Here is a 57671-nt window from a genome sequence, read left to right as displayed (position 1 = left end):
TATACGAGGGAAATAATATCAAATATAAACAAAGAAAGAACCGATTTGTATCAAATGACTAGAAAAAGAAGAGACCTTCAAAAAGAGCTTGAGTCTTTAAAAACAAGAGCATCTAGGTATAATGAAACTATAGCTCAGTCAAAAGAGAGACTAGATGAATTAAAAATGGATTTAGGTTTTTTGGATGTAGCTGGAGAAGGAATAGTAATGACTATATCTGCAGATGATGATAGAAATCTTGCTTTTTTGATGGAGGACAGAAAGCTTCTTTTGATATTAATAAACGAGTTAAAAGGAAGTGGCAGTGAAGCAATATCCCTTAATGGACAAAGAATCACTCCGATTTCTGAGGTAACCCTTGCAGGAAACCATATTAATGTAAACTCTGTAGCGATAGCTCCACCATATGAATTTAAAGCTATTGGCAACAAGTCTACTCTCTTTGAAAATATGGAAAATAAGAGTCCTATAATTGATATAATAAGAAGAGGCTTTGGTTTAAGTGTAGAGTTAGAAAAAACAGAGGAAATATATATTGATAGGGCAGACAAGTTTCAATTTGTTGAATATATATCTAAAGGAGAATCCTAAAATATAATAATACTATAAAGATAAACGGGGGGATTATTTTGAAAGTACTTATATTATCTGTATCAGCAGGGTTTGGTCATATAAAAGTATCAAAATCCCTAAAAGACTTTATTAAAATGCAGGATACGAACAATGAAGTGGAAATTGTAGATATACTTGAGTATGTAAGCCCGGTTCTCAATAAATTGTTTACTGAATATTATCTAAGAGCCCTTAAATATATTCCAGAAATATATTCCTATCTTTACAAAAAAGAAGCTCAGGAGGCAACTCAGCAAAGTAAGAAGAAAAAGAAAAGAAAAAATAAAAGATTTAAAATAAATTCAAAGGAAATTGAAAATAAAGAAGAACTAAAAATAAGTGATATATTCAATAAGATAGTCCTTGAAAAAAAACTTAAAGAATTAATTGAAGAAACTTCGCCGGACTGGATAATATCCACCCATCCTTTTATAGGAGAACTTCTTGAGGTTATTGAGGAGAAGGATGAGCTGAAAAGCAAAATAATGACAATAGTGACAGATTATGTGGTCCATCCTTCATGGATAAGCACATCAACTGATTATTATATATTTCCTTCAGAAAGACTTTCTTGCGAACTTGATACATTAAATGTAGATATGAAAAAAGTAAGGTTTTTTGGAATTCCAATCGATCCTAAATTTAATAAATATATAGATAAAGAAAGCATTTATAAAAAATATAAAATAAAAGAAAATAGATTTACCTATCTCATTATGGGTGGAGGCTATGGCATAGGAAATTTAGAAAAAGAAACAAGGCTTCTGTTAGAGTGGGAAAAGGACTGCAATATAATAGTTATATGCGGAAAAAATAAAGAGCTTTACAAAACTATTAAAGATATTAAAGATGAGAGAATCCATCCCTTTGAATTCACTGAGGATATAAATGAACTTATGGAAATTTCAGATATAATTATATCAAAACCGGGAGGACTTACACTTACAGAATGTATTGCAACTGGAGTACCTATAGCTATCAAAGAATACCTGCCGGGTCAAGAAGAGCGAAATGTCCAGTTCATACTAAACAATCATCTAGGTATATATGCAAAAGACGAAACATCCTTTATAGCATATCTCAGATTAATCAAAAGAGATGAAGACTATAGAAATAAACTTATAGAGAGCATTAAAAAGATTAGAAAAACTGATACACTTGAAAATATATATAAGCTTTTAAGTGAAAACATCTAAATTATTAAAGTCTTCCTATGGAAGACTTTAGCTTTTTAAAGGAAGGAGAAGCCATACAAATGGAAGATTTTAATGAAATTTTAGGAATAGAAAACCCTACTCCTTATGAAAATCTCAAATCTTTTGATATCTTTCCCTATACAGATGAGGTTGATTTTAAAGACTCACTTGGGAGGCTTGATGTGGTTTTATTAAGTGCATCAGAAGAGTTTTTTATAAAAGGAATAAAGCATAAATTTCTAGGGGTTTTTCATTCCACTAAGGAAATAGTGGATGAGGAAAATTTTAAAAAAACAATAAAGGATTTTATAGTTGAAGAGTTTATGGAGTATTTAGATTTTGAATTTAGGGATATAGATATTTATATAAATATGGAAAGAGGAGCATAGTATGATACTTATATCTGATTTGAAAATAGGTATAGACGATAGTATGGATATACTTGAGCACAAAATAAGGAAAAAACTCAATCTAAAAGACCAGTATATGAGTTTTAGAATTTTGAGGGAATCTATTGATGCAAGAAAAAAAGGGAAGATTAACTTTGTATATCAAGTTCTAGTAAAGGTAGATAGGGAGGATAGGATACTTAAAGGAATAAAAGATCCCAATATAAAATTTTATGAAAAACCTACAATCTCTAAGCTTGAAAAAGGAAATAAAAAAAGTGAGGGGAGAGTAGTTGTTGTAGGGAGCGGACCAGCTGGACTTTTTGCAAGCTACATCCTTGCGGAAAATGGATATAAGCCTCTTCTAATTGAAAGAGGTAAGGATGTGGACAAAAGAGCAGAAGATGTGGAAAAGTTTTGGCGAGAAGGGGTATTAAATCCTGATTCAAATGTCCAGTATGGTGAAGGTGGAGCGGGAACATTTTCCGATGGAAAGCTGACAACTAGAATAAAAGACATCAGAGTCCACGAAATACTTAATATTCTTCATACTCACGGAGCCCCAGAGGATATTCTTTACTCCCATAAACCACATATAGGGACGGATATATTAAGAAACGTGGTCAAATCGATTAGAGAATCTATCATCTCTATGGGAGGAGAAGTAAGATTTGAAAGTAAGCTTGAAAAAATAGAAGAAAAGGGTGGAGAGATTTGTGCTATATGGGTCAATAACGAAAAAATAATAACCTCAAGGGTAGTCCTTGCTGTTGGACATAGTGCAAGAGATACCTACGAAATGCTGGATAAATTTGGAGTAAAGCTTCTTCCAAAGCCCTTTGCAGTAGGATTTCGTATAGAGCATCCTCAAAAGATGATAAACAAAACTCAGTACAAAGAGTTTTATAATCATCCGAGGCTTGGAGCAGCGGATTATAATCTGACATACCAAGACAAGAATACAAATAGGGCTGCATATACATTTTGTATGTGTCCAGGAGGCCTTGTGATAGGGTCTTCATCCTCTGAGAATGAGCTTGTAGTAAATGGAATGAGCTTTCATGCAAGAAACCTAGAAAATGCAAATAGCGCTCTTTTAGTAAGCGTAAATCCAAATGATTTCAAAAGTGGAGCTCTTGGAGGAGTAGAATTTCAAAGAAAGTTTGAGAAGATGGCATATGAGCTTGGAGGTGGAGGATACAGAGCACCTGTTCAAAAAGTAGGGGATTTTCTTAAAGGAGATCTATCAAAGTCAATTGGAATAGTAAGACCATCATATACACCTTCGTTTACACTTTCAGATATGAGCACTTTATATCCAAAAGAACTAACAAATACATTAAGGGATGCAATAGTGTCCATGGACAAAAAACTAAAGGGGTTTTCCCATCCAGATTCTATTCTTACAGGTGTAGAGACAAGATCCTCATCACCACTTAGAATAGTAAGAAATGAAAATACTTTAGAGTCTGAGTCCCTACAAGGTCTGTATCCATGTGGTGAAGGAGCTGGTTATGCTGGAGGCATTGTGACATCAGCTCTTGATGGACTGAAGGTTGCACATGCTTTAATCCAAAAATATAAGGCTTAACAAAAACTTAAACATTTTAACAAACTTAACATGAACTTAACATTTCTTTTCATTCTCTTTGGTAAAATAGGATTCGTAGTCCTAGAGATTCTCTAAGGCAAAAATCTTATTCTAATAAAGCAAAAATCAGGAGGGTGAAATGTATATAAGTATCCTTTTAGGAGTAGTGGCAGGACTGGGACTTTTCCTTTAAGGTATGAACCTTATGGGTTCGGGCCTGCAAAAAGCGGCAGGAGACAGATTGAAGAAGATAATTGAGCTTCTTACAAACAATAGATTTGTAGCTGTCCTTGTAGGTATATTTGTAACATCGGTGATTCAAAGTTCAAGTGCCACGACGGTTATGGTTGTAGGTTTTGTTAACGCAGGAATAATGCAGCTTACACAGGCAATAGGAGTTATAATGGGTGCCAATATAGGTACCACAATAACAGCACAACTAATATCATTCAATCTAGGAGCGTATGCCCCTATAGCAGTTGGTATTGGGGTTGCAATGCTCATGCTTTCAAATAGCGAAAAGACAAAGAACTATGCAGAGGTACTTATAGGATTTGGTATACTATTTGTAGGTATGGATTATATGAAAGAAGCACTTTATCCACTTAGAGAAATTCAGGCTTTTAGTGATATGATGGTGAGTTTTTCCCATAACCCTTTACTTGGAATCCTAATGGGCTTTTCTCTTACGCTCCTTGTACAGAGTTCATCAGCATCTATGGGTATACTTCTTGCCTTAGCGTCTCAAGGGATGATACCATTTGAGGCAGCCCTACCAATACTTTACGGAGAAAATATTGGAACATGTACTACGGCTCTTATATCGAGTATAGGAGCAAGTAAAAATGCACAAAGAGCGGCTCTTATGCATCTTATTTTTAATATCGTAGGGACAGTGATGTTTGCACTTATACTTCATATTCCTATTACAAGAATGGTTGTAGCAATAGACCCTATAAACATACAGAGACAGATTGCAAATGCACATACTATATTTAATATTACAAATGTAATTATTCAGTTCCCGTTTGCAGGACTTATTGTAAAGGCTGTTGAGAGAATAATTCCTGAGGGAGAACCAATAGAAGAACTAAAGATGACAAAATACATAGACCTAAGAATGCTGAGCACTCCATCAATTGCCCTAAAAAATACAATAAAAGAATGTCTTCATATGGGACTTGTGGCAAAATCTTCACTGGAAACTTCTATGGATGCTATATTTTATAAAAGCAAGGATGACGTATTTAAGACCTTTGATATAGAGAAAAAAATAAATCAGCTAGAAAGAGATATTATGAGCTATCTTATCCAGCTTTCAAACTCCAAAATATCAGGAGAGGATAGAAGAATAGTTGATGAGCTTTTTAACACAATCAATGATATCGAGAGAGTTGGAGACCATGCAGATAATATTGCTGAGCTCGCTATGTATGTGATTGAAAAGGATCTTGAGTTTTCAGAGGAATCTAAAAAGGATATACAGACTATGTACGGTAAGGTGATGTCCGCATATGAGTTGACCCTTCAGTCCATAAAAGAAGGAAGCTTTGAGCTTGCAAATGAGGCTCTAAAAATGGAAGATCAAGTTGATATAATAGAAAAATCTTGCAGAAGTGGACATATATATAGACTTAACAATAACACATGTAATCCAGAATCTGGTATAATATTCTTAGACCTGCTTAGCAATCTTGAAAGAATATCCGATCATGCTTCCAATATAGCTAGAGCTGTAATTGATGCAAAGGGAAGTATATCAGCATAACCAACACCAAAGGCTAAAAGCCTCTGCTAACTATGCAGAGGTTTTTTCTAAATCTAAAATTATTGGAGAAGGGAAGGTAGAAAATGAACAAACTGAAAGTAGATTACTCCAAATGCAGTGACTTTATAAAGGAAAAAGAGTTAGAATATTTAATGCCTATGGCAAATCTAGCTAATGACATGGTAAATCAAAAAAAAGGACCTGGAGATGAATTTTTAGGATGGGTAGACCTACCAGTTGATTATGATAAAGAAGAATTTGAAAGAATAAAAAAATCAGCCAAAAAAATAAAAGAAGATTCAGAGATTCTTGTAGTAATTGGTATTGGGGGGTCATACCTTGGTGCAAGAGCAGTAATAGAAGCACTGTCCCATAATTTCAAAAATGATATTTCAAAAGAAAAAAGAAAAGCTCCTAAAATATTTTATGCAGGAAACTCAATTTCTTCTACCTATATGGCTGATATGCTTGAGGTCCTTGAAGACGTAGATTTTTCAGTAAATGTGATTTCAAAGTCTGGAACAACTACAGAGCCTGCCATTGCATTTAGGATTTTAAAGGAGCTTTTAATAAAAAAATATGGAAAAGAAGAGGCAAAAGCTAGAATATATGCAACTACTGACAAAAGCAAAGGGGCTCTTAGAACCCTTGCTGATGAAGAAGGCTATGAAACCTTTGTAATTCCAGATGATGTAGGAGGTCGTTTTTCAGTCCTTACTGGAGTTGGACTCCTTCCAATAGCTGTTTCTGGAATAGATATTGATAGACTTATGGAAGGGGCAAGAGATGCTAGAGCAGAATATCTTTCTGAAAAAGGGGAAGAAAATCAGGCTCTTATTTACGCCCTCCTAAGAAATATACTTCTTAGAAAAGGGAAGGAGATAGAGCTTCTTGTAAACTATGAGCCTCAGCTTCATTATGTTTCAGAATGGTTTAAACAGCTTTATGGTGAAAGCGAAGGTAAGGACCAAAAGGGAATATTCCCAGCTTCTGTAGATTTTTCCACGGATCTTCATTCTATGGGGCAATATATTCAAGATGGAAATAGAAATCTCTTTGAAACTGTGCTGAGCATAGGAAGTCCGAAAAAAGATATTGAGCTAAAGGAAGAGGAAAGTGATCTTGATGGACTCAACTATCTATCAGGAAAGACTATGGATTTTGTAAACCAGAAAGCTTTTATGGGAACTCTACTTGCCCACAATGATGGGGGCGTTCCAAATATAGTAATCAATATTCCAAAGATAGATGAATATAACCTTGGATATATGATATACTTTTTTGAAAAAGCTTGTGCTATAAGCGGATATATTTTAGGAGTTAATCCATTTGATCAGCCAGGAGTAGAGGCTTATAAGAAAAATATGTTTGCTCTTTTAGGAAAAAAAGGATTTGAAAAGGAAAAAGAAGAGCTTGAAAGAAGACTCTAGATTTGGAGAGATTTAATGACTAAGACAAAAAGACTTGTATACTTGTCACTAATGGTGTCCCAAAGTCTGGTACTTTATATTGTAGAATCATTTCTTCCACCAATAAGCTTTATTGCCCCAGGAGCTAAGCTGGGACTCGCTAATATAATCACTTTAAGCGTGCTATATATCTCAGGGTTTAGAGATGCTCTAGCGGTTTTAGGGATGAGGATATTTATTTCCTCAATGTTTGGTGGTGGGTTTTCTGCATTTTTATACAGTATTAGTGGAGGAATTCTTGGACTGTTAGCGATGGGAATTACAAAAAAATTTCATAAACTTGATATAAGCATTGTAGGGGTAAGCGTCAGTGGAGCACTTTTTTTTAATATAGGACAGATGCTTGCAGCTGCACTTATTATACAAAATCTGGCTATATTAGTTTATCTGCCTATTTTATCCTATGTATCTGTGGGGACAGGTATATTCGTAGGGATAGTAGCCAAATTTATGGTAGAGAGAATGTCATTTATGAACTTTGCTACTAAAAAAATAAAATAATAGGGGGATAGAAAATGTTGGGGAAAGAGTATGAATGGCTCAAAGAAGAGATAGATATGTTGAGGGGAGAGCTAAATTTATATGTGAATTACAGGGAAATATACAAAGAGGAGATCTTAAAGCTTAGTCAGAAGCTAGATTTGCTCATAGTCAAACATATGAGACTTGAAAGAGAAGCCTTAATAAAAAATAAATAAATTAATTAAAAAACGCTCTAGTCAAAATGAAATACTTAGTTTTGGCTAAAGCGTTTTTGTTTAAAGATTTTTATTTTGCCCTAAGCTCAAACTTACTCTACAGGCTTTAGTTTTGCTGTAAAGTGTCTTAGAACCTTAGGCTCGTAAGTGAACTCAAGTCCTTTTAGGGTATCTGCTTTTTTCATTGCAGCTATGACAGCATCAGCAATTACATCCATATGATCGTTTGTATATACTCTTCTAGGTATAGTAAGTCTTACTAGCTCAAGAGGAGATTCAAGCTGTACTCCAGTTTCAGCATCTCTTCCATATAGGAATGAGCCTATCTCAACAGCTCTTACACCTGACTCAAGATATATTTCATTGCATAGAACCTGAGCTGGGAACTGATCATAAGGTATATGAGGAAGTATTTTCTTTGCATCAACAAATACAGCATGTCCACCAGTTGGGTACTGAATAGGTACTCCAGCTTCTTTTAATCTGTCTCCTAGATATTTAACCTGAGAGATTCTGTAATCAAGGTAATCGTAGTCAATTCCTTCATAAAGACCTCTAGCAAGAGCTTCCATGTCTCTTCCTGCAAGCCCACCATATGTTACAAAACCTTCAAGAGGAACCACTCTTGATCTACATTCATTAAATAGATTTTCATCCTCTTTTACTCCAAGTACTCCACCTATATTTACGATAGCATCTTTTTTAGCGCTCATTGTAAAACCTTCACCATAAGAGAACATCTCTCTGATGATATCTTTTATGGATTTGTCTGCATATCCTTCTTCTCTTGTTTTTATGAAATAAGCATTTTCTGCAAATCTTGCAGCATCTATAAAGCATCTTATTCCATATTTTTTAGCAATATCAGAAGCACCCTTTATGTTTTCCATTGAAACTGGTTGTCCACCTGAGCTGTTGCAGGTAATTGTTATAAGAAGGAATCCTATTTGATCTACACCTTTTTCCTTTATAAAGTTTTCCATTTTTTCAAGGTCAAAATTTCCCTTCCAATCATAAGGAGTAGTAGTATCAAATGCCTTATCAGTCACGAAATTTACAGGTCTTCCTCCATTTAATGCTATATGAGCCATTGTAGTATCAAAATGCATATTTCCAAGGACATATTGACCTTTTTTAATAAGTGATGGGAATAGAGTCTGCTCTGCTCCTCTTCCTTGGTGAGTAGGAATTACATACTTATAACCTATAATATCTTGTATAGCACTTTCTAGGTTGAAATAGTTTCTTGAACCCGCATAAGACTCATCGCCAAGCATGATTCCAGCCCATTGATTTTCACTCATAGCACCAGTTCCGCTATCTGTAAGAAGGTCTATGTATACGTCATTGGATTTTAGTAGAAAAGGGTTATAGCCAGATTCGATAAGAGCTTTTTCTCTCTCTTCTTTAGTTGTCATTTTTAAAGGTTCTACCATTTTGATTTTAAAAGGTTCAGGTTTTCTTGTAGCCATTTTCATTCCTCCTAATTAATAATTATATTTAAAAATTGCCTATTGCCTAAGATTATTGAGATATCTATAAATAGTTTTTTCAGAAGTATAAAGTCTTTTTGCCACGTATCCTATTATTCCCTTGAGCTGAAAGACTCCTCTTTGATTTAGCATACTTATAATACTTATTTTTTCATCTGCTGAAAGAGCATCTGGAGGGGTTTTTATTTCCATAAGAACCTCATCAATTATGCTGTAAGCATGGTGCTCCATAGAGCTAAAGTCATCAGGCAATATATCGCTTTCTGCTGAGAGGTTTCTCTCAGGACCTCCTGTAAGCTCCGTTAGCATTGAGTTTATGAAGTTTCCACTTATGACCATATCTGTTATATCCACTGCAATATTTATGATTCCTACCACATCTTCTCCTTCTTCGATAAAATATGAAGAGGAGCGTAGTAGCCTGCCTTCCTTTGTTTTTACAGGAATTTTTGACATATAAGGGATATTAGATGACTTTTTTTTATTTTCTTTATATTTTTTTAGAGTTTCGATAAGGCTATTGCTAAGTTTGTTTCCAATCTCTCTTCCTGTAAATCTTGTTTTGGAAATATAAAAAAGATAACCTCCATCTACCGTAAGATCATAAATAGCTACTTCGCTATTGCTTCCCATGCTGTTTGCTATAAAGTCTGCAAAGTGAATATAGCTTTTTAAGAGCGTAGACATAGTACTTCCTCCTGTGAGAGAATTTTTTCTTGATAAATAAAATAATGAGAAAATTTACTTAAAAAAAATATACTACAAAAATTCAAAATATTCAACCTAAAATAAGAAATAATGTTTTTTAAAAATTAAGAAAAAACTAATAAAATAGAGAGCTATAATGTATAATAATGTAGATAAGAATTAATATTTCTAAAACAGTTGAGGGAGGAAGCATGAGAAAGAATATCATACTTGCTTTAATGGCATTTGCAATTACTTTTTTAATAATCCAGACCGTAAACCTAGTAACTGCAAATAAGGAAAAAGAAATTATTATAAATTATTACTCACAGCCTGATTTAAGTGGAGCAGTAAAGGAAATAATAGAACTTTTTGAAAATGAAAATCCAGATATAAAGGTTAATTTAGTGGAACTTCCTGAAAATACAGAGGATAAATTTGAAACTATCAAAAAAGCTTTTCAGTCAGGAGAGATGTCAGTAGATGTCTTTGACTCTGATGTGGTTTGGCCTCCTATATTTGCAAGTGCAGGTTGGGTGGAGCCTCTTGATGAGTATATAGATGAACAAGAGGAAGAAAGATTTTTAAAAGGACCACTTGAGGCAAATAGATTTATGGGAAGTCTTTGGGGAATACCATACAGGATAGATTCTGGAATGCTTTATTATAGAAGGGATTTACTTGAAAAGTATGAAAGGCCCGTACCCAAAACTTGGGATGAACTTATAGATACATCAAACTATATAATAGAAAGAGAAGGAAGCCATCTCTATGGATTTGGAGCTTCGTGGGATAAGTTCGAAGGACTTACAGCAAGTGCCCTAGAGTTTGCTTGGGCATATGGAGGCAGAGTTTTATCAGAAGATGGAAAAGAGATTGAAATAGAAAGTAAAGATTTTATAGAAGGTATAGAAAAAATGGTTCAAATCGTAAATACTCCAAATATGACCCACCCTGACATAACCACATTTAGAAGTGGAGATGCAAGGGTGATATTCAATGAAGGAAATCAAATTTTTATAAGAGACTGGTCAAGTGGCTGGGAAATTTCACAAAATCCTGAAAAATCAAGTGTAGCAGGACTTGTTGGAATATCAGAACTTCCACTAGGAAATTCAAGGGGAAAAAACCAGACTACCCTTGGTGGATGGCAGGTAATGGTATCATCTTTCTCAAAAAACAAGGACGCTGCTATAGAATTTGCTAAATTTAGAGCAGGAGAAGAGGCTCAAAAAATTGGAGCCATGAGAAACAGTCATCTTCCTTCAATAAAAAAACTATACAATGATTCTGAGATAAATAATTCAATGCCCTTTCTTAAGTATATGTATCCTTCTTTTGAAAATGCAAATCCAAGACCAACATCTCCTTATTATGCGGATATATCGATTTCCATTCAGTCTGAAGTCCATAAGGCTCTTCTACTTGAGCAAAGCTCTGATCAGGCTGTTAAAAACATGAAAGAATCTATAGAGCTTATTATGAATACAGATGGGAATAAATAATAAGGATTATGACAAACAAACCAAGGAGGATTTTATGGAAAACTATAAATGGGACCTTTCAAAAATTTTTAAGACAGAGGAAGAAATAAATACAGCAGTTAAATTTATAGACGAAGAAATGAAAAGACTAGAAGAATTAAAAGAAAATCCTAAGTCTAATCTCCTCAGCATTTTAGATTTAAGATCAAGTGTCTCAAGAACTATGGACAAGCTTTACGTCTACTCCCATATGAAAAGAGATGAGGATGCAAATATATCCTCAAATCAAAAGCTTGCAATGGAAATGGAGTCTTTAATGAACAGTATTGGCTCACAGTTTTCTTTTATAGAGCCCCTTATATTAGGCATTGAAGACAAGGAATTAAATAAGCTTATAGATTCACAAGAATATAGCATATATAAGACATATATCAAAAGAGTTATAAGAAAAAAACCTCATACCCTTTCAGAAAAGGAAGAATTCATCCTTAGTTCAGCCAGTGAGATGGGGGACTCTGCACAAAATACCTTTTATATGCTTAGCTACGGGGATATGAAATTTCCTGTACTAGAAAAAACCGAAGAAAAGATTGAGCTGACACATGCCAATTATACCAATATGCTTACAAATCCAAATAGAAACATACGTCAGGAAGCTTTTGAGAAGATGTACTCAACCTACGACAAATATAAAAACACCTTTGCATCCACACTAATGGGGGCAATAAAAAATCTTGTAATTCAGTCAAAACTAAAAAACTTTGAAAGTGCAAGAACATTACCTTTATTTGAAGATGATGTGGATTTGAGTGTATATGATTCACTTATTTCCGCTGTTCACGATAAACTAACTACAATGTATGAGTATTTGGAGGTAAAAAAGAAGGGACTAAAACTAGAAGAACTTCATATGTATGATGTTTATGTACCCTTGATTGAAGGTGTAGATAGAAAAATACCTTATGAAGAAGCTAAAAGCCTTATTATAGAAGCTCTAAAGCCCCTTGGAGAGGATTATGTCAAAATAATCGAAAAGGCTTTTAACGAAAGCTGGATAGATGTATATCCAAGAGAAGGAAAAAAATCTGGTGCATACTCATGGGGATGCTATGACAGTAATCCATATATTCTTATGAACTATACAGATGATTTAAATTCCTTATTTACTCTTGCACACGAGCTAGGACACTCTGTGCATAGCTATCTTTCTAGAAAAAATAATCCTTATATAAATTCAAGATATACTATTTTTGTAGCTGAGGTTGCATCTACACTAAATGAACTCCTTCTAATGGATTATATGCTAAAGACTTCAAAAGATGAGAATGAAAAGCTTTATCTTCTCAACTACCACCTTGAGCAATTTAGAACGACAGTCTTTAGACAGACTATGTTTGCAGAATTTGAAAGAGAAATTCATAAGAGAGTAGAAAATAAAGAAGCTCTTACTGCAAAAGAGTTTAGTGATATATATTACGAACTCAACAAAAAATATTTTGGGGAAAATATGAAGATAGATGAGCAGATAGCTTTAGAATGGGCAAGGATACCACATTTTTATAGCAATTTTTATGTTTATAAATATGCTACTGGGTTTTCTGCAGCTACAGTTCTTTCAACTAAAATACTAAAAAGTGAAAAAGGAACATTAGAAGATTATATGGAATTTCTTAGTGACGGGGGAAATAACTTCCCTATTGACCAGCTCCAAAAAGCTGGGGCAGATATGTCAGATGAAAATACAGTGAAGTCTGCTCTTGATGTATTTGCAAAAGAAGTAGAAGATATAAAAAAACTTATTAACTAAAATATTCATTTAACTAAAATAAAAACACTTCTAAAAAGCATCTAGGTTAGCTTTATATTTGGAAGTGTTTTTATTTGAAATAAATAATTCCTAAAGAGTGTATTACTGAAAATGATTTAAATATAAAATTTTTATTTTATAAATTACATAATTTTTTTGTAATTTTTCGAAAATTATGATAACCTACTTTAGTAAAAAAAATTGAAAAAAGGAGTGGTCAAATTGAGAAAAATGGGCCTCACGACCAAAATTTTTATTGGACTTATATTAGGTGCTATTTTTGGAATTATTCTTCATTATGTTGTGCCGGCAGGAACATTTAGAGATGATGTTCTTATAAACGGAGTACTTAGGTTATTTGGTAGAGGGTTCGTACAAACTATACAGATGCTTGTAGTACCTCTTGTGTTTGCTTCTCTTGTATCAGGGTCTGCTGCAATAGGAGATGTGAAAAAATTAGGAAGAATAGGAATTAAAACAGTTAGCTTTTATATGGTAACTACAGCTATTGCAATAACAATAGCATTACTTATCGCAGAAATCATAAACCCAGGTATAGGACTTGATCTTTCTCAAGTAGCAACAGCTGAGCCTACAATTGGGGAAAACGCTGGTCTAGTTTCTGTCCTTCTAGGCATTATTCCTACAAATCCAGTAAATGCTCTTGCTTCAGGGAATATGCTTCAAATTATATTCTTTGCTATATTTGTGGGAATTGTTATTGCTATACTTGGAGAAAAAGTAAAGCCAATGACAGATGTAATACTTTCACTAAATGAAATAATGATGCAAATGACTATGCTTATAATGAAATTTGCTCCAATTGGAGTGTTCTGCCTTATAGCTTCTACATTTGCAACCACAGGCTGGGATGCATTCGTGCCTCTGCTCAAATACATGTCAGCAGTTCTTTTAGGACTTCTTGTTCAAGGGGCAGTGACTTATATGGTAATGCTTGGAGTGTTTGCAAAGCTAAATCCAATAAGATTCTTCAAGAACTTTGCACCAGTAATGAACGTAGCATTTTCTACAGCTTCATCAAATGCTACTATACCTGTAAATATAGAGACAATGGAAGAGAGAATGGGAGTATCAAAATCGGTAGCTTCCTTTACTATACCTCTTGGAGCAACTATAAACATGGATGGTACAGCAATAATGCAAGGAGTTGCAGTTGTATTCGTATCTCAGGTTTATGGTATTCCTCTTACACTTCCTGCGTTTTTAACAGTTATTCTTACTGCTACACTTGCATCAATAGGTACTGCTGGGGTTCCAGGAGTTGGTCTAATCACACTTTCTATGGTTCTTACATCTGTTGGACTTCCAGTTGAAGGGATAGCTCTTATAATGGGTATTGATAGAATACTTGATATGGCTAGAACAGCAGTAAACGTTACTGGAGATGCTGTCTGTACACTGGTTGTTTCTAAGAGTGAAAATGAATTTGACGAAGCAATGTTTTATAGTGACAATGTAGTCGAAAAGACAGCAGTATAATACCTACACTATAGTTTGAAATATTAGAATTATACCTAAGAAAAAGATGGAAATCCTTATAAGGGTTTCCATCTTTTTGCATTACAAATTTAAAATTTAGGGTATAATGTAAATGTTAATGCAATCAACTTGCAATTTTATAGTAAGAGAGGATTAAAGTATGAAAGAAATTTTAATGCAGGTAAGGGATTTAAGTTTTAGATATGGGAAACACAGCGTGATAAAAAATGTTTCATTTGACCTTTTTAAAGGAGATTATTTTGGAGTTGTAGGTCCAAATGGCTCTGGAAAAACTACTCTTTTAAAACTATGCCTTGGACTTATAAAAAAAGATTCAGGAACAATCAAACTATTTGATAAAGACGTAGAAAATCTAAAGGAAAGAACTAAGCTTGCCTACATATCACAAAAATCCAATTCATTTAATATGGGATTTCCAGCCACAGTAGAAGAAGTCATAAAAGGAAGCCTCCTTTCTATTGGATACAATAAAAAAGATGCAAATGAAATGATGGGTAGAGCCCTTAATGAAATAGGCATAGAAAATATAAGACACAAAAGAATTGGAGATCTCTCTGGAGGGCAGCAGCAAAAAGCCTTTATAGCAAAAGCCATAGCATCAAACCCTGAGGTTATATTTTTAGATGAACCTACAGTTGGAATAGACCAAAAATCCCAAGATTATTTTTACGAAACCATGGGAAGATTAAACAAAGAAGGAGTCACCTTATTTATGGTAAGTCATGATATTTCAGCAGTTACTACCTACTCAAACAGAGTAATATGTATAGGAGAGAATACATTTCATATACATGAAAAAAATGAAATCTCAGATATAGAAACATCCCTTAAAAAAATCTATGGAAAGAATATGGGGTTTGTAACCCATTAGTAGGAGGAGTTATGCTTAGTTATACTTTTATGCAAAGGGCCCTGCTTGGAGGCATGCTTGTAGCACTTATTGCTCCTCTTATGGGAACCTTTGTAGTAGTTAGAAGAATGTCCCTTATAGGAGACAGCTTATCTCATGTTGCACTTTCAGGAGTCGTACTCGCTGTCCTTCTTGGCACTGAGCCGGTATATGGGGCTTTAGGAATCACCCTTATAGGATCATGGTTTATATTTTTTTTGAGAGAAAAATACAAGGAGTATGAAGAAATATCTTTAGCTGTAATTATGTCTACAGGTATAGCTCTTGCATCTGTACTTATGGGCTTTTCACGAAACATAAGAGGAAATTTTCTTTCTTACCTCTTTGGAAGCGTCAGTGCCATAACTACTAGTGATATATATTTAATGATAGTCCTTTCACTAGTTATTCTTCTGTTTATATGGAAGTACTACTATAAACTTTTTCATATGTCTTTTGATGAAGAGAGTGCAAGGGCAATGGGGATAGAGGTTGATTTAATAGGAAAGATATTTATTTTTCTAATTGCATTCACAGTAGTCATATCTATGAGAATCGTTGGAGTACTACTTATATCCTCAATGATGATAATTCCAGTTGCGGCTGCTATGCAGATTTCAAAAAGCTTTAAAGAGACAATAATTTATGGGATAATAATAGCAATGGTATCAGTATATGGAGGAATTACGTCTTCATTTTATTTTGATTTGCCATCAGGTGGTTCAATAGTTCTTATAAGTGTTTTTATCCTTATGATAAGTATATTTTTCAAAACAATAAAAAAATAAGTATGTAGTTTAATATATCTAAAAGTTAAAAATCGGTAGGGTGATTAGATGTTAAGTAAAGAGGAAATACTCAAAAGGTTAAAAAGTGAAGGTCAAAGAATGACAAGAATAAAGACTGAAATAATAGATATATTCGTAGGAGAAGAAAAATTTATAGATGCAAATGAGCTATATAAGAAACTGGATACGAAAGCAGATATATCTACAATATATAGAAATCTTGAATCTCTAGTTGAGCTAGAGCTTCTTGAATATATATATGAAGAAGGGAAAAGGCTCTATAGACTTCATAGAGAAAACGACCACGTGCACTATATAGTCTGTGAGCTTTGCGGAGATAAAAAAGAAATTGACTATTGTCCTTTTGAGCATCTTCGTTCAAATATAGAGGGATATCAAATAAAAGACCATAAATTTGAGCTATCAGGAGTTTGTAAAAGCTGTGATAGCAAAACAAAAAAATAATAGGATAATAAAATCAAAAGCAAGGCTAGCCCATGTAGGTGCAGAGTCTTGCTTTTTTGGTGCATTTTTTAGCTTCTTAACATTAAATTAACACAAAAATAACAAAACCTTAAAATTAAAATAGTTCTTATGTCTTATATTATCTTTAGGCGGAAATCATATGCCTTTAAAAATGACATAAGGGGGAAGTTATGCGTATCAAAATTGCAGCAAAACTCATGGCGATATTTTTAGTACTTTCAGTACTTCCGACATCAATACTAGGGATTTATTCTTATAATGTTACCTTTAATGAACTAAGGGAGAGGGAAATAGACAAATTCAATATATTACTTGATGGGATAGTGACAAACACAAGAACTACACTTAAAGATACGGAGTTTCTCCTTAAGAATCTCTCGTCCAATAATTATTTTACAGATATTCTTATGGAATATAATTCTTTAGGAGAAAATCAAAATTCAGAAACAGTAAACGAGACAAATCAGCTTCTAAGAAAGATATATGTAGATTCAATGGGATATTATGAAAGTGTTTTTATTGTGGCACTTGATGGTGAAATAGTGGCTGACAGTCTTGGAAGGACGGGATATAGCCTAGGTGCTAGTGATCTTGAGTTTGCGTCATCAGCAATGGAGAAAAAAAGCTTTGTAATAAGTGACATATACCTCTCCCAGCTTAGCCAAACAGGTGTAAAGGTACCAACTGTATCTATGGCATATCCTGTAGTTACATCCACAGGTGGAGTCATAGGAGCAATAGCAATAACACTGGATTTCGGAAATTTTGATAAAGTCATTAAAAATACGGAAATTGGAGATACGGGTTTTGGCTACATAATAAATAAAGAAGATAAATATATAAGTCATCCTCAGACTGCATTACTCTTAGAGGAATCAAATGACTATATAAGCAGTGAAGTTTTAAATCTTTTGTCAGATGAGACTAAGGGAAACGGAAATATTGTTTTAGAAGGTGAAAAGTGGAGTTATTTTTATCAGAGCGTGCCATCAACAGACTGGATAATAATATTTAATCTTCCTGAAAAAGAGTATTTAGGAGTAGCAAGAGAGATAAGGTTCAATACTTTTTTTATAATTCTAGTAAGTATAATACTAGTGATAATCGCATCAAGTTTTTTAGTTAAAAGTCAATTTACAAAACATCTAAAAGATATGGTTAAAATAATGCAGAAAATATCAGAGGGAGATTTTTCTGTGAAATCTCACATAGAATCTAAGGATGAATTCCAAGATCTTTCTGATAGCATTAATGAAATGGTTTATATGCAAAAAAAGGTTATAAAGGAGCTTAAAGAGACATCCCAGACATTAGATTTTTCTGGAAATATCATGATAGAGACAAGTAGTAAAGGAAGCTATAAGACGAAGGAGATTACAGAAACAGCACATCAATTTTTATATAGTGCAAAAGAGAGCAAGAATGCAGTGGATTCCATAAGAAATACTATTGAAGTCGTGAATGATAAGTCACAAAAAGTAGAGGAAATGAGTAATATAGCAAAAGATGAGGGAAAACTTACCCAAGAATCTATAGGTTTAGGGGTAGATGCTATTGAAAGAGCTATTTTTAGTATTGAAGATATAGATAACGCTGTTCTTGAAACAAAAAACGATATATATAACCTTGTAAGAGACTCAAAAAAAATCAATAAATTTGTGGATAGTATAAAGAAAATATCAAAAGATACTAATCTACTTGCTCTTAATGCATCTATAGAAGCGGCAAGAGCTGGAGAACACGGAAGAGGATTTTCTGTTGTGGCAGAGGAAGTTAGGAAACTATCAGCTGAGAGTGATGAAATAACAGGAGAGATAGAAGATATTGTAAATCAAATACTAGATAGGATAAAAAGTGTACAAGAAAAAATAGAATACACTAAGAATCAATCAGAGAAAGGAAAGTCTTCATCTGAAAATGTAAAGGATAGTTTCGTTAAAATAACGAAATCTGTGGATGCTGTATCAAATATTACATCACAAAACAGTCTTGCAGTAAGGGAACAAATAAAATCAATAGAAGAAGTTAATCTTTGTGTAGAAAAAATAGAGGAAGTAATCAATTATATACTAGAAGGTGCTAGGGAAATAGCAAATGGAAATGAGATTCAAGAAAATATAATGGATGAGATAAATAAAACAGCAATGGAGCTTAAAGGAGTTTCAAAGGAGCTTCTTACTTTATCTAACAAATTCACATTAGAACCACACTTAACAAAGTCATAACATCAACTTAACAATTAATTAACTTCTAGTTAACACTCCCTTAACCAAGTTATATGTACTCCTTAGTATAATCATTTGTGTAAGGCACCAAAGATAATTATAAAAAAATACTTATAACAGAAAGGTGATTAAAAAAATGAAAAAATTTGCTTTAATGTTAGCTCTTTTAATGACTATGGGTTTTGCAGCAGTTGGATGTACAACTAATGAGGCACCAGCACCTGCGGCAACAGAAGCTTCAGAAGAATCTACTGGGAATGATATTGACTTTAGCAGAATGATTCAAATAAGAGGTTCTGACACAATGGTAAACCTTGGACAAAGATGGGCTGAAGAATTTATGGATAAATATGAAGAAGCTCAGCTTGCAGTTACAGGTGGAGGATCTGGAACAGGAATAGCAGCTATGATCAACGGAACTATAGACATAGCGATGTCTTCAAGAGCTATAAAAGATCAAGAGATTGAAGATGCAAAGGCAAATGGAGTAGAGGTTGTAGAGTTTATAACTGGAAGAGATGGTATTGCGGTAGTTGTTAGCAATGAGAATCCAGTAGGGGAACTTACAATGCAAGATTTAATGGATATATTTACAGGAGCTAAGACAAACTGGAGTGAATTTGGTGGAAATGATGCTCCTATAACACTTTATTCAAGAGAATCAAACTCAGGTACTTATCAGTTCTTTAAAGAGTTTGTACTAAAGGATGAAGAATATGCAACAAGTTCTAATCTTATGCCTTCAACTCAAGCAATAGTAGAAGCAATAAAGCAAGATGTAAACGGAATTGGATATATAGGACTTGCATATCTTTCAGATGAAATAAAGGATATAGCTGTATCTAAGGAAGCTGGAGCTCCAGCAGTTTCACCATCACTGGAGACAGTTAAGGCTGGGGACTATCCAGTAGCAAGACCACTTTTCTTATACACAAGTGGAGAGCCTCAGGGAGCTGTTAAAGAATTTATGGATTTCGTAATGGGAGCTGAAGGGCAGTTTATAGTAGAAGATATAGGATTTATTCCAGTTAAGTAAGTTGATTTTAAAAATTGTCAACCAAACATAAAGCCTTGTTATACAAATAAAAACGAGGATAGTCTAAGGACTATCCTCTTCTTTGAGAAATATGTAAGGAAGGGATTTTCAAAGAAGAGGATAGGGTGAAATTCCTAACAAATATATAAAGGGAAAAAGCAAATGTTTTTATCCACTTTAAGTTTAAGCTTCATAAATAAAGAAAGGACGTTTGTTATGAAGGAGTTAGCTATGAATCTACAAAATCAGGAAAGCACTAAAATTGTACATAGAAAAAGTCTCAAAAAAGGTGTAAAGCATAGACTTGGAGAATTTTTTATTGAAAATATAATAAAGGTACTTGGAGTAACGGCAGTAGTTGTGGTAGCTCTTATATTTATATTTCTTTTTCAGTATGGAGTTAAGGTATTTAATGACGTATCCCCAGCTGAATTCTTCTTTGGCAGATACTGGTTTCCAGTTTCTGCAAATCCACAATACGGAATACTTCCTATAGTAGCAGGGTCAGTAATGGTAACCCTTGGAGCGATAATCATTTCGGTTCCTATAGGGATAGGATGTGCTATATATATATCAGAGGTGGCAAATCCAAAAGTTAAAATCTATCTAAAGATAATAATAGAGTTTTTATCTGCAATTCCATCAGTTGTTCTTGGGTTTTTAGGTATAATCGTGCTTTCAAATTGGGTTAGAATTGCATTTTCTCTTTCATCAGGATTCACAGTGCTTACAGGCTCTATACTTGTATCATTAATGGCAATGCCAACTATAATAAGTATATCTGATGATGCAATCTCAGCACTTCCAAAGGAATATAAAGAGGCATCACTAGCCCTTGGAGCAACTAAGTGGGAGACAATAAAAAATGTACTGGTTCCTGCTGCATCATCTGGGATAATAGCGGCTGTAATGCTAGGAATAGGTAGAGCAATTGGAGAGACTATGACGGTTATGATGGTTACAGGAAATGCTGCTCAGATTCCAACATCATTTTTGATGTCAGGAAGAACAATGACTGCTACAATAGCTGCTGAGATGGGAGATACAGTAAGAAATGGTACCCACTATCATGCACTTTTTGCAGTAGGTATAGTCCTTCTTTCCATGACTACGGTTATAAATCTCATTGCAGATAGAGTGCTTACAAAGGCAAAGAGAGAGGGGATGTAATATGAATAAGCAAAGACAAGAAAAGATGGCTTTTGCAGTACTAACTGTTTTGATGCTTATCGTAGTAGTTCCTACTCTTCTTATAATAGGGTTTATATTTGTAAAAGGTATAGGCGCAATAAACTGGGGATTTCTTACTGAAATGCCTAGAAAAGGAATGACTGAGGGAGGAATATTTCCTGCCATAGTAGGAACATTATATCTAGTTATTGGAACAATAGCATTTGCCCTTCCCCTTGGGATAGGGTCTGCAATATATCTTACAGAATACGCTAAGCACGGAAGATTATATAGATTTATAAGATTATCAATACTAAATCTTGCTGGAGTTCCATCTGTAGTATACGGACTTTTCGGTCTAGGGCTATTTGTATTATTTCTAGGTTTTGGTTCTTCTATACTTGCAGGAGCCCTTACACTTGGTTGTCTTATACTTCCAATCACTATAACCTCATCAGAAGAGGCTTTAAAAAGTGTTCCAAGAAGCTATAGGGAAGCATCCCTTGCCCTTGGAGCCACAAAATGGCAGACAATTTATAAAGTAGTGCTTCCACATGCTATGCCTGGGATTTTAACTGGTGCAATACTTGGCATAGGAAGGGCGGCAGGAGAGACTGCGCCTATATTACTTACAGTGGCGGCATTCTTTCTTCCAAGATTACCTAAATCCTTATTTGACCAAGCTATGGCACTTCCATATCACCTTTATATAATATCAACTCAGGTACCAAACATGCCTGAAGAGGTGAAGTATGGTACAGCGCTAGTACTTCTTGGTATAGTATCAATATTCTTTGCCATTGCCAATATTGTAAGATTTAAATTTAGAAAATTATCTAACCTTTAGATTTTAAAAATATATTATAACCAGAAAGCTAAAAACTAGCATAATGTTTTTAATAACATTTAAGGAGTGAAATAATGTCAAAGATATCTGTAAAGGATTTGAATCTTTATTATGGAGATTTTCAGGCCCTTAAAAATATAAATTTGAATATAGAAGAAAAAAAAGTAACAGCCTTAATTGGACCATCAGGATGTGGAAAATCAACATTTTTAAGAACTTTAAATAGGATGAATGACCTTATAGATGGAGTAAAGACAGAGGGATATCTTCATCTTGAAGATCAAGATATATACAGAAGTGATGTTGATGTGGTTGCCCTAAGAAGAAGAGTGGGTATGGTTTTTCAAAAGCCCAATCCCTTTCCTAAGTCAATATATGAAAATGTGGTTTATGGGCCTAGAAGATATGGAATAAAAGAAAAGAAGCAGCTAGATGAAATAGTGGAGAGAAGCTTAAAGGAAGCGGCTCTTTGGGATGAAGCAAAAGACAGGCTTCATAAATCCGCCCTTGGACTTTCAGGAGGACAACAGCAAAGACTTTGCATAGCAAGAGCTCTTGCTATGAGGCCGGAAGTAATACTTATGGATGAGCCTACATCAGCACTTGACCCTATTGCAACATCAAAAATAGAGGATCTAATTGAAACCCTTAAAGAAAATTACACAATAGTTATAGTAACCCACTCAATGCAGCAAGCGGCTAGAATATCTGATAAGACGGCATTTTTCCTAATGGGGGAAATGATAGAATTTGACGATACAAGTAAAATATTTACAGCCCCAAGGGACCAAAGAACTGAAGATTATGTAACCGGAAGATTCGGCTAGGAGGAAGTTATGATTAGGGAAAATTTTGATAATGATATAAAATCTCTTTCAAGTGATGTACTTAGAATGATGGATATGACATCAAATATACTTGTTGAAGCAATAAGGTGTTTACAGGAACAAGATCTTGATGGAGCAAGAAATGTATTTAGGCTTGATGATGAAATAGATAGTCTTATGGATTATGTAGAAGAGAAATGTATAGAGCTTATAGCCCTTCAGCAACCTGCAGCAAAAGATCTTAGGATACTTTTTTCCCTTATAAAGATGGTTACAGATCTTGAGCGAATGGGAGATTATTGCGTAAATATCGCTAGAGAGGTTATAGCTATTGGGAAAGAGCCTCTTATGAAAGAACTTAGAGATATACCAAAGATGAGAGATATAATACTTGTAATGATAGAAAATACTAAAAAAAGCTTTGAGGAAGAGAATCCTTATCTTGCAATGAAGGTTGGAGAAGAAGATGAAATAATTGATGAAATATATAAAGATATATACAATGAAGTACTTCTGAAGATACATGAAAACAGGGATAACATAACCCAGGGAGCAAAGCTTCTTTTTATTGGAAGATACCTTGAAAGAATAGCAGATCACCTTACAAATGTATGTGAGAAAATAGTTTACATCAGCAAAGGTGAAAGAGTAGAAATAAATTAAATTTACGCCCTTCCATAGGATAGACCTCGTGCTATCCTTTTTTTTCAAATACAATTGACTAAAAAGTCAATTATTTATATAATATATTTCAAAGTAATAATAACGACTGAGAAAAAGAGGTCCTTTATGAAAGGCAATAGAGAGCAGGATTCATCGGCTGGAAGATCCTGTGGCTGGATATACTGGATGTAGCTTTGGAGTCATCTCTCTGAATAGAGTAGGAGAGACGTAGTATCTGCGTTAAAGATATCGAGAGCTGCAATTTTTGCAGAATTAAGGTGGTACCGCGAACAAGTCCCTTCGTCCTTATACAGGATGAGGGGCTTTTTATATGTTTTTTTACAAGGAGGAAAATATGTCAAATATTCCAAAGAATTATGATCCAAAAGAGTTTGAAGACAGAATATACAAGATGTGGGAAGATAGTGGCTACTTTAAGGCTAAAATAGACCCATCAAGGGAGCCTTACTCTATAGTGCTTCCACCACCAAATATTACAGGGCAGCTTCATATGGGCCATGCTCTTGATCATACTCTTCAGGATATTCTTATAAGATGGAAGAGGATGCAGGGCTACAACACTTTATGGCAGCCAGGAACAGACCACGCCAGCATAGCTACAGAGGTAAAGGTTGTAGAGAGGGTAAAAGAGAAGGAAGGTCTTACAAAGGAAGAACTAGGCAGAGAAGAGTTTTTAAAGCGTGCATGGGCTTGGAAAGAAGAATTTGGAGGCAGGATAGTAGAGCAGATGAAAAAGCTCGGAGATTCCTGCGACTGGGAAAGAGAAAGATTCACAATGGATGAAGGATGTAACGAGGCTGTTACAGAGTTTTTTATAAAGCTTTATGAGCAGGGACATATATATAGAGGAAATAGAATCATCAACTGGTGCGTAGACTGTAAAACCTCTTTATCAGATGCCGAGGTTGAGCATGATGAGGTTGCTGGTAATTTTTACCATGTAATATATAAGGTAAAGGACTCTGATGAGACCATAGAGATAGCAACTACAAGACCTGAGACTATCCTTGGAGATACTGCAGTTGCTGTAAACAAAGAAGATGAAAGATACAAGCATCTTATAGGAAAGATTCTTATACTTCCTATATTAAACAGAGAAATCCCTGTGATAGAGGATGACTATGTAGATATGGAGTTTGGTACAGGAGCTGTAAAGATAACACCTGCTCATGACCCTAATGACTTTGAAGTAGGTCAAAGACATAACCTTCCTCAGCTTATCGTGATGAATGAAGATGGTACTATGAACGAAAAAGCTGGTAAATATGAAGGTATGACAAGATTTGAGTGCAGAAAGGCAATAGTAAAAGACCTTGATGATATGGGGCAGCTTGTAAAGGTAAAAGAGCATACTCACAATGTTGGTCACTGCTATAGATGTAACAACGTTGTTGAGCCACTTGTTTCAAAGCAGTGGTTTGTAAAAATGAAAGACCTTGCAAAACCAGCCATAGATGCCCTTGAAAATAAAGATTTAGAGCTAGTACCAGATAGATTTGATAAGACCTATATGAACTGGCTTGAAAACATCAGAGACTGGTGTATATCAAGGCAACTTTGGTGGGGGCATAGAATACCTGCTTATTACTGTCAAGACTGTGATGAGATAATGGTATCAAGGGAAAAACCAAATCAGTGTATTAAGTGTAAGAGCTTTGATTTAAGACAAGATGAAGATGTACTTGATACATGGTTTTCTTCAGCTCTATGGCCGTTTTCTACCCTTGGATGGCCTAAGATGACAAGAGAGATAAACCACTTCTACCCTACAAGTACTCTTGTTACAGGATATGACATAATATTCTTCTGGGTAATAAGAATGGTGTTTTCATCACTATTTATAATGGATGAGGTACCGTTTAAGCATGTATTCATCCATGGACTTGTAAGGGATTCAGAAGGACGAAAGATGAGTAAATCCCTTGGAAACGGGATAGACCCACTTGAAATCATAGATACTTACGGAGCAGATGCTCTTAGGTTTACACTTGCAACAGGAAACTCTCCAGGAAATGATATGAGATTCCATATGGAGAAGGTTGAATCATCAAGAAACTTTGCAAACAAGATATGGAATGCATCAAGATTCATATTTATGCATCTTGAAAACATGGAAAATAAATCATTTGTTAGAGAAGATGTAGAGCCTTATCTAGAGCTTTCAGACAAGTGGATAATATCTAGAGTAAATACCCTATCAAATGAAATGACTGACAATATGGAGAAATTTGAGCTTGGAATAGCTGTTGGAAAGGTTTATGACTTTGCATGGTCTGAGTTTTGTGACTGGTATATAGAGCTTGTAAAGGCAAGATTGTTTTCTGATGATGAAAATACCAAAAAAGCAGCAATGTATACCCTACTTTATGTACTGAAAAAAATACTCAAGCTTCTTCATCCATTTATGCCATTTATCACAGAAGAAATCTGGTCATATATTGGAGAAGATAAGGCTATAATAGTATCTGACTGGCCAGTTTATAAAGATGAAGATAATTTCAAATCGGAAGAAGATGATATGCAAATCATTGTAAATGCCATAAGAAATATTAGAAATGTTAGGGCTGAGATGAATGTACCTCCTTCTAAGAAGGCTAAGCTTATTGTACTTTCAGAAGGAACGTCAAAAACAGCCCTTGAAAAAGGACATGATTATTTTATCAATCTAGCATCAGCATCAAGTGTTTCTTATATAGGTGATGAAAAAGAAATACCTGAAGATGCTATGAGCGCAGTTATAGAAGGGGCAAAGCTATTTATGCCTATGGATGAGCTTGTAGACTTTGCTAAAGAGCTTGAGAGACTCGAAAAAGAAAAGGCTAAGCTTGAAGGGGAAATCAAAAGAGTTGCTGGAAAGCTTTCAAATGAAGGCTTTATCAAAAAAGCTCCTCAAAGCCTGATTGATGAAGAAAAAGGGAAACAAAGCAAATTTGAAGATATGTATCGCGCTGTGATTGAGCGTTTAGATTTTGTAAAAAGCAAGCTATAAAAAGTTTATAGATGTAATAGGGACCTAAATTCAAGGTTCCTATTTTTTTCAAAAAAAATAACTTGGAAATATTAAATTTCCAATATATAATGATGATAAATCAAATAATTTAGAGGGGGAAGTCCTAATAATGAACTATCAAGAGGCTTTGCAATACATCACTTCCACATACAAGTTAGGTATGAAAAAAGGAACAGAAAATATACTATATCTATTAAACAAACTTGGCAATCCTCAAAATAATATAAAGGTGATACACGTTGCAGGGACCAATGGAAAAGGTTCTACCTGTTCGTTTTTATCTACTACTCTTATAGAAGCAGGTTATAAGGTAGGTCTTTATACATCTCCATTTCTTGAAGTTTTTAATGAAAGAATGAGAATAAATGGAAAAAATATTCCAAACGACAAACTGGCAGAGCTAACTACTATAGTTAAAGAAAAAGTAGATGAGATGGTAAAAGAAGGGATGCCTCACCCTACAGAGTTTGAAGTTACAACAGCTATAGGCTTTTTATATTTTGATATGGAAAAGGTGGATTACCTTGTCCTAGAGGTAGGTCTTGGTGGAAGGCATGATGCCACAAACGTCATAGATGAGCCTGTAATGACAGTAATCACATCGATAAGCATAGACCATGTAGACCAGCTTGGAGACAAGCTATCTGGTATAGCATACGAAAAGGCTGGAATCATTAAATCAAGTTCTCCTCTTGTCCTTTATCCTCAAAAAGATGAAGCTAGAGAAGTAGTTCTTAAAGTTGCAGAAGAAAAAGATGTTGAAGTATATGAAATAAATACAAGAGATGTAAAAGTAAAGGGAGCATCTCTTTATGGACAAGAAATGGATATGAATGTTCTTGGACAGGAGTTTAAAGATCTGACTATTGGGCTTATTGGAGATCATCAAAGTAAAAATGCCCTTACAGCAGCTACTACATTAAAGCTTCTTTCTGACAAAAACCTTGCTGACATAAGTGATGAGCACATCATAAATGGTCTTAAAAAGACAAAATGGGGAGGAAGACTTGAGCTTTTAAAGAAAAACCCTATAACAATAATAGATGGAGCTCATAATGAAGAGGGGGCAGCTGTACTTGCGGATTCAATTTCTAAATACCTTCATGATTATAAGGTTACACTAGTATTTGGAATGCTAAAAGACAAGGACGTAGATAAGGTTCTTTCAATCCTACTTCCTGTGGTTGATGAGGTGATTGCTACCACCCCAAACAGCGATAGAGCTCTTACAGCAGAGCTTCTTTGTGAAAAAATCAAAGCTCATAACAAAAGTGCAGTAGCTACAAACAATATAAACGAAGCTATAGAGATTGCAAGTAAAATAAAGGGAGAAAAAGAAGCGATAGTATATGCAGGCTCACTTTATCTTATTGGAGAAGTAAGGTCAATAATAAAAGAAGAGGAATAAAAGCATCCAAAAAAAACATCCAAATAAAACATCCAAATAAAACATCCAAATAAAAAACCTAGATTTTTAAACATATGTAAATTTAAATGTTTAAAAGACTCTAGGTTTTTTTATATCTAAAAAGCTGAATTATTCATATAACAAATACAATAATTGTTAAAAGATTTCGATACAACGAAAATTAATCATGAAAATCTCTTGACTTTTCGTTATAAATGTATAAAACTATAAATATGAAGTAACTTAAAGGGTGTGATAGAAATGATTTTAAGAGAAAAATATATGTCGAAAATTCGTCCATTTATTAATCAACCTATAATCAAGGTATTAACAGGTATTCGTCGCTCAGGAAAGTCAGTTATGCTTGAACTTATCCAGAATGAATTAATAAATCACGGGATGGATAAAAAATATTTCATGTCAATAAATCTAGAGAGCAAAAAGAATCAATTTGAAAATACAGTTGATGGAATTTATGAGCATGTAAAAAGATTTGTAGAAAAATCCAACCAAAAAGTATATCTTTTTTTTGATGAGATACAAGAAATTGAAGATTGGGAAACATTAATTAATGCGGTAATGATAGATTTTGATACAGACATCTATATCACAGGCTCGAATGCAAAATTATTATCTGGGGAGCTTGCAACATACCTAGCTGGACGTTATGTAGAAATAAAAATTTATCCTTTTTCATATATAGAGATATTGGATTTATTTCCAACAAAAAATAAACAAGAGATATTTCAAATATACCTAGTTAGAGGGGGAATGCCATTTCTTTATCAGTTTCCTATTGATGATAGAAGTGCTATGCAGTATTTGAATGATATTTATGACTCTATCATATTAAAAGACATCGCTACACGCAATAAAGTAAGAGATATAGAGCTACTAAAAAGAATGATTCAATTCTTTATAGCCAACATAGGGAATACATTTTCGGCATCTAATATTTCAAAATATCTAAAAAGCGAGCTTCGTAGCGTTTCAACAGAAACTATATATAATTATATAGAATACTGTAAAACTGCTTGTTTTTTACATTTGGTGCAAAGAGAAGATTTGTTAGGAAAAAAAATACTGCAATTTCAGGAAAAAATATATATAGCAGACCATGGTATCAGAGAAGCAGTCTATGGCAACAATATGAGAGATATTAATCAAACACTAGAAAATATTGTATATATGGAATTGTTGAGTAGAGGATATGATGTCAGAATAGGAAAAAATCTTAATAATGAAGTAGATTTTGTAGCAGAAGAAGGAAATTCAAGAATTTATGTACAGGTGTCATATCTGCTTGCATCAGATGAAACTATGGAGAGAGAGTTTTCTGTACTTGAATCTATTCCAGACAACTATCCTAAATATGTTATTACTATGGACGAAATTGATAGAGGGAGAAATGGAATAAAGCATATGAATATCAGAGATTTTCTATTGATGGAGCAATTCTAAAATTAAGTAAACTAACTGGAGGAATAAACATGACAAGTGCAGCACAAAGAGCAGAATTACAATCTCAAATATGGAAGATAGCAAATGATGTAAGAGGCTCAGTAGACGGATGGGATTTCAAGCAATATGTTCTTGGAACATTATTTTATAGATTTATAAGTGAAAACTTCTCTGCCTATATAGAAGCAGGGGACGAGACTATAAAATACGCAGAGCTTCCAGATGATATCATAACTCATGAAATAAAAGATGATGCAATCAAGACAAAAGGTTATTTTATATACCCAAGCCAACTATTTGAAAATATTGCAAAAACTGCCAACACAAATGAAAGCCTAAACACAGACCTAGCATCTATATTTTCAGCTATTGAAAGCTCGGCTAATGGATATCCTTCTGAAATGGATATCAAAGGATTGTTTGCAGATTTTGACACTACTAGCAATAGACTAGGAAATACAGTAAAAGATAAAAACACTCGCCTAGCAGCAGTAATCAAAGGAGTCGCAGGGCTAAACTTTGGGGAATTTCAAGAAAGTCAAATAGACCTATTTGGTGATGCTTACGAATTTCTAATATCCAACTATGCTGCAAATGCAGGAAAGTCTGGTGGAGAGTTCTTTACCCCTCAGAGCGTGTCAAACCTTATAGCAAAATTAGCAATTCATGGCCAATCATCAATCAACAAAATATATGATCCAGCGGCTGGTTCTGGGTCACTCTTGTTACAAGCAAAGAAGCAATTTGATGAGCATATAATAGAAGATGGATTTTACGGTCAAGAAATAAATCATACTACATATAACCTTGCTCGAATGAATATGTTCTTACATAACATAAACTACGATAAATTTCATATAGCACTTGGAAACACTCTATTAGACCCTCATTATGCAGAGGATAAGCCTTTTGATGCAATAGTGTCTAATCCACCTTATTCAGTAAACTGGATAGGTAGTGATGACCCTACCCTTATAAATGATGATAGATTTGCACCTGCAGGAGTACTAGCTCCAAAATCAAAAGCAGACTTTGCCTTTGTACTTCACTCACTGAGCTACCTATCAAGTAAAGGTAGAGCCGCTATAGTATGCTTTCCTGGAATCTTCTATCGTGGTGGAGCAGAGCAAAAAATAAGAAAATACCTAATAGACAAAAACTTTGTAGAGACAGTAATATCACTAGCTCCAAATCTTTTCTTTGGAACCTCTATAGCTGTCAATATCCTAGTCCTATCAAAACATAAAACAGATAACAAAACCCAATTTATAGATGCAAGTGGAGCAGATTTCTACAAAAAAGAAACCAATAACAACGTCCTAACAGAAAAACATATAGAAGAAATAATGAAGATATTTGACACTAAAGAAGATATCCCTCATGTTGCAAAATGCGTAGATTATGAAGCTATAGTAGATAATGACTACAACCTATCAGTAAGCTCATATGTAGAAGCAAAAGACACAAGAGAAATAATAGATATAAATGAGCTAAATCAAGAAATAAAAACTACTGTAGCAAAAATAGACAAGCTAAGAACTGAGATTGATGAAATTATTGCAGAAATTGAGGTGTAAATTATGAATAACGAATTGCAATTTTTGATATACAATACACCCGAAGAAGATGTGTCTGTTAATGCTGTAGTAAAAGATGAAACCATTTGGCTCACACAAAAAGCTATGTCAGAGCTATTTGAAGTTGGTGTCCCTGCGATTTCAAAGCATTTGAAAAATATCTTTGAAGAACGCGAATTAGAAGAAAAAGTGGTTATTTCCATTTTGGAAATAACCACTGAACATGGTGCTATGGAGGGGAAAACTCAAACAAAGGCAACGAAGTTCTATAACCTTGATGCAATTATATCCGTTGGATATCGTGTTAACTCACGAAAAGCTACCAACTTCAGAATATGGGCAACAGGGATTTTAAAAGAATACATGACAAAAGGCTTTGCAATGGACGATGATCGCTTAAAACAAGGCAAAACAGCCTTTGGTAAAGATTATTTTAAAGAACTGTTGGAACGTGTTCGCTCTATTCGTTCAAGTGAGCGAAGAATTTGGTTGCAAATTACAGATATTTTTGCAGAGTGTAGCATTGATTACGACAAAAATGCCGAATTAACAAAGGAATTTTATGCAATGGTGCAAAATAAATTTCACTATGCCATTACAGGCAAAACAGCAGCAGAAATTATTGAGAGTCAAGCAGATAAAACCAAAAAAAACATGGGACTCACAACTTGGAAAAACTCACCTGATGGCAGAATTTTAAAAAGTGATGTTACAGTTGCTAAAAATTATCTTAATGAAAAACAGATAAGACAGCTTGAACGTGCAGTTACAGGCTATTTTGATTACATAGAAGATTTGATAGAGCGTGAAAACACTTTTACGATGAAAGAGTTTGCAACAAGTATAAACGAGTTTTTAGCATTTAGAAAATATGATATTTTAAAGGATAAAGGAAAAATTTCAAAAATACTTGCTGATAAAAAAGCAAAAGCTGAATATGATGAATTTAACAAAAATCAAAAGATAAATTCAGACTTTGAAAAAGAAGTGAAAAGGCTTTTGAAAAAAGGCGGTGGAAATAATGAGTAAACTTGAGGGATTAATAAAAGCACTTTGTCCTAATGGAATTGATGTTGAGTGGAAACCCTTAGGGAAGGTATTAGTGCGAACTAAAGGTACAAAAATAACTGCTGGTCAAATGAAAGAAATACACAAGGATAATGCTCCACTAAAAATATTTGCAGGTGGAAAAACTATAGCATTTGTTAATTTTGAAGATATACCAGAAAAAGATGTTAATCGCGAACCATCTATAATAGTGAAATCACGCGGAGTTATTGAATTTGAATATTATGATAAACCTTTTTCTCATAAGAATGAAATGTGGTCTTATCATTCAAAAAATGAAAATATTAATATTAAATTCGTATACTATTTTTTAAAGATAAATGAAGAATATTTCCAAAATATAGGTAGTAGAATGCAAATGCCACAAATTTCAACACCTGATACTGATAAATTCCTTGTTCCTATCCCCCCTCTAAAAGTACAAGAGGAAATCGTCCGCATTTTAGACACCTTTACAGAGCTTACAGCAGAGCTTACAGCAGAGCTTACAGCAGAGCTTACAGCTCGTAAAAAGCAATATACTTATTACCGTGACAAGCTACTTAGTTTTGAAGAAGTGGAAGTTGAGTGGAAAGAGCTAGGAGAAATTGGTAAATTTGTCTATGGATATGCTGCAAAAGCTCAAGAATCGGGAACAGCTAGATTTATTAGAATTACTGATATAAATATGAATGGCAAACTTATATCTTCAGATTCCAAATTTGTTGATATTTCAGATGAGAACAAAAAATTTATTCTGAAAAAAAATGATTTATTAATGGCGAGAACAGGAGCTACATATGGGAAAACCATGATATTTGAAGAAGATTACCCCGCAATCTTTGCTGGATTTTTGATTAAACTTGATTTTGATAAAAATATAATCAATCCTAAATATTACTGGCATTTTTCCCAGAGTGATTTTTTTTGGAATCAAGCCAATAAATTAGTGTCTGGTGGAGGACAACCTCAATTTAATGCTAATGTACTTAGACAGGTTAAAATTCCAATACCTTATCCGAATAATCAAGATAAATCCATAACAGAACAAGAACGCATAGTATCAATACTAGATAAATTCGATGCCTTAACATCATCAATCACTGAGGGTCTTCCTCGTGAGATAGAGCTACGTCAAAAGCAATACGAGTACTATAGAAATATGCTTCTTAGCTTTCCAAAACAGGAGGTCTAGTCATGGCAGAGTATAAAACTATTGCAGAATCAAAAAAATTCATAGTTTTAGATAAATATACTAAGTGTCCTCAGGTAAATGAAGCCTATCAGAGCGAATACAATCTAGAGAGGGAATTTATTACTGATTTAGAAAGTCAAGGCTATGAATATGTACAGGGAATGAATACAACTGAAAAGATGTTATCTAATGTGCGTATTCAGCTAGAAGAGCTTAATAAAGTTAAGTTTACTGATGCTGAGTGGGTCAGATTTTGTGAGCAGTATTTAGACAAGCCTAGTGATAATCATATTGACAAGACTCGCAAGATTCACGATAATTATATATTTGATTTTGTGTTTGATGATGGGCATATTCAAAACATCTATCTAGTAGATAAAAAGAATATTGCAAGAAATAAAGTGCAGGTTATTTCTCAATTTGAACAAAAAGGTTCTCATGCCAATAGATATGATGTGACTATCTTGGTTAATGGTCTACCTCTTGTACAAGTAGAGCTGAAAAAACGTGGGGTTGCAATACGTGAAGCCTTTAATCAAGTCCATAGATACAGTAAAGAGAGCTTTAACTCAGACAACTCTTTATACAAGTACATCCAGATTTTTGTGATTTCTAATGGTACTGATAGTAGATATTTTGCTAATACTACAAAGCGTGACAAGAACAGCTTTGATTTTACTATGAACTGGGCAAAATCAGATAATACTCTTATCAAGGATTTAAAGGATTTTACTGCTACATTTTTTCAGAAAAATACTCTGCTAAGTGTATTACTCAAATACTCAGTGTTTGATACTAGCGATATTCTTCTTATCATGCGTCCATATCAGATAGCTGCTACTGAGAGAATATTATGGAAGATAGAAAGCTCATATCAAGCCAAGAAGTGGAGAACTACTGAAAGTGGCGGATATATCTGGCATACTACAGGATCTGGTAAGACTCTTACTAGTTTTAAAGCTGCTAGACTAGCTACTGAGCTTAGCTTTATTGACAAGGTATTTTTTGTGGTAGATAGAAAGGACTTAGACTATCAGACTATGAAGGAATACCAGCGTTTTTCTCCTGATAGTGTCAATGGCTCAGAAAACACAATAGGACTAAAGCGAAATATAGGGAAGGATGATAACAAGATTATTGTTACTACTATTCAAAAGCTAAATAATCTAATGAAAAGTGAAACAGACCTAGCTATATATGATAAGCAGGTGGTGTTTATTTTTGATGAAGCTCACCGCTCACAATTTGGTGAAGCTCAAAAAAATATAAATAAGAAGTTTAAAAAGTTCTATCAATTTGGCTTTACAGGCACTCCTATATTCCCTGAAAATGCTCTAGGCTCTGAAACCACAGCCACAGTATTTGGCAGGGAGCTACATTCTTATGTAATCACTGATGCCATAAGGGATGAAAAGGTACTTAAATTCAAAGTAGACTACAATGATGTACGCCCAAAGTTCAAAGATATAGAATCTGAGCAAGATGAAAAGAAACTTACTGCTGCAGAAAATAAAGAAGCTCTTCTTCATCCTGTAAGGATTAAAGAAATATCCCAGTACATCCTCAATAACTTTAAAACAAAAACCCATAGGTTAATTCCTAATGCAAAAGGATTTAATGCTATGTTTGCAGTTAGCAGCGTAGATGCAGCCAAGCTATATTATGAAGCTCTAAATAATCTTCAAAAGGATAGTGAAAAACCTCTGAAAATAGCTACTATATTTTCATTTGCAGCAAATGAGGAGCAAAGTGCTATAGGGGAGATATTAGATGAAACCTTTGAACCCTCAGCTATGGACTCTAGTGCAAAAGAGTTCCTGAGTTTAGCCATTAAAGATTACAATGCTATGTTCAAGACCAATTATACTGTGGAAAGTAGTGAGTTTCAAAATTACTATAGAGATCTAGCTAAAAGAGTAAAGGAAAAAGAAATTGATTTACTCATTGTTGTAGGGATGTTTTTGACAGGATTTGATGCCTCTACTTTAAACACTTTATTTGTGGACAAAAATCTTAGGTATCATGGACTTATCCAAGCATATTCCAGGACAAACCGTATATATGATTCTACTAAAACCTTTGGCAATATCATTACCTTTAGAGACTTAGAACAAGCAACTATAGATGCAATTACATTATTTGGAGACAAAAACACTAAAAATGTTGTTCTAGAAAAAAGTTATACTGAATATATGAATGGTTTTGTTGATATCACAACTGGAGAAGCTAGAAGAGGATATCTTGATGTAGTAAAAGAATTAAAAGAGAGATTCCCAGATATAGACAACATAAGTACGGAAAAGGATAAAAAAGATTTCGCTAAGCTATTTGGTGAATATTTAAGAGTTGAAAACATTCTTCAAAATTATGATGAATTCACTGGACTAAAAGCAGTTCAAGAACTGGATATTACGAACCCAGAAGAAGTAGAAAAATTCAAAGAGGTTTACTACCTAAGTGATGAAGAAATAAAGGCTATGAAAGAAATTGAAGTTCCAAGCGAAAGAACCATCCAAGATTACCGTTCTAGCTACAATGATATTCGAGATTGGATAAGAAGAGAAAAAGCTGGAGAGGAAAAAGAAAAATCTAATATTGATTGGGATGATGTTGTATTTGAAGTGGATTTACTTAAATCCCAAGAAATCAATTTGGATTATATTCTAGAGCTTATATTTGAGCACAACAAGAAATCAAAGGACAAGGAAGCCCTAGTTGAGGATGTGCGTAGACTCATTCGTTCTAGTGTGGGAAACCGTGCAAAAGAAAGCCTAGTAGTTGACTTTATAAATCAGACAGACCTAGACAAAATCAAAGATAAGGCTAGCATCATAGATGAATTCTTTACATTTGCCCAGGCAGAGCAGCAGCGTGAGGCAGAAGAATTGATAGCCTCAGAAAAACTCAATGAAGAAGCTGCAAAGAGATATATATTAAGCTCATTAAAAAAAGAATATGCAAGTCAAAATGGAACTGAGCTAAATGAAATCCTTCCTAAGATGAGTCCTCTTAACCCTCAGTACCTTACAAAAAAGCAGAGCGTATTTCAAAAGATAGCTGCTTTTGTGGAGAAGTTTAAAGGGGTGGGAGGAAAAATCTAGAAAAGAAGAAAGTAAGTGATTGAATTAATATATCTAAAGATAGAATTAATTTAATACTTTTTTCATAATAAAAGAGGCTATTTTCGGATAGCCCCTTATATTGTGGATTAGTTTTAAAACTATATAAACTAGGTTTCAATCTTGGATTATTTAATTAAGCTGATTCAGTAGATGAATCCATAAAGCTTTTTAAAGCCTTTGAAAACTGGTCTGGACATGATGTCTTTTTGTTTCCACATCTGATGTCGGAAAGTCTGTCTATTGCCTCCTGCACATCCATTCCTTCTACAAGGCTTGAAAGTCCAATGAGATTTCCTGGACATCCTCCAACAAAATCAACTGATGTAATTTTACCATCTTCAACTTCGAATTTTATCTCTCTAGCGCAAACTCCGCTGGTCTTATATGTAAGCATTCTTTTCCTCCTGAATATACTTTTGATTTATCAATAACATTATGAGATATAAGACTTCATGTGTCAATATCTAGGAATGATTTATCAGACTTTCAATAATAGAGCTATATATATTAGATGCATCTTCCTTCCAGTTGTCACAAATAGTTTTAGCGGTCTTATTTGTAGGAACCTTTAAATCTATGTTTATATAAGGTATCTTTCCATCCAAAATCTGAAGCTTTACATCAAATTCTCCATCCTTGATTTTTTTAAACTCAGCCTTTACTTCTCTATCTCTTAGGATATTTTCTCTGTTTTCAAATACATATACATCAAGAGAATCCTTTGTACCTGATGGGATTCTATTTTCAAAATACTTAAGGGCCGTGATTCCTTTAGGAGATATGCTAAACAAAGAGTGTCCCTCTTCCTCTATAGAGCTGACAAGGTTTGCATCCTTAAGTTCATGAAGATATTGCTGGAGAGAAAAATAATCCAGTATATCATTTTCCATAAATATATTTATAATCTGACTATTGCTAAGGGGAATTTCCATTTTTGACAAAATATACAAAATATATAGTTTGTTAATGGCAAGTTCATTGGAGGATTTTTCAAACATCTAATCACCTCATATATAAATTTTAAATAATATAATTTCATTAATTAAAGTATAGCTTTATTGTGCCACCAAAGAGGAAATATATCAATAGGAATATACTTCATATAAGCAAGTTTATATTCTTGATATTAATAGGATACTCACGTATAATCACAATAAAGGTAAAGAGAGTTTAGTTTTAAAGATTTTAAGGAGAAATAATATGAATCTCAATATGAATTATTTAATAACATTTATTTTTATACTGTTTTTAATTCTAGTAAGCATACAATATACCCTAAATCAGATATTAAAGGTATTAAAAGAAATAAGAAAGACTCAGCTTGCAAAGGAATTTTTTAAAGATGAGGGGAATAGTAGATAGAAGTCGTTGACAAAATTATGCTTATTATTTACAATTATCATCAAATATTGTTTGGAGGTAGGAAATGGATATTGATAAAAAGGTATGGGAAGTACTCTGTTCTGAAGAGGATATTAAAAATAGAGTGAAAGAGTTAGGTGAGCAGATAACAAAGGATTACAAAGGAAAAAAACTTTTTGTAATTTCTCTACTTAAAGGAAGCTTTGTATTTACTGCTGACCTTGTTAGAGCAATAGATCTTCCTGTTAAAATAGGATTTATGACTACATCAAGTTATGGACACAGTGAAAGCACTAGCGGAACTGTGAAAGTAGTGTCTGATGTAAATGACAATTTAGAAGGGTACGACGTTTTAGTAGTTGATGATATAGTGGATTCAGGAATTACAATGAACTTTGTGCTGAAGCATTTAAAGGAAAAAGGACCAAACTCAGTAGCTTGTTGCGTACTACTAGACAAGCCGAGCAGAAGGCAAGCAGAAGTAGATGCAAATTATGTAGGCTTTACTATAGAAGATAAATTTGTAGTAGGATATGGACTTAACTATGGAGATTATTATAGAAACATTCCATATGTATTTGCAGTAACAGATAAAGACAGAGACTAAAGATATATTAAGCCTTTCATCTTATTTAAACAATACAAAGATGAAGGGCTTTTTTTAGTTATATTTATAAAGATTAAAAAGCTGTACTTTGGGATATGATATAATAAAGTAATAATTAGATTAATTCAAAGTATTCTATACAGGAGGCATAAAAATTGAAAATAATAGTGGCTGACGATTCTTCTTTTGTGAGAAATATTATAGTGAAATCCATTAAAACCAATATAGAGAATATTGAAATAATAAGCTGTGTAAATGGAAAAGAAGTATGGGACTGCTGGGATGAGCATAATCCCAAATGGCTTGTTACAGACCTTTTAATGCCAGAGATGACTGGTCAGGAATTAATAAAAAAGCTTAATGATGCGGGGAAAAACCCTAATGTTATAGTTATTTCTGCGGATATACAAAAAGGAACAAAGGAAGAGCTAGAAGCCTTAAATATAAAGCATCAAATAAATAAACCGCTAAACCCAGAAAAGCTCCAGACATTAATTGATATTTTAGGGGGGGCTTAAAGTGTTAAATGAAGATCAAAATGACCTTTTGAAAGAGCATATAAATGTATTTATAGGGAAGTCTGCAAACATGCTTTCCGAAATGGCAAATCAAAGGGTTCTTCTAAAGGTTCCTGAAATAGAAGTGATTGACGTGAGGAATATGACAAAGAGCAATAGGCCTCTTTTTCAGCATGGGCACATAGTATCTTCTTCTATGAAATTTGGAGATGATTTTTCAGGGAAGGCAATGTTAATATTCCCTGCAGAAAAAGCTAAGATATTAGTTGATTCATGTATGGGAGAATATGATACTTCATACTCCTATAATCCTGAGGATATTCATCTTATAGATACAGACTTTGACGTTTTAAAAGAAATTAGTAATGTGATTCTTAATTCTATAATTGGAGAATTTTCAAATCTAATTGGCACAAAAGTTGATTTTTCTATACCAGATGTAGAACTTATTTTTGTTTCTGAAAACGAACAAAAAATGTACTTGAAATCAAGTGTTTATATGCTTATAATGTATACCAGCTTTTTCCTTGAAGAAACTCAGGTAGAAGGTGCGGTAGTAGTTGCTCTTGGTCTTGAATCTCTCAATATGCTAATAAGAAAAATTGATGAAATCTTAGGAGAATATGATGAATGATTTTTTAGATGATTTAATTGATAAATTAGACATAGGAGTAGTAATCATAGATATTAATATGAATATAGTTTCATGGAATCAATGGATGGTCAAAAAAAATCATATAAGTAAAGAGGATTCTCTTGGGCAGAAAATCTTTTTATATGCCCCAAAATTAAAAGAAAAGTCTTATATGGAAATTATAGAAGATGTAATTAAAACGGGAAATTCTAGGTTTTTATCTGGAGCACTTCATAAAAATCTATTTCAAAACTCTCAAACCCCTGAAAATGATTCAGTAATGCAAAATCTCCAAATTTCTAAACTAAAAGAAAATGAGCTCTTGCTGATACAGGTATCGGATATAAGTAGCCAGTACAAAAAGGTTCAAAAAATGAAAAACTTTATACAAGACCTTGAGATAGAAAACACAGAAATGAAAAAAGTGGAGCAGCAAACCAAGCTTATGGCATTGCATGATCCTCTTACAGGACTCCCAAATAGAACATTTGTCATGCAGAGACTTGAGCAGTGGCTAGAACTCTCAAAGGTAGCATGTGAAAAGCTAGGAGTTTGTTTTATAGATGTGGATTATCTTAAGATGATAAATGATACCCATGGGCATCATGTAGGTGACGAGGTTTTGAAATTGTTTTCAACTATACTAAAAAAGAGTATCAGAAAAAGTGATTTTGTGGGAAGAATATCAGGGGATGAGTTTATAGTAATACTTCCAAACCTAGCTGATATATCAGAAGTGGAAAAAATTGCAAAATCCATTATAAATAATTATAAAAAACCTTTTATGATTGAAAATAAATCAATAGAAATAAGCTGCTCCATAGGGATTGCTATTTATCCAGAGAATGGAATTTCTTCAAAGGAGCTTTTACTTGAAGCAGATAAAAGCCTTTATGAAGTAAAACAATCGGGAAGATGCGGATACAGTATATCAAAATTTTAAATAAATATGAAATATAAGGAGCTCTGATTTGATGAAAAGCCTTTTATCCAACACCTTATACTTAGCTCTAGCAGTTCTTTTTCTCACATTTGGGGCATATTTCCAGATGAGAGATATATTTACAGGGCTTATAATAACGGAGCTTTTGATTATTGCTCTGCCAGCCTTTATATTTGCAGAGGTTTTTTCAGACCTTGATGGAAAGATAAAAGAGGGCGGAAGAAAGCTTTTAAATGCTTTTAACTACTTGAGACTTAAAAAAACTACCTTTGAAAACATTAAAAAAGCTATAGTTATAACATTTATAACCTATCCTATAGCAGTATTTTTCAATCTAATAATAATATATATCATGGGATACCTTGGTTATTATAATGTTCCTCAGGTTCCTATGGCTACAGATACTACTGAGCTTTTTTATTATCTTTTGATACTGGCTCTTTTGCCAGGAGTATGTGAAGAGTTATTGTTTAGGGGATTTTTTCTTAGGGCAAATGAGGAATATGGTTATAGGTATTCGATTTTTTATAGTGCAATCCTATTTGCACTGTTTCACTTCAATATATACAATTTTGCTGGACCTCTAATTCTTGGAATAGTCTATGGATACGTTACAAGGATTACAAGGTCAGTATGGCCTGCTATAATAGCCCATACTGCCAACAATGCAATAGCAGCTTCACTAGGATTTTTAGTGACTGTGTATGGACCAGAGACATCTGTAGATTTAGAATCTATATTTCAGGATCCAGTTTCCATGATAATTGAGCTTTCTATGCTGGCTGTAGTTGCTCTTATAGCTTTCCTGCTTTTAAAATCAATAATCAAAAGCCTTAGGAAAAGCAATGATTATATTGAAGTAGTAGCTACTAAAATAGAAAAACCATCTATTTTATCGTATGTACCTATTGCGATTACAGTTGGATTTTTTATAATAATAAACTACATGTATCTAATGAGCTGATTTTAGATAACAAAAAAGGAAGAGGCATGCCTCTTCCTTTTTATAAGATAAATACTAAAGGGGGAGTGGGAAAATAGTATTATCTTTTGGACAAGTGAAATTATATCAAGTATAAATTCAAAAAGCAACAGAGAAGGAAAAAGATGTAAAATATAGATATTTACGATTATTCTAAAAAATCTTACATATGGACATCCATTCCTATAAGTATTATTATATGTAAGATAAGGGGAGATTACATGAAAGCATATACTTATTTACCTATGATATACGATGATATGATGCAAGAGATAGATTATGATATGTGGCTTGAATATTTAGTCAATCTAATTAAAAAGCAGGGTAGTGATGTAAAGAATATACTTGAACTAGGATGTGGGACTGGAAATATAACCCTCAAGCTTTTAGAAAATGGTTATGAAATAGTAGGGATAGATTACTCGGATGAGATGCTTGAGATAGCAAGGGAAAAGACCCTTGAATATGATTCGAAAGTATTTTTTCTTAGTCAGGATATTACAGAACTAGATCTTGATATATATGAGATTGATTGTGTTATAGCTGTAAATGACACCTTCAATTATATTTTAGAAAACAATGAACTTAAAGATATATTCAAATATATATATGATAGACTAAAAAAGGGTGGAGCCTTTGTATTTGATATAAGCAGCTTTTATAAGCTATCTGTTGTTTTAGGAAACAACACCTTCGGAGAAACTCAGGATGATAAGGCATACATATGGGAAAATTTTTATGACGAACTTGATGAAACGGTTCATATGGATATTAATATTTTTCAAAAGGAAAATAAAAACTATGCAAGATATGAAGAATCCCATATTCAAAAAGCCCACAAAACAGATAAAATGATAAAGCTACTTGAGGATGCAGGCTTTGAAAATATTTTGGTTTATTCGGACTTTAAATATAGTGAAAGCATAAGTGAAGATGCACAGAGAATATTTTTTTCATGTAGAAAATAATAAAACCTGATTTTATATAATAAAGGAGAGAGAAATTTGAGTCATGTATTAAGAGGAGCGTCAAAGGACGGCTCTATAAGAATATTTGTAGCAGATACAACAAGTCTTGTAGAAGAGGCAAGAAGCTATCATCATACTTCCCCAGTAGTTTCGGCTGCGTTTGGAAGAGTTCTTACTGCAACCAGCATAATGGGAATAATGATGAAAGGTGACAAGGATAAATTAACAGTAATTGTAAAAGGAAATGGACCTATAGGAAGTTTGACTGCAGTTTCTGACTCTAAGGGAACAGTAAAGGGTTATCCTTTTAATCCAGTTGTAAACATTCCATTAAGACCTGATGGTAAGCTAGATGTAGGCTCTGCTGTAGGTAGTGAAGGAGTACTCAGTGTAATCAAGGACCTTGGAATGAAGGAGCCTTACAATGGACAGTTTGAACTTGTCAATGGGGAAATTGCCGAAGATCTTACAGCATATTTTGCATATTCTGAGCAGCAACCATCTGCAGTAGCTTTAGGTGTTCTTGTGGATGTAGATTATAGTATTAAAGCTGCTGGAGGATTTATAGTTCAATTAATGCCAGATGCGAAGGAAGAATCCATAGAGACTCTTGAAAAAAATCTTAGTAGTATAAGCTCTATTTCTCACATTATAGAAGAGGGAGCTACAACAGATGAAATACTAAACATTATAATGAAGGATTTGGATCCTGTAGTTTATGATAAGATTGATATAAAATATCTTTGTGATTGTAGTAGAGAAAGAATTGAGCAGGCGCTTATAAGCCTTGGAAATAAAGAAATAGAAGATATTATAATAGAAGATGAAAAGGCTGAAATTATATGCCATTTCTGTAATAAAAAATACCATTTTGATAAAGAGGAGCTCAAGGGACTGATTGAATAGTCTATATCAAAAAAATATTATTATCTATAATGCTTTTCATTCATTTATTGAAGAAAACGCATGAAAAATTTCAAGCAAAAAATATACCAACTATCTTAAAAGTCGGTATATTTTTTTGCAATAAACCTCAAAGTTTGATAGAATTCAATTAAGAGGTTTGTATACGTATGATATTATAATTATATTTTGAAATATTCTAATTCATATATAGGCTTATAGAAGGAGAATGCAACATGAAGATGAGTTTTGGGCTAGAGCTTAATCAGACTCAGAAGATGATACTTACAACTGAGCTCAAGCAGTCACTTGAAGTACTTCAGATGAACAGATTTGAACTTGAAAAACTTATAAACGAAGAGATAAACGAAAATCCTACAATTGAAGCCACAAAAAAAGATGAAATCGACTGGGAAAAATATATTAAAGATATGAGTGAGAATACATATAAGATTTCAAAATCTCTTTATGAAGTTCAGGATGAGGATTCAGAGCATAATCCTGAAAACTTTATAAAGGAAAAGATAAATATGTATGACTATCTAGAGGGACAGCTCAGACTCTTAAAAATTTCTGGTCATGTTTTTAAAGGAGCTTGCTATATCATAAGGACTCTTGACAAAGATGGCTATTTTAAGGAGCCTCTTGAAAGCGCTTCCATAAATGCAGAAATATCCTTAAAGGATATGAAAAAATCCCTACAAGCAGTACAGAGTCTTGAACCTTCAGGGATAGGAAGTAGAAGTATAGAGGAATGTCTTATTATTCAGTTAAGAGAAAATGAAAAGCATGATGAGATTCTTGAAAGTATAATAAAAAACGATTTGGGATTAATCGGAAATAAAAAATATAAGGAGCTTTGTAAAAAATATTCTATAACAGAAGATACCCTTAGAAGATATATAGGTGAAATAAGGTCACTAGAACCAAGACCTGCGAGAGCACTGGATAATGAAGACAGCAAATATGTCTTTCCAGATGTAGTTGTTGAGAAATCAAATGCAGGTTTTTTTGTAAGGTCAAATGATGATAGTCTTCCAAAGCTCACTATAAACAATTTTTATCAGTCTATGATTAAAAATAAGGAGGCTGGAGAAGCAAAGGAATACATAAAAGATAAGCTTCAAAAATCCCTTCTTCTTATTAAAAACATAGAGCAAAGAAAAAATACAATCCTAAAGGTTGCACAGGAAATTGTAGATTCTCAGCATGAATTTTTTGAAAAGGGAAAAGGGAGTATTAAACCTATGATACTAAAGGATATAGCTGAGAGGACGGGATATCATGAATCCACTATATCAAGAACCGTAAATGGAAAATATATGCTCACACCCTATGGTTTATTTGAATTTAGATATTTCTTTGGAAGTGGTCTTATGGATGATTCAGGAGAGATGATATCTAATTTAAATGTTAAGGACAAAATAAAAGCACTTACAGATAAAGAAAACAAGAAAAAGCCCCTTAGTGATCAAAAAATATGTGACTTACTCAATAAAGAGGGTATAAATATATCTAGGCGTACTGTTGCGAAGTATAGAGAAGAACTGCAAATTCCATCATCATCTTCTAGAAAAGAAATTTAGAAGAAGCAGATTTTTTCGAAAAATAGACTTGAAAAATATAATTCTATAGGTTAAAATTAAATTAGAAGCGGGACGGTAAAGACTGATGCGGTCTGAAAATGTCCCGCATGATTTTACTCACACAGGGACGCTAATGAATAGAGCGGGCACTTTTAGTCCCTCTAGGAGGTTTTAAAGTGAAAAAACTTGTTGATATTCAGAGGAAAATTGTGCCTGAAATACTTGAAATTATGGAAAAAAGATATTTTCTTTTAAAAGAGATATCAATGTCAGGTCCTGTAGGAAGAAGAACCCTATCAGCAAAAATGGGTCTTTCAGAAAGAGTTGTAAGGTCTGAGGTTGAATTTTTAAAATCTGAAGGTCTCATAAATGTTGAGGTATCAGGAATGATAATAACCCATGAGGGTACTGACGTATTAGAAAATCTTATGGAGTTTATCTCAGAAATTAAGGGTATAAGTAAACTTGAAGAGTCGATTACAAATAGACTTGGAATAAAAAAGACTATAATAATCCCATCGCAGCTCCAGTCAGATACAGATTTTGTAAATGATATGGCAAAGGCGGCAGGGAGATATTTCTTGTCAGAGATTAAAGGACATAAGACAATAGGAATTACAGGAGGAACCACCATGTATTCCTTTGCAAACTGTCTGCCTCAATCAAAAAAGCAGTCAGAAGTCACTATAGTTCCAGCCAGAGGAGGTCTTGGAGAAGAAGTTGAGATTCAAGCAAATAATATAGCTGCAATGATATCCAAAAAATTAAATGGAAATTATTCTCTCCTTCATGTTCCTGACAATATAGATAAAAGTATAATTGAAAGCATAATAAGCCTTCCTCAGGTAAAAAGTACTGTAGAAGCCATAGACAATATAGACATGCTGATATTTGGCATAGGAAATGCAGAAGATATGGCTAAAAGACGAAAAACAAGTTTTGAAGAGTTTGAGCTTATAAAGAAAAAAGGTGCTGTATCTGAGGCCTTTGGTCACTACTTTAATATAGAGGGTGAGCAGGTCCATGAAACCAGTACTATAGGCATTAAACTTGACAAATATAAAGAGCTTAAGGACATCATAGGTATAGCAGGAGGAAAAAGAAAGGCAGAAGCGATACTATCAATAGCTAGAATTAATAGCAACCTAGTACTTGTAACAGACGAAAGTGCCGCCCAGTATTTATTAAAACTTACAGGCGGAGAAAAATAATCATATATATTCATATTATTCAAGGAGGTTTTTACAAATGTTAAAAGTTGCAATCAACGGGTTTGGAAGAATAGGAAGAAACGTACTTAGAGCTTATTTTGAAAATGGCGGAAAAGAGAAGTTTGGGTATGAAATAGTTGCAATAAACAACCCGGGAGATCCTTCTTCCCTTGCACATCTTTTCAAATATGATTCTTGCTTTGGAATCTATAATGGAGATGTTGAAATTAAAGATGGTAAGTTTATCGTTGATGGCTTTGAAATATCAATAGTAGGAGATAGAGATCCAGCTAAGCTTCCTTGGAAAGAACTAGGAATTGATGTAGTTGTAGAGTCTACTGGAGTATTTGTGGATAGAGAAGGTGCATCTAAGCATATAGAAGCTGGAGCTAAAAAGGTAGTAATATCAGCTCCTGCTAAAAACGAAGACGTAACTATAGTTATGGGAGTAAATGAAGAAAATTACAATCCAAGTGAGCATAATATAATCTCTAATGCTTCTTGTACTACAAACTGCCTTGCTCCATTTGCAAAGGTTATAGATGAAAAATTTGGAATAGTTAAAGGTCTAATGACTACTGTTCACTCATATACAAACGATCAGGGACTACTTGATCAAAACCATAAAGATCTTAGAAGAGCAAGAGCAGGAGCGTTATCAATAATTCCTACTACAACTGGAGCTGCAAAAGCAGTATCTCTTGTACTTCCTCAATTAAAAGGAAAACTAAACGGATTTGCCCTAAGAGTACCAACTCCTACAGTTTCTGTAGTTGACCTAGTTGTAGAGCTTAAAGAAAGTGCAACTGCAGAAGAGATAAATGCAGCACTTAAAGAAGCTTCTAAATCAGAAAAAATGAATGGAATCTTAGGATACACAGATGAGCCACTTGTTTCTATAGACTTCAAAAAAGATTCAAGATCTTCAATAATAGATGGTCAATCTACAATGGTTATGGAAGGAAACATGGCAAAGATTGTTTCTTGGTATGACAATGAGTGGGGTTACTCTTGCAGAGTAGTAGATCTTGTTGCTTACATGGTAAAAAAAGGAATCTAATATATTAAATTATAGAGCCCATGCACCCGTAAGGGGCTGGGCTTTTAATCGTATTCACATTTTGAAATAGATTAATTGTTTTTTAAATAAATTGGATTTTATTGCAAAAGGAGAGATGGGCTTTGTCAATGTTAAATAAAAAGAGTGTTAAGGATATAGATGTAGCTGGGAAAAAGGTAATAGTAAGATGTGATTTTAATGTTCCTATGAAAGATGGAGATATTACGGATGACAGAAGAATAAAGGGAGCACTAGAGACTATAAACTATCTTACTGAAAAGAGTGCTAAGGTAATCCTTATGTCACACCTTGGAAGACCAGACAAAAAATACGAAGCAAAATATTCCCTAGCACCAGTGGCAAAAAGACTTTCGCAGCTTACTGGCAAAGAAGTAAAGCTTGCAGAAGATGAAAATGTGGTTGGAGAGAATGCAAGAAAGCTTGTATCAGAAATGAGTGAAGGGGATATAGTTCTTCTTGAAAATGTTAGATTTGTAAAGGGAGAAACTAAAAACGATCTTGATTTTGCAAAAGAACTGGCTTCATTAGCTGATGTATTTGTAAATGATGCATTCGGTACAGCCCATAGAGCTCACTCTTCTACAGCTGGAGTAGCTGAATATCTTCCATCTGCAATGGGCTTTCTTATAGAAAAGGAAGTTTCGATAATGGGTAAGGCTCTTGAAAATCCTGAAAGACCTTTTGTGGCTATACTAGGTGGAGCTAAGGTTTCTGACAAGATATCAGTTATAGAAAACCTTATGGAAAAGGTAGATACACTTATTATAGGTGGGGCGATGGCATACACATTCAAAAAGGCTGAAGGTATAGCGATAGGTTCATCAATGGTAGAGGATGATAAATTAGACCTTGCTAAAGAACTTATGGAAAAAGCTAAGGAAAAAGGAGTGAAACTTCTTCTTCCGATAGACCATATGGTTGCAAAGGAATTTAATGAAACTTCAGAATCTATGGTTACAGAGTCTGATAATATACCTGAAGGATTTATGGGACTTGATATAGGAACAAAAACAATAGAGCTTTTTGAGAATGAACTAAAAGCTGCAAAGACAATCATATGGAATGGACCTATGGGAGTATTTGAGATGGCTAAGTTTGCAACCGGTACAAAATCCCTTGCAGAGATACTTGCAAATACAGATGCAGTTTCCATAATTGGTGGAGGAGACTCTGCAGCAGCTGTGGAGCAGCTTGGATATGCAGAGAAAATGACTCATATATCTACAGGGGGAGGAGCATCTCTTGAATTCTTAGAAGGAAAAATACTTCCTGGTATAGATGTATTAGAAAGTAAATAAGGCAGATTATTCATTATACAAGGAGGGTGAAATGAGAAAACCAATAATTGCAGGAAACTGGAAGATGCATAAAACTATAAATGAAGCAAAGAGCTTTGTTGAGGAGATCAAAGGAAGCATTAAGGAAACTGATGTAGAAGCAGTGATCTGCGCTCCGTACACAATCCTCAAAGATTTAAAAGAAGTAACTAAGGGAACAAATATAAAGGTTGGAGCTCAAAATATGCATTTTGAAGAAAATGGAGCATTTACTGGAGAGATATCTCCTCTTATGCTTAAAGACCTTGAGATAGATTATGTAATTATAGGACACTCAGAGCGAAGACAGTATTTCAATGAAACAGATGAGACTGTAAATAAAAAAGTGAAAAAAGCTCTAGAGCATAGCATTATTCCAATAATGTGCGTAGGAGAAAGCCTTGAGGAGCGTGAAGCTGGAGATACTAAATCTATAGTAAAATCTCAGGTTGAAAAAGGACTTGAAGGAATTAATCATGAAGATATAAAAAAAATAGTAGTAGCATACGAACCAATCTGGGCTATAGGTACTGGAAAAACAGCTTCAAGTGAAGATGCCAACGAAGTAATAGCTTATATTAGAGAGGTTATCAAAAATGTATCTTCTGAAGATATCTCAGAAGAAATAAGAATCCAGTATGGCGGAAGTGTAAAACCTTCAAATGTAGAGGAAATAATGAATCAAAGTGATATAGATGGGGCACTAGTAGGTGGAGCATCTTTAGAGCCTAAGGACTTTATAGAGCTTGTTAATTTTTAAGGAGAGTAAAGAATGAGAAAACCTGTTGCATTAATTATACTAGACGGATTTGGATATCTGCCTACAGAGAAAGGAAATGCTGTAAAGCAAGCAAATACTCCGGTATTTGACTCCATATTTGAAAACTATCCCCATACTTTAATCGGTGCTGGGGGAGAAGATGTGGGCCTTCCAGATGGACAAATGGGAAACTCTGAGGTAGGGCACCTAAACATTGGTGCAGGAAGAATTGTTTATCAAGAACTTACAAGAATTACAAAAGAAATAAAAGAAGAAAATCTATTTAAAAATCCACATCTTTTAAAGGCTATGAATAATGCAAAAAATGAAGGGAAAGCACTTCATTTTATGGGGCTTTTATCGGATGGAGGCGTACACTCGCATATAGATCATCTTAAAGGACTTATCCTTATGGCTAAAAGAGAGGGAGTGAAAAATGTCCTAGTTCATGCCTTTATGGATGGCAGGGATACCCATCCAGATAGCGGAAGAGGATATATAAAAGAAATAGAAGACTATATGAAGGAGCAGGGAATAGGAAAGATAGCTACCATCTCAGGACGATACTACGCCATGGATAGAGACAAGAGATGGGAAAGAGTCAATCTTGCCTATGATGCAATAGTAAATAGAGAAGGGCAAAAATTCGAGCATGCAATGTCTTGCATAGAAAAAACCTATAACGAAAAAATTACAGACGAATTTATAATTCCATCTGTTATAGGAGAAGCATCTCCCCTAAAAGAAGGAGATTCAGTAATATTCTTTAACTTTAGACCAGATAGAGCAAGAGAACTTACAAGGGCAATAGTTGATGAAACTTTTGATGGATTTAGCAGAGACTTTTTCAGCACAGTATATGTGACTCTTACAGAGTATGATAAATCAATGCCAAATGTAGATGTAGCATATAGACCACAGACATTAGAAAATACATTAGGTGAGTATCTAGCATCTAAAGGAAAGAGTCAGCTTAGAATAGCTGAAACAGAAAAATACGCTCATGTAACCTTCTTCTTCAATGGTGGAAGAGAAGATTCCTACGAAAATGAAGCTAGGATTCTTGTTCCTTCACCAAAGGTTTCAACATATGACCTAATGCCTGAAATGTCTGCTTATGAAGTTACGGATAGGCTTATAGAGGACTTAAATAATGATCCTAAAGACCTTATAGTGCTAAACTATGCAAACCCTGATATGGTGGGACATACTGGAATATTTGAAGCGGCTGTAAAAGCTGTAGAGACTGTGGACATATGTCTTGGGAGAGTACTTGATAAAGTAAGAGAGCTCGGTGGTGTAGCTCTTGTTACTGCTGATCATGGAAATGCAGAGCAGATGTTTGATGCAAATGGAGGACCTTTTACAGCTCATACCACAAATAAAGTTCCCTTTGTATTAGTTGATGACGCAGCAAAAGATGCAAAGCTAAGAGAAGGTGGTAGACTTTCAGATTTTGCACCTACGATACTTGATTTAATGAGTATTGAAAAACCACAAGAAATGACAGGAACTACACTAATACTGAAGTAAAAGTTATATTAAAATAATATAAAACTTAGGAGGAAACAAATTATGTTTATTACAGATGTATATGCTAGAGAGATACTTGATTCAAGAGGAAACCCAACTGTAGAGGTAGAGGTAGTATTAGAATCTGGAGAGATGGGAAGAGCAGCAGTACCATCAGGAGCATCAACAGGGATATACGAAGCTGTAGAGCTTAGAGATGGAGATAAAGGACGTTACCTTGGAAAAGGAGTACAAAAGGCAATCGAAAACGTTAATGAAATCATAGCTCCAGAGCTTGAGGGAATGAATGTATTTGATCAAGTAGGCATAGACAACCTTCTTATAGAGCTTGATGGAACAGACAACAAAGGAAAACTTGGAGCAAATGCTATCCTTGGGGTATCTATGGCAGTAGCTAAGGCAGCTGCTGAAGAGCTTGGACTTCCACTGTTCCAGTACGTTGGAGGAGTGAATGCTAAGGTTCTTCCAGTTCCAATGATGAACATAATAAACGGTGGAGAGCATGCAGACAATAACGTGGATATACAAGAATTCATGGTAATGCCTGTAGGTGCTGATTCTTGGGCAGAAGCACTAAGAATGGGTGCTGAGATATTCCACTCTCTTAAATCAGTATTAAAAGGAAAAGGACTAAACACTGCAGTAGGTGATGAAGGTGGATTCGCACCTAACCTTGGTTCAAACGAAGAGGCTCTTTCATCTATAGTTGAAGCTATAGAAAAAGCAGGCTACAAGCCAGGAGAAGAAATAATGATTGCAATGGATGCAGCTGCATCATCATTCTATAGTAAAGAAAAAGGAAAATACGTACTTGCAGGAGAAGGTAAAGAGCTTTCATCTGAAGAAATGGTTGCATTCTATGAAGATATGGTATCAAAGTATCCAATCATATCTATTGAAGATGGACTTGATGAAAATGACTGGGATGGATTTAAGCTTATGACAGAAAAGCTTGGAAGCAAAATCCAAATAGTTGGAGATGACCTTTTTGTTACAAATACTAAGAAGCTTGAAGAAGGTATACAAAAAGGAATAGCTAACTCTATCCTTATAAAGCTAAACCAAATAGGAACAATCACAGAGACTCTAGATGCTATAGAAATGGCAAAAAGAGCTGGATACACAGCAGTTATATCTCATAGATCTGGAGAAACTGAAGATACTACAATAGCTGATCTTGTTGTTGCAGTAAATGCAGGACAAATAAAAACCGGTGCTCCATCAAGAACAGATAGAGTAGCTAAATACAACCAGCTTATAAGAATAGAAGAAATGATTGGGGAAGTTGCTCAATACGCGGGTATGAAAGCATTTTACAACATAAAAAAATAATTATTAGAAAAGTAGTTTCTTGATTTAAAGATTTGAAAAGATTGAATTAAATATAAAAGTCCTATTTTGGAGAACTAAAATTCCTGAAATAGGGCTTTTTATTTTGGATAAAAAATTATTTTTATCACTATTAAAAAGGGTTTTAAACCTAAACTTGTAACTCTTGACTAAGTTGATATAAGATAAGTTTAATTTTCATATGAAAGGGGTAGAGTTTAATTAGATAGGAAAAGGATGTGATAGAAATTTGAACATATTTAATGAAAAATTGAGAGAGGTTTTTTTATCGGTACTTCCGGTTACTTTGATAGTTATTTTATTAAGCTTTACAGCAGTGCCTATAGGGTCAAGCCTTATATTTAGATTTATAATAGGAGCTGTTATAATAACCTTTGGCTTAACATTATTTCTACTAGGAGTAGATTTAGGAGTGACTCCCTTAGGAGAGATACTAGGAGAAGAAATTACAAAAAGAAACAAGTTGTGGATAGTTATAGCTGGAGCACTCATACTTGGTTTTTTTATTTCCTTTGCAGAGCCTGGACTTTTAATACTTGCAAACCAGATAGATACAATCACTCTTGGGAGTATATCAAGCAACACAATAATGATTGTTGTATCAGTGGGAATAGCTGGTATGATGGTATTAGGATTTTTAAGAATACTCTTTGATTTACCACTGTATATAATACTAAATGTATCATATTTTTTTGTATTAATACTTGGATTTTTTACATCGGAAGAGTTTTTAGCAATCGCCTTTGATGCATCGGGTTCCACAACAGGAGTGCTTGCTGTGCCTTTTATTTTGGCTCTTTCCCTTGGTATTTCTCTAAAGAAAAAGGATAGTAAATCCTCTGAAAAGGATAGTTTTGGACTTGTTGCAATAGCATCCGTTGGAGCGATTGCTTCAGTAATGATATTAGATGTGTTTAGCACTGCTGATGAGTTTTCAGGAACCTTATCTACAGATGCAGCTTCTCAGACATCTATAATAGGCACATTTATAAGAGAGATAAGACCAGCATTTTCTGATAGCTTAATAGCATTTTTGCCTCTAATTGTAATTTATATAATCACTTTTTTCGTTTCTAAATCTATAGGAAAGAGAAAAAACAGGAGAATGATAGTAGGTTTCGCATATTCTTTTATAGGACTAGTTCTTTTTTTTATTGGAGTAAATGGTGGTTTTATGGAGGTAGGGACATTTATAGGAAGCTATCTAGTTGAACAAGAGAGGTATATCTTTCTCATAGGGATTGGATTTGTACTTGGAGTAGTTACTATTCTTGCAGAGCCTGCAGTTTATGTACTTACTCACCAGATAGAAGAAGTCACGGCAGGATATGTAAAGCGAAGATCAGTCCTTATTGCCCTTGCAAGCGGGGTAGGGCTTGCTGTAGCACTTTCTATGGTTAGAATACTTACAAGTGATATAAGGCTGTGGCATTATCTTCTTCCGGGTTATATTATAGCCACTGGGCTTACATTTTTTGCACCAAAGCTCTTTGTTGGTATAGCTTTTGATGCAGGAGGAGTTGCAACAGGACCAATGACTGCTACATTTATTTTGGCATTTACCCATGGAGCGGCAAATAGCTATTGGCAGGCAGATCTTTTAATGGATGGGTTTGGTATGATTGCCATGGTTGCTATGATGCCTATAATTACACTACAGATTCTAGGCCTTGTATTTAAAGTGAAAAACACAAAAAATATTAGAAAGGAAACTCAGTCATCATGATAATTTATGATTTTAATATACTAATTTTGAATCATGGTATGGGAAGCAAAGTAATCAGTTTTGCCAAAGAGTGCGGTATATCAGGGGGAACTGTTATTATAGGGACTGGAACAGTAAGAAATTCCTTTTTAAGCTTCTTTGAGCTAAACAAATCTACAAAGGAAATAGTTTTGATTCTTGCAAATAGAGAGCTTGGATGTAGATTTCTAGAAAAAGCAAATGAAAAATTTAATTTTAAAAAGGAGAATCACGGAATTGCATTTTCCTTAGATGTATCTAAAATAATGGGTTTTGATAAATATAAAACTGATAAACTATACCAGTGTGAAAGTGAAGGAGAAGCCATGACAAATTACGATTCGATTTTTGTTATTGTGGATAAAGGAAGAGGAGAAGATGTAGTTGATGCTGCTAGTGAAGCAGGAGCACAGGGCGCAACTATAATAAATGCAAGAGGTTCAGGGATTCATGAAACCAGCAAGATATTTGCAATAGAGATAGAGCCTGAAAAAGAGATAGTACTTATTTTAGTAGAAAATAAAATTACAGATGATGTATGTATAAGAATTAATGAAAAAATAAAGTTAAATGAGCCAGGTAATGGTATATTATTTGTTCAAAATGTAAATAAAGCCTATGGTATATACAAAGACTAACTAATAAAATGGAGCAGGGAATTAAATTTTCCCCTCCATTTTTTTGAAAAATTATTACATCATACAGAACACAGTTCTTCTAATTTTTCCAAATTATGTAGATATATAAACCTTTTATTAAAGGATATTATATTATCCTCCTCCATTTTTCGAAGCTCTCTTGATAAGGTAGGTCTAGAAACATTCAAATGCTCTGCCCAGGTCTTTTTAGGGAATTTGAGCTTTATAGTATCACTATTTTGATTTTCCCTTTCTTCAAGTAAGAAATATGCAATTTTTCCAGGCACCGAATTTATAGAGAGAATTTCAATAGAGGTATTTAGATTAAGTACCCTAGTAGATACAGATTCCAAAAATTTAGTCATAATGTTTTCATCCCTAGAAAATAGTTTTATAAGATTATCTTTATTGATTAAAAAAATCAAACTATCTTCACATGAAGTGATTGTAGAAGGATAGTAGTCTATTTTTGCAAAAATTGAAGCATCTGCAATAAGCTCATACTCGAATCTTCTGCTTACAACTACAGATTTTCCACTAGCAAAAATCTTTTGCACATCAATACTCCCACTTATTACTATTCCAAGTGTATCTGCCCTCATATGAGGAGAAAATATGACTTCATTTTTTTTAAATGATTTAACTGTAAAATTTATATCTGAAAAAAGAGAATTCAAATCATTATAATTTAAATGATTAAATAAATTGCAGTTAATTAGTTGTCTTATTACCGCGTCCATTGCTTTTCCCCTTTAGCTAACAAAATTTAAAAAATGTATCGTGAGATACTTTTTTATTATAAATCTAACGATATAATCAGTATAAACGATAATGATTATCGCAGTCAAACGAATTAGGTTTTCGCATTAAATTAATTGGTGTATTTTTCTGTGAAAAACATATTAATTAGTTGCTTTTGTGGTTTAGGAAGTTTGCATAAGGAGGCAGTTATTTTGTATAGCTTAGGAATAGATATAGGATATTCATCAATTAAATTAGTACTTATAGACTCAGATCTTAAAGTCTTAGAAAATCACTATATCTTACATAAAGGAAGAGTAAAAGAGGAACTAAATAAAAACATAAATAGTCTTATAGAAAAATATGGAGAGATGATTACATTTGGGGGATTCACGGGACAGGGAAGCAAATCATTATCCACAGATAGCGAATTTAGCTGGATTAATGAAGTTACTTCACTGGTTCGAGGAGGTAAATCCTTTGATGAAAATATAGACTCTATAATAGAGATAGGAGGGCAAAGTTCCAAATATATTACAAATATGTCAGATGAAAAAAGCTCCCCTATAAAGATATCTATTAACTCCAACTGCTCAGCAGGTACCGGCTCATTTATAGAAGAGCAAGTTTCAAGGCTGGGTATAAACTTTGAAGATTATTCTACTCTTGCAGAAGCTGCCACATCTATTCCTAGGATTGCAGGGAGATGTAGTGTGTTTGCAAAGACGGATATCATACATCATCAGCAAGAAGGAGTAAATGTAAATGATATGCTCCTTGGACTTGCATATTCCCTTGTGAAAAATTATAAGGCCACTGTAGTTAAAAAAAGCGATATAGGAGAAACGGTTTTAATTGCAGGAGGAGTAGCCTATAACAAAGCTATAATTAAAGCTCTTAAAGATACTTTAAATCTTGATGAAAAAAATATTATAATTCCAGAAAACTGCTCAAACATAGCAGCCTTAGGAGCAGCCATAATATCCATTGAAGATTCTTTGCATATAAATCTTAATAAACTTGGAAATATACTCAAAGCAGATGATGCCTTAAAAGAAACTAAAGAAAAAATAAGTTTAGCACCACTATACATAGATGGAAAAAATAATAGCTTGAACAAGCATATATGCAAAGATACAAAACATATTGACTATGTAAAAGGATATATAGGCCTTGATATAGGCTCTACAAGTACAAATGTAGTACTTATGGATGAACGGGCAGAGGTACTTTCTTTTAAATATCTAAGAACCAAGGGAGACCCTATAGGTGCAGTTCAAAAGGGTCTTAGAGAAATTAAAAAAGATATAGATAAGGAAATTAAGGTCTTAGGAGTTGGAGCTACAGGTTCAGGAAGATATATGGCAGGGAGTTTTGCAGGTGCAGATGTAATCAAGGATGAGATTACGGCTCAGGCAAGAGCTGCACTTTTTCTAGATAAAGATGTGGATACAATAATAGAAATAGGTGGACAAGATTCCAAGTTTATTAAACTTGAGGATGGAGTAGTATCGGATTTTGAGATGAACAAAATTTGTGCGGCAGGTACAGGTTCATTTATAGAAGAACAGGCTAAAAAGCTGAATATAGAAATTGAAGGCTTTGGAGATATAGCTCTAAAATCTGAAAATCCTGTAGATTTAGGAGATAGATGTACAGTATTTATAGAAACAAATATCGCTCAAAGCCTAAGCCAAGGAGACAAGATAGAAGATATATCATCTGGGCTTGCATATTCTATTGCAAAAAACTATCTTAACAAAGTAGTGGGAAATAAAGAAATTGGAAGCAAGGTATTTTTCCAAGGCGGAGTAGCTTACAATCAGGCAGTAATAAATGCATTTAGAAATATCCTTGGAGACAAGATTTATGTTCCAAAATTCTTTAGCGTTACAGGGGCTTATGGAGCAGCAATACTTGCCCAAGAAGAAATGCAAGGAAAATCATCCGATTTTAGAGGGTTTGATCTTGATAGAGAGTTTGATTTTAAAAGTTTAAAAAAGAAAACGAAAAATCAGGAAAACAAAAGAACTAAAGTTTTTGAAGAGATAGAGAGGTATTATCTTCACGGCTATAAAGGAAGGACAAATGCTGAAAAGAAAACTATAGGTATTCCTAGGGTGCTGGTACTTCAAAAACTATTTCCACTTTTTAATACATATTTTACTGAGCTTGGATTTGATGTTATTATTTCAGAAAACAGCAGCGAAAAAACAGTTGAGCTAAGTCAAAAGTTTGCAATGGAGGAGACCTGCTATCCAGTCAAGTTAATCAATGGACATGTTGCTGAGCTTATGGATAAAGGTG

The 57671-nt window shown here is 33.9% G+C and carries 50 protein-coding genes and 1 other annotated feature (2 of these 51 cut by a window edge); of the genes, 45 read left to right on the top strand and 5 right to left on the bottom strand.

All coding sequences use genetic code 11. From position 1 onward, the window contains the following. The 8 genes from J2Z35_RS01740 to J2Z35_RS01705 all read left to right on the top strand — a co-directional run. A protein-coding gene (locus J2Z35_RS01740; RefSeq protein ID WP_209658732.1) for a DUF881 domain-containing protein crosses the window boundary here: on the top strand, positions 1-591 show its 3' portion. It extends 108 nt beyond the left edge of the window; only the last 591 of its 699 coding nucleotides appear in the window; its start codon lies off the left edge, out of view; its stop codon occupies positions 589-591. 38 nt (positions 592-629) lie between these two features. Further along, the gene (locus J2Z35_RS01735; RefSeq protein ID WP_209658730.1) at positions 630-1808 is read left to right on the top strand and encodes an MGDG synthase family glycosyltransferase; all 1179 of its coding nucleotides are present in this window, start codon (positions 630-632) and stop codon (positions 1806-1808) included. Positions 1809-1867: 59 nt separating this feature from the next. After that, the gene (locus J2Z35_RS01730; RefSeq protein WP_209658728.1) at positions 1868-2197 is read left to right on the top strand and encodes a hypothetical protein; all 330 of its coding nucleotides are present in this window, start codon (positions 1868-1870) and stop codon (positions 2195-2197) included. A gap of 1 nt (position 2198) precedes the next feature. Continuing rightward, on the top strand, positions 2199-3788 hold the full coding sequence (locus tag J2Z35_RS01725) for an NAD(P)/FAD-dependent oxidoreductase (RefSeq protein WP_209658726.1): 1590 nt from the start codon (positions 2199-2201) through the stop codon (positions 3786-3788). A 196-nt stretch (positions 3789-3984) separates the two neighbouring features. Beyond that, entirely contained in the window at positions 3985-5556 is a 1572-nt protein-coding gene (locus tag J2Z35_RS01720; protein WP_245330702.1) for a Na/Pi cotransporter family protein, read from the top strand. An 83-nt stretch (positions 5557-5639) separates the two neighbouring features. After that, entirely contained in the window at positions 5640-6986 is a 1347-nt protein-coding gene (locus J2Z35_RS01715) for a glucose-6-phosphate isomerase (protein WP_209658724.1), read from the top strand. Between the two features lie 15 nt (positions 6987-7001). Continuing rightward, positions 7002-7526, top strand: coding sequence for a Gx transporter family protein (locus J2Z35_RS01710; RefSeq protein WP_209658722.1), 525 nt, complete (start codon positions 7002-7004; stop codon positions 7524-7526). Positions 7527-7540: 14 nt separating this feature from the next. After that, a complete protein-coding gene (locus J2Z35_RS01705; RefSeq protein ID WP_209658720.1) occupies positions 7541-7723 on the top strand; it encodes an aspartyl-phosphate phosphatase Spo0E family protein in 183 nt (60 codons plus the stop codon). A 92-nt stretch (positions 7724-7815) separates the two neighbouring features. Here the strand turns inward: J2Z35_RS01705 and J2Z35_RS01700 are convergent, their stop codons facing one another. Both J2Z35_RS01700 and J2Z35_RS01695 read right to left on the bottom strand, forming a co-directional pair. After that, complete coding sequence (locus tag J2Z35_RS01700; RefSeq protein ID WP_209658719.1) at positions 7816-9195, bottom strand: tryptophanase; 1380 nt, start codon at positions 9193-9195, stop codon at positions 7816-7818. A gap of 39 nt (positions 9196-9234) precedes the next feature. Then, complete coding sequence (locus J2Z35_RS01695; protein WP_209658716.1) at positions 9235-9903, bottom strand: helix-turn-helix transcriptional regulator; 669 nt, start codon at positions 9901-9903, stop codon at positions 9235-9237. Between the two features lie 212 nt (positions 9904-10115). Here J2Z35_RS01695 and J2Z35_RS01690 point away from each other — a divergent pair, with 212 nt between their 5' ends. The 19 genes from J2Z35_RS01690 to J2Z35_RS01600 all read left to right on the top strand — a co-directional run bounded on the left by J2Z35_RS01690 (position 10116) and on the right by J2Z35_RS01600 (position 36466). Further along, positions 10116-11408, top strand: a complete 1293-nt coding sequence (locus tag J2Z35_RS01690) for an ABC transporter substrate-binding protein (protein ID WP_209658714.1) — start codon at positions 10116-10118, stop codon at positions 11406-11408. A 34-nt stretch (positions 11409-11442) separates the two neighbouring features. After that, entirely contained in the window at positions 11443-13194 is a 1752-nt protein-coding gene (pepF, locus tag J2Z35_RS01685) for an oligoendopeptidase F (protein ID WP_209658712.1), read from the top strand. A gap of 231 nt (positions 13195-13425) precedes the next feature. After that, the gene (locus tag J2Z35_RS01680) at positions 13426-14694 is read left to right on the top strand and encodes a dicarboxylate/amino acid:cation symporter (protein ID WP_209658829.1); all 1269 of its coding nucleotides are present in this window, start codon (positions 13426-13428) and stop codon (positions 14692-14694) included. A 160-nt stretch (positions 14695-14854) separates the two neighbouring features. Beyond that, positions 14855-15586 (top strand): metal ABC transporter ATP-binding protein, encoded by a 732-nt coding sequence (locus J2Z35_RS01675; protein ID WP_209658710.1) that lies wholly within the window; start codon positions 14855-14857, stop codon positions 15584-15586. 11 nt (positions 15587-15597) lie between these two features. Continuing rightward, entirely contained in the window at positions 15598-16392 is a 795-nt protein-coding gene (locus J2Z35_RS01670; RefSeq protein WP_209658708.1) for a metal ABC transporter permease, read from the top strand. Positions 16393-16440: 48 nt separating this feature from the next. Next, the gene (locus J2Z35_RS01665) at positions 16441-16857 is read left to right on the top strand and encodes a Fur family transcriptional regulator (protein ID WP_209658706.1); all 417 of its coding nucleotides are present in this window, start codon (positions 16441-16443) and stop codon (positions 16855-16857) included. 191 nt (positions 16858-17048) lie between these two features. Next, complete coding sequence (locus J2Z35_RS01660) at positions 17049-19103, top strand: methyl-accepting chemotaxis protein (protein ID WP_209658705.1); 2055 nt, start codon at positions 17049-17051, stop codon at positions 19101-19103. Between the two features lie 136 nt (positions 19104-19239). Next, positions 19240-20139 carry a PstS family phosphate ABC transporter substrate-binding protein gene (locus tag J2Z35_RS01655; RefSeq protein ID WP_209658704.1) on the top strand — a complete coding sequence of 300 codons (900 nt, stop codon included), beginning with the start codon at positions 19240-19242 and terminating at the stop codon, positions 20137-20139. A 231-nt stretch (positions 20140-20370) separates the two neighbouring features. After that, positions 20371-21309 carry a phosphate ABC transporter permease subunit PstC gene (gene pstC, locus J2Z35_RS01650; protein WP_209658702.1) on the top strand — a complete coding sequence of 313 codons (939 nt, stop codon included), beginning with the start codon at positions 20371-20373 and terminating at the stop codon, positions 21307-21309. A 1-nt stretch (position 21310) separates the two neighbouring features. Next, entirely contained in the window at positions 21311-22156 is an 846-nt protein-coding gene (gene pstA, locus J2Z35_RS01645) for a phosphate ABC transporter permease PstA (protein ID WP_209658700.1), read from the top strand. A gap of 74 nt (positions 22157-22230) precedes the next feature. Continuing rightward, positions 22231-22983, top strand: coding sequence for a phosphate ABC transporter ATP-binding protein PstB (pstB, locus tag J2Z35_RS01640; protein ID WP_209658698.1), 753 nt, complete (start codon positions 22231-22233; stop codon positions 22981-22983). 9 nt (positions 22984-22992) lie between these two features. Then, the gene (gene phoU / locus J2Z35_RS01635; protein WP_209658696.1) at positions 22993-23646 is read left to right on the top strand and encodes a phosphate signaling complex protein PhoU; all 654 of its coding nucleotides are present in this window, start codon (positions 22993-22995) and stop codon (positions 23644-23646) included. A 99-nt stretch (positions 23647-23745) separates the two neighbouring features. Beyond that, positions 23746-23957 (top strand) — a binding site (T-box leader). Positions 23958-24001: 44 nt separating this feature from the next. Then, positions 24002-26656, top strand: a complete 2655-nt coding sequence (locus J2Z35_RS01630) for a valine--tRNA ligase (RefSeq protein WP_209658694.1) — start codon at positions 24002-24004, stop codon at positions 26654-26656. A gap of 130 nt (positions 26657-26786) precedes the next feature. Further along, positions 26787-28085, top strand: a complete 1299-nt coding sequence (locus J2Z35_RS01625; RefSeq protein ID WP_209658692.1) for a bifunctional folylpolyglutamate synthase/dihydrofolate synthase — start codon at positions 26787-26789, stop codon at positions 28083-28085. A gap of 261 nt (positions 28086-28346) precedes the next feature. Further along, on the top strand, positions 28347-29546 hold the full coding sequence (locus J2Z35_RS01620) for an ATP-binding protein (protein WP_209658690.1): 1200 nt from the start codon (positions 28347-28349) through the stop codon (positions 29544-29546). 29 nt (positions 29547-29575) lie between these two features. Further along, on the top strand, positions 29576-31123 hold the full coding sequence (locus J2Z35_RS01615; protein WP_209658689.1) for a type I restriction-modification system subunit M: 1548 nt from the start codon (positions 29576-29578) through the stop codon (positions 31121-31123). A 3-nt stretch (positions 31124-31126) separates the two neighbouring features. Then, the gene (locus tag J2Z35_RS01610; RefSeq protein ID WP_209658687.1) at positions 31127-32152 is read left to right on the top strand and encodes a virulence RhuM family protein; all 1026 of its coding nucleotides are present in this window, start codon (positions 31127-31129) and stop codon (positions 32150-32152) included. Then, positions 32145-33365 carry a restriction endonuclease subunit S gene (locus tag J2Z35_RS01605; protein WP_209658685.1) on the top strand — a complete coding sequence of 407 codons (1221 nt, stop codon included), beginning with the start codon at positions 32145-32147 and terminating at the stop codon, positions 33363-33365. Before J2Z35_RS01610 ends, J2Z35_RS01605 begins: the two co-directional genes overlap by 8 nt. Positions 33366-33367: 2 nt before the next feature. Next, positions 33368-36466 carry a type I restriction endonuclease subunit R gene (locus J2Z35_RS01600; protein ID WP_209658683.1) on the top strand — a complete coding sequence of 1033 codons (3099 nt, stop codon included), beginning with the start codon at positions 33368-33370 and terminating at the stop codon, positions 36464-36466. A gap of 154 nt (positions 36467-36620) precedes the next feature. Here J2Z35_RS01600 and J2Z35_RS01595 read toward each other — a convergent pair whose 3' ends face one another. Together J2Z35_RS01595 and J2Z35_RS01590 are read right to left on the bottom strand one after the other, a co-directional pair. Further along, a complete protein-coding gene (locus tag J2Z35_RS01595) occupies positions 36621-36881 on the bottom strand; it encodes a TIGR03905 family TSCPD domain-containing protein (protein ID WP_209658681.1) in 261 nt (86 codons plus the stop codon). Positions 36882-36951: 70 nt separating this feature from the next. Beyond that, the gene (locus tag J2Z35_RS01590; RefSeq protein ID WP_209658679.1) at positions 36952-37485 is read right to left on the bottom strand and encodes a DUF4364 family protein; all 534 of its coding nucleotides are present in this window, start codon (positions 37483-37485) and stop codon (positions 36952-36954) included. Positions 37486-37687: 202 nt separating this feature from the next. Here J2Z35_RS01590 and J2Z35_RS01585 point away from each other — a divergent pair, with 202 nt between their 5' ends. The 17 genes from J2Z35_RS01585 (at position 37688) to J2Z35_RS01505 (ending at position 54623) form a co-directional block, all read left to right on the top strand. Then, on the top strand, positions 37688-37849 hold the full coding sequence (locus J2Z35_RS01585; protein WP_209658838.1) for a hypothetical protein: 162 nt from the start codon (positions 37688-37690) through the stop codon (positions 37847-37849). 64 nt (positions 37850-37913) lie between these two features. Beyond that, positions 37914-38456: a hypoxanthine phosphoribosyltransferase gene (hpt, locus tag J2Z35_RS01580; protein WP_209658677.1), complete on the top strand. Its 543-nt coding sequence runs from the start codon at positions 37914-37916 to the stop codon at positions 38454-38456. Positions 38457-38611: 155 nt separating this feature from the next. Then, positions 38612-38974, top strand: coding sequence for a response regulator (locus J2Z35_RS01575; RefSeq protein ID WP_209658676.1), 363 nt, complete (start codon positions 38612-38614; stop codon positions 38972-38974). A gap of 1 nt (position 38975) precedes the next feature. Further along, positions 38976-39608, top strand: a complete 633-nt coding sequence (locus J2Z35_RS01570) for a chemotaxis protein CheC (protein ID WP_209658674.1) — start codon at positions 38976-38978, stop codon at positions 39606-39608. Next, entirely contained in the window at positions 39601-40551 is a 951-nt protein-coding gene (locus J2Z35_RS01565) for a GGDEF domain-containing protein (protein ID WP_209658672.1), read from the top strand. The genes J2Z35_RS01570 and J2Z35_RS01565 overlap by 8 nt, the downstream gene beginning before the upstream one ends. Before the next feature lie 31 nt (positions 40552-40582). Beyond that, the gene (locus tag J2Z35_RS01560; protein WP_209658669.1) at positions 40583-41515 is read left to right on the top strand and encodes a type II CAAX endopeptidase family protein; all 933 of its coding nucleotides are present in this window, start codon (positions 40583-40585) and stop codon (positions 41513-41515) included. 239 nt (positions 41516-41754) lie between these two features. Continuing rightward, a complete protein-coding gene (locus tag J2Z35_RS01555) occupies positions 41755-42501 on the top strand; it encodes a class I SAM-dependent DNA methyltransferase (protein WP_209658668.1) in 747 nt (248 codons plus the stop codon). A gap of 36 nt (positions 42502-42537) precedes the next feature. Then, a complete protein-coding gene (gene hslO / locus J2Z35_RS01550) occupies positions 42538-43407 on the top strand; it encodes an Hsp33 family molecular chaperone HslO (RefSeq protein WP_209658665.1) in 870 nt (289 codons plus the stop codon). 233 nt (positions 43408-43640) lie between these two features. After that, positions 43641-44990 carry an RNA polymerase factor sigma-54 gene (gene rpoN / locus J2Z35_RS01545; protein ID WP_209658662.1) on the top strand — a complete coding sequence of 450 codons (1350 nt, stop codon included), beginning with the start codon at positions 43641-43643 and terminating at the stop codon, positions 44988-44990. Positions 44991-45166: 176 nt separating this feature from the next. Continuing rightward, positions 45167-46201: a sugar-binding transcriptional regulator gene (locus tag J2Z35_RS01540; RefSeq protein WP_209658660.1), complete on the top strand. Its 1035-nt coding sequence runs from the start codon at positions 45167-45169 to the stop codon at positions 46199-46201. A gap of 37 nt (positions 46202-46238) precedes the next feature. Continuing rightward, positions 46239-47261, top strand: a complete 1023-nt coding sequence (gap, locus tag J2Z35_RS01535; protein WP_209658658.1) for a type I glyceraldehyde-3-phosphate dehydrogenase — start codon at positions 46239-46241, stop codon at positions 47259-47261. Positions 47262-47389: 128 nt separating this feature from the next. Beyond that, positions 47390-48580: a phosphoglycerate kinase gene (locus tag J2Z35_RS01530; protein WP_209658827.1), complete on the top strand. Its 1191-nt coding sequence runs from the start codon at positions 47390-47392 to the stop codon at positions 48578-48580. A 31-nt stretch (positions 48581-48611) separates the two neighbouring features. Continuing rightward, positions 48612-49358 carry a triose-phosphate isomerase gene (tpiA, locus tag J2Z35_RS01525; protein WP_209658656.1) on the top strand — a complete coding sequence of 249 codons (747 nt, stop codon included), beginning with the start codon at positions 48612-48614 and terminating at the stop codon, positions 49356-49358. A 12-nt stretch (positions 49359-49370) separates the two neighbouring features. Next, on the top strand, positions 49371-50891 hold the full coding sequence (gene gpmI / locus J2Z35_RS01520) for a 2,3-bisphosphoglycerate-independent phosphoglycerate mutase (protein ID WP_209658655.1): 1521 nt from the start codon (positions 49371-49373) through the stop codon (positions 50889-50891). Between the two features lie 42 nt (positions 50892-50933). Next, entirely contained in the window at positions 50934-52223 is a 1290-nt protein-coding gene (gene eno, locus J2Z35_RS01515; RefSeq protein ID WP_209658653.1) for a phosphopyruvate hydratase, read from the top strand. A 247-nt stretch (positions 52224-52470) separates the two neighbouring features. Next, positions 52471-53967: a DUF1538 domain-containing protein gene (locus tag J2Z35_RS01510; RefSeq protein WP_209658651.1), complete on the top strand. Its 1497-nt coding sequence runs from the start codon at positions 52471-52473 to the stop codon at positions 53965-53967. Next, a complete protein-coding gene (locus J2Z35_RS01505) occupies positions 53964-54623 on the top strand; it encodes a P-II family nitrogen regulator (RefSeq protein WP_209658649.1) in 660 nt (219 codons plus the stop codon). Before J2Z35_RS01510 ends, J2Z35_RS01505 begins: the two co-directional genes overlap by 4 nt. Positions 54624-54682: 59 nt before the next feature. Here the strand turns inward: J2Z35_RS01505 and J2Z35_RS01500 are convergent, their stop codons facing one another. Continuing rightward, complete coding sequence (locus J2Z35_RS01500) at positions 54683-55363, bottom strand: Crp/Fnr family transcriptional regulator (RefSeq protein WP_209658647.1); 681 nt, start codon at positions 55361-55363, stop codon at positions 54683-54685. Positions 55364-55576: 213 nt separating this feature from the next. On the opposite strand from J2Z35_RS01500, the gene J2Z35_RS01495 reads away from it, so the two are divergent. Continuing rightward, on the top strand, positions 55577-57671 hold the 5' portion of the coding sequence (locus tag J2Z35_RS01495; protein WP_209658645.1) for an acyl-CoA dehydratase activase. The gene runs 1943 nt beyond the window's last position; 2095 of the gene's 4038 nt are visible here — the first part of the coding sequence; the start codon lies at positions 55577-55579; the stop codon falls past the right edge of the window.

The sequence above is a fragment of the Acetoanaerobium pronyense genome (assembly GCF_017874355.1).
GTDB lineage: Bacteria > Bacillota > Clostridia > Peptostreptococcales > Filifactoraceae > Acetoanaerobium > Acetoanaerobium pronyense.
This window is presented reverse-complemented; position numbering and strand designations above follow the sequence as displayed.

What these genes read in the sequence shown, in the direction of transcription:
- J2Z35_RS01690 (WP_209658714.1), top strand. Translation starts at nt 10,116, where the DNA reads ATGAGAAAGAATATCATACTTGCTTTAATGGCATTTGCAATTACTTTT.
- J2Z35_RS01555 (WP_209658668.1), top strand. Translation starts at nt 41,755, where the DNA reads ATGAAAGCATATACTTATTTACCTATGATATACGATGATATGATGCAA.
- J2Z35_RS01665 (WP_209658706.1), top strand. Translation starts at nt 16,441, where the DNA reads ATGTTAAGTAAAGAGGAAATACTCAAAAGGTTAAAAAGTGAAGGTCAA.
- J2Z35_RS01700 (WP_209658719.1), bottom strand. Translation starts at nt 9,195, where the DNA reads ATGGCTACAAGAAAACCTGAACCTTTTAAAATCAAAATGGTAGAACCT.
- J2Z35_RS01560 (WP_209658669.1), top strand. Translation starts at nt 40,583, where the DNA reads ATGAAAAGCCTTTTATCCAACACCTTATACTTAGCTCTAGCAGTTCTT.
- J2Z35_RS01630 (WP_209658694.1), top strand. Translation starts at nt 24,002, where the DNA reads ATGTCAAATATTCCAAAGAATTATGATCCAAAAGAGTTTGAAGACAGA.
- J2Z35_RS01620 (WP_209658690.1), top strand. Translation starts at nt 28,347, where the DNA reads ATGATTTTAAGAGAAAAATATATGTCGAAAATTCGTCCATTTATTAAT.
- J2Z35_RS01680 (WP_209658829.1), top strand. Translation starts at nt 13,426, where the DNA reads ATGGGCCTCACGACCAAAATTTTTATTGGACTTATATTAGGTGCTATT.
- J2Z35_RS01615 (WP_209658689.1), top strand. Translation starts at nt 29,576, where the DNA reads ATGACAAGTGCAGCACAAAGAGCAGAATTACAATCTCAAATATGGAAG.
- tpiA (WP_209658656.1), top strand. Translation starts at nt 48,612, where the DNA reads ATGAGAAAACCAATAATTGCAGGAAACTGGAAGATGCATAAAACTATA.
- J2Z35_RS01670 (WP_209658708.1), top strand. Translation starts at nt 15,598, where the DNA reads ATGCTTAGTTATACTTTTATGCAAAGGGCCCTGCTTGGAGGCATGCTT.
- J2Z35_RS01655 (WP_209658704.1), top strand. Translation starts at nt 19,240, where the DNA reads ATGAAAAAATTTGCTTTAATGTTAGCTCTTTTAATGACTATGGGTTTT.
- J2Z35_RS01565 (WP_209658672.1), top strand. Translation starts at nt 39,601, where the DNA reads ATGAATGATTTTTTAGATGATTTAATTGATAAATTAGACATAGGAGTA.
- pstB (WP_209658698.1), top strand. Translation starts at nt 22,231, where the DNA reads ATGTCAAAGATATCTGTAAAGGATTTGAATCTTTATTATGGAGATTTT.
- gap (WP_209658658.1), top strand. Translation starts at nt 46,239, where the DNA reads ATGTTAAAAGTTGCAATCAACGGGTTTGGAAGAATAGGAAGAAACGTA.
- J2Z35_RS01710 (WP_209658722.1), top strand. Translation starts at nt 7,002, where the DNA reads ATGACTAAGACAAAAAGACTTGTATACTTGTCACTAATGGTGTCCCAA.
- J2Z35_RS01730 (WP_209658728.1), top strand. Translation starts at nt 1,868, where the DNA reads ATGGAAGATTTTAATGAAATTTTAGGAATAGAAAACCCTACTCCTTAT.
- J2Z35_RS01675 (WP_209658710.1), top strand. Translation starts at nt 14,855, where the DNA reads ATGAAAGAAATTTTAATGCAGGTAAGGGATTTAAGTTTTAGATATGGG.
- eno (WP_209658653.1), top strand. Translation starts at nt 50,934, where the DNA reads ATGTTTATTACAGATGTATATGCTAGAGAGATACTTGATTCAAGAGGA.
- pstA (WP_209658700.1), top strand. Translation starts at nt 21,311, where the DNA reads ATGAATAAGCAAAGACAAGAAAAGATGGCTTTTGCAGTACTAACTGTT.
- hpt (WP_209658677.1), top strand. Translation starts at nt 37,914, where the DNA reads ATGGATATTGATAAAAAGGTATGGGAAGTACTCTGTTCTGAAGAGGAT.
- J2Z35_RS01600 (WP_209658683.1), top strand. Translation starts at nt 33,368, where the DNA reads ATGGCAGAGTATAAAACTATTGCAGAATCAAAAAAATTCATAGTTTTA.
- phoU (WP_209658696.1), top strand. Translation starts at nt 22,993, where the DNA reads ATGATTAGGGAAAATTTTGATAATGATATAAAATCTCTTTCAAGTGAT.
- pepF (WP_209658712.1), top strand. Translation starts at nt 11,443, where the DNA reads ATGGAAAACTATAAATGGGACCTTTCAAAAATTTTTAAGACAGAGGAA.
- J2Z35_RS01605 (WP_209658685.1), top strand. Translation starts at nt 32,145, where the DNA reads ATGAGTAAACTTGAGGGATTAATAAAAGCACTTTGTCCTAATGGAATT.
- pstC (WP_209658702.1), top strand. Translation starts at nt 20,371, where the DNA reads ATGAATCTACAAAATCAGGAAAGCACTAAAATTGTACATAGAAAAAGT.
- J2Z35_RS01590 (WP_209658679.1), bottom strand. Translation starts at nt 37,485, where the DNA reads ATGTTTGAAAAATCCTCCAATGAACTTGCCATTAACAAACTATATATT.
- J2Z35_RS01695 (WP_209658716.1), bottom strand. Translation starts at nt 9,903, where the DNA reads ATGTCTACGCTCTTAAAAAGCTATATTCACTTTGCAGACTTTATAGCA.
- J2Z35_RS01660 (WP_209658705.1), top strand. Translation starts at nt 17,049, where the DNA reads ATGCGTATCAAAATTGCAGCAAAACTCATGGCGATATTTTTAGTACTT.
- J2Z35_RS01705 (WP_209658720.1), top strand. Translation starts at nt 7,541, where the DNA reads ATGTTGGGGAAAGAGTATGAATGGCTCAAAGAAGAGATAGATATGTTG.
- J2Z35_RS01715 (WP_209658724.1), top strand. Translation starts at nt 5,640, where the DNA reads ATGAACAAACTGAAAGTAGATTACTCCAAATGCAGTGACTTTATAAAG.
- J2Z35_RS01505 (WP_209658649.1), top strand. Translation starts at nt 53,964, where the DNA reads ATGATAATTTATGATTTTAATATACTAATTTTGAATCATGGTATGGGA.
- J2Z35_RS01595 (WP_209658681.1), bottom strand. Translation starts at nt 36,881, where the DNA reads ATGCTTACATATAAGACCAGCGGAGTTTGCGCTAGAGAGATAAAATTC.
- J2Z35_RS01625 (WP_209658692.1), top strand. Translation starts at nt 26,787, where the DNA reads ATGAACTATCAAGAGGCTTTGCAATACATCACTTCCACATACAAGTTA.
- J2Z35_RS01585 (WP_209658838.1), top strand. Translation starts at nt 37,688, where the DNA reads ATGAATCTCAATATGAATTATTTAATAACATTTATTTTTATACTGTTT.
- gpmI (WP_209658655.1), top strand. Translation starts at nt 49,371, where the DNA reads ATGAGAAAACCTGTTGCATTAATTATACTAGACGGATTTGGATATCTG.
- J2Z35_RS01725 (WP_209658726.1), top strand. Translation starts at nt 2,199, where the DNA reads ATGATACTTATATCTGATTTGAAAATAGGTATAGACGATAGTATGGAT.
- J2Z35_RS01720 (WP_245330702.1), top strand. Translation starts at nt 3,985, where the DNA reads ATGAACCTTATGGGTTCGGGCCTGCAAAAAGCGGCAGGAGACAGATTG.
- J2Z35_RS01500 (WP_209658647.1), bottom strand. Translation starts at nt 55,363, where the DNA reads ATGGACGCGGTAATAAGACAACTAATTAACTGCAATTTATTTAATCAT.
- J2Z35_RS01530 (WP_209658827.1), top strand. Translation starts at nt 47,390, where the DNA reads ATGTTAAATAAAAAGAGTGTTAAGGATATAGATGTAGCTGGGAAAAAG.
- J2Z35_RS01610 (WP_209658687.1), top strand. Translation starts at nt 31,127, where the DNA reads ATGAATAACGAATTGCAATTTTTGATATACAATACACCCGAAGAAGAT.
- rpoN (WP_209658662.1), top strand. Translation starts at nt 43,641, where the DNA reads ATGAAGATGAGTTTTGGGCTAGAGCTTAATCAGACTCAGAAGATGATA.